The organism is Priestia sp. TRM10 (genome assembly GCF_057808375.1).
This window is the reverse complement of the sequence record NZ_JBJZOT010000003.1, coordinates 57,672-104,984: the sequence shown is the minus strand read 5'-3', so window position 1 is coordinate 104,984 and position 47,313 is coordinate 57,672. Positions and strand designations below refer to the sequence as shown.

The window sequence follows — 47,313 nt, the reverse complement described above, 5'->3', positions numbered from 1 at the left end:
CAAGAGCAATAATTAATGAGTAATGATAGTAAAAAGCACAAACTTGTTTAATATATTTTCTAATGTTATTTCACAATTTCTATAGTGAAAATAAGGTCTTCGGTAGGTAATTTTAGTTAACATAACACTTTTTATCGGTAGAAACAAAAAGGCCCCTAATCTTAGGGGTCTTTTTAATGAGTATTTAAAGGCTTATTCCTTACGATAACTAATATAGCTAAAAGCGAAGTAACAAGAACAGCAGCCGATAATATAATTTCGCTTACATATCCATTATGTAAAACACCACTCATGATTAGTTCTAAACCAATTATAAAGTAATACACCCTCGCGACTTTTGCTTGTTGAGCAAATCCAGGCAACAAAATAGGTTGATATTTACTGTTATTCGTTAAAAAAGAAAGAACAATAAGTACAATACCCCAAAATATCACTTTTTATCACCTCCTACTATAAAAATAATACAATAATAATTTTAACATAAAAATCCATTTTAGTTACCATAATGTAGTTTATGAGCAGAAATAAAAAAGAGAGAAATACTCCTTCTCTCTTCAAAGTCTCTTATATATTAAGATGTAAGTGTGGAAGTTAACTCTTCTACTACTGTCTGCTGTCCAAATGCGTCACCAAGAAGAAGTTCTAACAATTTTTCAGCCGTATCTTCAGACGTTTGCAATTGTCCATTTTCATATACTTCATGGAATAAATGAACAAGAGGAAAGTCTTCTTTATTTGCAGCACGAATCTCTTCTTGTAATTTTGTACTAATTACACCTGGATAGACAGATACGATACGAACAGGAAATTTCTTTTCCTTTTGTTCTAAAGCGATACTCTTTGTGAAGGAGTCAAGACCGGCTTTAGATGTACTGTAGGCACTTTGTGAAGGCAACAAATATTTAGCTGATCCAGAAGAGATATTTAGAATTCGTTTATCTATTTCCAGATGATTAGTATGCTTAATGAAATGTGAAGTTAGAATCATAGGTGAGATTAAATTAATCGTCATGTTATCTATAATTTCATGATCAGGATTCTTCTCAATGGTCCCAATAGGGCTTAATACTCCAGCGTTATTGATTAAATATATACCTTCATTATTATCATCCACATCGTTATTAAATATGGATTGAATAGTACCCTTAATTAACTCCGTTTCTCTTAGATCTAGTTTATAAAAACTAAAATTCTTATTGTGCGTTTTAGCCATCTCCCGAAGAGTCACGTTTTCTCTTCTTGCGATACTAATAATGTGGTTCTTTTCTTCCTTAGCCAAAAGTTCCTTTACTAGTGCTTCTCCGATTCCACTTGATGTTCCCGTAATAATATAGTACTTCATCTCATCTTCTCCTTTTTATCTATAGGAAGTTTGTTCACCCATTATATAAAACCATATTTATACATATATAACAACTAATTACTTATGAAAGAAGAATCAATGATGGATACTATATACAAAATTAGTTTACATAAGATGTCTTATTGGTAGAAAAAGTACTTGAATTAATTCAAGTACTTTACAAATAGAATCTTATCTTGATTAGCTTTATCCCCTTGTTCAATTTCAAAACCCATTTTAGTATGATAAGCAATTGAAGCTTTATTTACAGGAGAAGTTACACAACGAACAATACTGCGACCATTTTGTTTAATTACATCGAAAAATTGATTATATAATTGTTTCCCAATACCTTTTCCCCTGTGCCCTGGATGAATTCCAATAAAGTGAATATATGCTTCATTCGTATAAGATTGAGATAAGAATCCAATTAAAAAGCCTATAATTTCACCTTCTTCTTCAACAATAAAGCTAGTATTTTTAAAATGATCAAAAAAAAGCTTTGGCAACAAGTCAGACATTTGTCTTCCATTCCACCAAGCATTAATTAACGGAGATATTACATAATAATCTGATCCTTTTACTAAACGAACTGTCATTGTGATCTCTCCCCAATTTATTTATGAAATTACTTAAATTAATGCTATCACAGGAAGAAAATGTTATGTTGTTCATTCTTTTTCGTACCAATGAATGCTAATACGCAAAGTGAATAGAATATACAAAGTTAGTTCACATAATGTTGATTATAGGACTCGAATTTTGCATTTAGTGAAGTGTTGTTCACGCATCAAAAGATAAATGCAAAATTTGAGACCGTATTTGTTTATTTTCTTTGCAATAACTACTATATGCTTGTGGAAGTGTTCCCTACATCTTCCACAACTCCCCTTGTTTCTGATTTCCTTCTCTTTCGTCTAAAAAGAAAGCTCTATATTTTGTTTTCACACTTTCCTTTGTAATAGAAAATTATACCACACCTACCACAACCATCCTTGTCGTACATTTAATAAAGGACCAGACCAACTATATAACTATATATGTATATGAAGCTACAAAACTGTGCATAATGTTAATGTATTCCCCCATATGTAAAAACCCTTTGCTCACGCTGAGCAAAGGGTTTCTTTTTATCATAGGAAATTCAACATTAATTAATCACCATAATGAGTGTTATAGGAATTTATTCAAAAACATACACGTGACGTTATGGTATAATTTGGATATAAAATCTTTTTGAAAGAGGGATTATGATGATCAAAAAAGGACTCATTTCAGGAATACTCCTATTACTCATCGTATTTGTAGAAGCTTATTTTGTTGGAGATTGGAGCCACATTTATTATATATGTGGAACTTTGGGGTTAATTAGCATGGTGTTAGCTTTAACTTACTTCATTGATAGCTTAATTTTAGGTAATAAAGGAACTCTATCTTCTAAAAAAGAAAAGCGTAAAATTGGCCGTATAGAACAATCAAAAGGTTTTATAATAATGGCTATTCCAAATCTTGTAGCAGCACTGATCTACATCATGATTTAATGCATATGATATGCAGAACTAGTTTACATAAAACATGTTCTAGGTAGTAAAAAAGTACAAACCCGTTCAGTAACAACGAGTTTGTACTTTTTCGTTTTTTACTATCCTTAATTAGGAAGATGGGCTTCTTTGCTTTTTAAATATTTAATTACTTTATTTGTATTATTCGATGAACCCAATTGTAGATAATCAATAGCCCTTAACGCACCTTAGCATCGGCAATTTAATAATTACAAAACTTCTCCATTAGTGGTAATGACATTTTTGTACCAGTTAAAGCTTTTCTTTTTTATTCTCTTTAATGTTCCATTGCCTGCATTATCTTTATCTACATAGATATAACCGTAGCGTTTTTTCATTTCTCCAGTAGTATTACTGATAATATCGATTGGTCCCCAGCTTGTATATCCAAGAATTTCGACGCCATCTTGAATGGCTTCTCCCATTTCTGTAAGGTGTTTTCTTAGATAACCAATCCGGTAGTCGTCGTGGATTTTCTCTTCTGAAGTCACTACATCTATAGCACCAAGTCCATTTTCAACCACAAATAACGGCTTTTGATATCGATCATATAATTGGTTGCAGGTAATACGAAATCCCTTCGCATCGATAGGCCAACCCCATTCAGAGTTTTCTAGATACGGATTCTCCACAGAAGCAAATACATTACCACTTGTAATTTGTTTTAAAACTTCAGGGTCGTTACTGGCAGCACGACTACCATAGTAGCTGAAACCGATATAATCTACCGTATGACTTTTTAGTAGTTCCTCATCTCTTGCTTCCATTTCAATCGTTAGATTGTTTTCTTTTAAGAAACGCTTTACAAAGCCTGGGTATTCACCTCGTGACTGCACATCGATAAGGAAGAAGGACTCACGGTCCTTATCCATTGCCTTTTGGATATCGTCTGGGTGACATGTATAAGGATAAGTAGCTCCTCCAGCAAGCATACAACCAATTCTTGCGTCAGGGATGATTTCATGGCATGCTTTCACAGCTAATGCACTAGCAACAAGTTGGTGATGAGCTGCTTGATATTGAATTTGTACCTTGTTATCTCCTTCTTGAAAGACTAATCCAGCACCTACAAATGGCATATGCAAAAGCATATTGATTTCATTGAATGTCATCCAGTATTTCACTTTGTCTTTGTAACGATTAAAAAGAGTTATGGAGTATGTTTCAAATAAATTGATGAGCTTACGGTTTCTCCAACTACCATACTTTTCAACCAACTGTAGAGGTACATCAAAATGAGCCATCGTGACAACAGGTTGAATATCATATTTTAATAATTCATCAAATATATCGTCATAAAATTGCAATCCTGCTTCATTGGGTTGTTCATCATCTCCATTTGGGAAAATTCGCGCCCATGAAATCGAAAGACGAAGTGCTTTAAAGCCCATCTCAGCAAAAAGAGAAATATCTTCTTTATAACGATGGTAAAAGTCTATAGCTTCATGGGAAGGGTAGAATTCTTCTTCCTCAGGTTTAAAAGAATGGAGATTACCTAATAAAATGTTCCAACGCTTTGGTCCTATGGGCATGAGATCTACCGTTGTTAATCCTTTTCCGTTTTCTAAATATCCACCTTCTGATTGGTGTGCCGCAATTGCACCACCCCACAAAAAACCTTCAGGAAATCTATATTTTGTCATGATAAAACTCCTTTTTAGTATATTCATAAAAAGAGAAAGGATTTCCCTTCTTATCGCTATTTTCATTTTGCTAGTACTTGATTGATGAAATCCTTTAATGTATTGATCCCTTAGCTAAACATACTCAGGAATGTTGTGAAGGGGAATCTTGTTGTGTCTGGACAGAATCTACTTTAGCTTTTGCACGTATATTGCCGACGGCAATTCCACCTAATATGAGGACAACTCCCATCCATCGTACTATGCTTACATGTTCTTCTAACACTAACGCTGCCATTGAAACAGCTACTGGAAGTTCAGATGCTGTCAATATGGTACCAAGTCCTGGTCCAACATGTGGCATTCCAATGGTAAATAAAAGAGGTGGGAGGACGACTCCAAAAAAACCAAGAAGTAAACCATATGGGGCAACTCCCGTTAAAACATGTAAATCAAATAGATATATGGGTGGAAACAATAGAAATACAACGACTAAAGCACCAGTGGAAAGAAGAGCACTTTTTAGTAAAGGCGGAGTGTCTTTCCCAACTGAACCACTAAGAAAAATGAAGGTGGAAAATGTTAAGGCAGCGCATAGTCCCCAAATCATCCCTTGCCAAGACATATTCACTCCCTTATCTGAAATAATACCAGCTGCCAAGGTAGACCCCACTAACAGGACAGTTATCGAAATGACTTTCCCTTTTGTGGGCTTTTTCTTATAAAATATCCACTCAAACAATGTACCAATCCAAACAAATTGAAAAAGTAAAATGATGGCCAGTGATGCATGAAGTAACTGTAATGATTGATAATAAAAGCCGCCTGTTAAACCAAAAGGAATTCCAGATAGAAATAGCTTAATAGTTTGATTTCGTGTTACTTTTCGCTTTTTGGTAAACAAAACTAATATCCAGACCATCAGTGTGCCAAATAAGTACTGCCCACCTGTTACCTCTGTGACGGAATAACCAGCTGAATAAGCTAGTTTAACGAATGTAGATAATATCCCATAACAGCACCCACCTAAAAATACAATTAATGCATAATGCCAACTTTTCAAAAGTTCTCCCTCCTTTTTTTCATAAAAAAAAGCCACACTACTATCAACTGACAGTAGTGTGGCGAAAATAGAGTTTCCTCTAGAAAAATCCACGCTCTAAAATAGATTTTATTATTCAACTTTAGCAATATTATAAAATCGAAAAATATTAATTGTCAATAAAGTAATTGATTCCGTTTACAAATCTTATTTTTAAATTTTCTTTATAAAATTTCAATACCCTTTCTAGATAAAGTCAATTACTCATATATCTATACTTACTTTACATAATAGATTTTATCGGTACTAATAAAAAAAGCTCTTCTTAGGAGCTTTCTTTAGATGTAACATATATTTTTCTTTTACCATCCTTTTTGATTTCTTAATGTTGTAATATGGGCAATATGATGCTTTCCATGCCAAGCATAAGTAGCTATCAGCTGTTCAACAGTTATTTTACCGTTTTCAGGATGTTGAACAATTTTCTTTAAATCCTTTTCTTCAAGTGATTTTAACATTTTATGAAGACGCTCATGTAAAGCAGAAAGAAGATGGAGAGATACTTCAATAGGTAAATCATTATCAGGAAGCTTTGCCCAAGACACCTCATCATATGTATTAATAAAAGGATCTCGCTCTGTTAAACCTAATTTAAAACGAATATAACCATTTAAATGTGAGTCAGCTAAATGGTGTACAACTTGACTTAATTTCCAACCACCTTCACGGTAGGGAGTAGCTAGTTGCTCTTCTGTTAGCCCTTTTACGGCTTCTGATAATTGTTTTGGAGCATTTCCAATGTCACTAATCCAACCTTGGATATCTTCTTTTTGGATATTTTCTTTTACTGTAAACTTTCCAATAGGATATTGATTAAACATATTTCTTCGTCCCTTTCTATTTTTATCAATATCTATTATAACAACTATATCTACATGTAATTTGAAATATTTAGAATAGAATGGTCCAATAAATAACTTAAAATTATATATACTTCATACATCCTAGTTAACATAAAATATGTTCTCCGTATCACAAAAATCCTTAATATCTAAATATAAGGATTTTTGTTTATTCCTCAGCTTCTATACAGAAGAGTAAGTACTATAGTGAGTTTCATTCAACTAATTTATATTTATCCTTTAATCCAGTGGTAAATATCAACCCCATAGTATATCAACAATCCACTTCCTACTCCCCATAGTATTATGCTTATAATTTGCCATACTATAACTCGCTCCTTACTAGCCCCTGCAGCAACGGAAACAAAGGCACTTATATGATTAGCTCCAACAATTGGTCCCATAAGAGAAAGACCCGGAACTCCATATCTATTAAAATAAATTTGAGCCTTTTGAAGGCGACCCTTAAGAGTTGATTTATTATGGTTTTTAGTTAATTTAGTTTTTATAAGGGTTGTAAATAGGATGACTAACATTACAGAAATAATATTAGCCACAATCCCTAAAAGAGCAGTAGAAATTATGGGTAACTTTAATAACACCCCCACAGGTACAGCAACGTGTGCTTCAAGAAATGGGATGAATCCAATGATAAATATCATGACAAATTGGTATACAATATTAATTTCTTCAATCTTATGTACGATATCTTCGAGCAATATAATCCCTCCAATGTTCTATCCTTTTCTTTGTAGATAATATTGTTTAGCCTCTTCCAGAAAGATAATCTCCTTATTTGTAAAAGGATTATAAAAATTCCCTTCTGATAATGGAGTAATAATATTTTTATCTTGAGGAGAAACTGTTCTTTCCACATTTTCTAGAATGGATTCAATGAGGTTCTGTGCTTCATTTGAAGTTGGATTACTTTCTTGAGCCACTAGCTTCTTTAACTTGGTATATAATTCAAAGTATATTTTATCGAGTTCTAGGCGTTCGCTATCTGAGATATTATATAGAGTATCTTTAATATCACTATAGGTATCCAAGTTCGTTTCCTCCCAAATCATTGCATAAAGAACAAAGCAGAATAAACTTAAATCAACCTCCGTCTTATCGGTAATGATCCTTTTCATATGCTCAAGCTGATTAATTGTACGCTGAATTTCCTCCTTCTGAGCTACAAGTTCTCTTTTTTTAAAATTGATGGCTTCATCAAGGTTCTTCTGTTCTATATAGGACTCTACCAATAAATCCTCTATACTTTTTAGCGAAAATCCAAGGAACTTTAAAGACTGAATTTGTTGTAATCGTTTATAGTCTTCTAAACTATATAAACGATGTCCACCTTCTTTATAATCGGTAGGTTTCAGTAATCCTATGTTGTCATAGTAGCGCAGTGTTCGGACGGTTATATTAGCAAGCTTAGCTAACTCTCCGATTGTCAGATACTCTTTTTTCAATTCCCTTTTCCTCCTGTTTAGAAGTTCTTTGTCTTCTTTTATCTTGTTTCTATTTTCCCTCTAATATATGGGATAGCAATTGGGTAGGTATAGGGCTTATTTAAACCTATTCTAAACATGGCATTCAATATAAAAATAAGCTCAACAGCTAAGACTATATAAATGAAATTCCCATAATCCTGTGGTAAGAAATATCGTATTAGAAAAAACGGAAAGATAGTCAGGTGAAAATTAAGAGCTTTTCTGCTTGTTTCCCGATAAAAGATATTCATTTTTTTCTTATTTGTAATGACGTACATCAAAAGAGGAGAAATTACTCCAAGGACTAAGGAAAGCCCAAGCATTACTGTACGATAACCTTTTTTCTTATTGTGGGTTCATTCAAGTGCTTTACCTACCCTTCTATTTGCTTATTTCATGACCCTAAGTATAAAAGGTGACGTGAGGGTAGGTTCAAGAGGTTTTTTAACTTATACTTTTACGGACGATCAATTAGTAGTATGTATTTAAATTCTATGAGTTCTACAAAAAATACCTTCATCTGTTAATGAAGAGGAGATACCCCCATACCTGAATAAAAGTTGGTGTAAAGGGTAGTATACCTCTATAAACATTAATGGGGGGATGGAGATGTCTAACATGATGAAACAAGAAGAAATGGAAACATTGAGAGAGTTAATCAAAGACGTAGACACAGCCATGCTGACTACGGTAACTGAAGAAGGGCTTGTTTCTCGTCCTATGAAAACACAAGAAGTAGAGTTTGATGGGGACTTATGGTTTTTCACTAAGAAAGAAACTAATAAATATGAAGAAATTTTACACGACCAAGATGTTAATGTGACTTATGCAGGTAAATCCTATGTTTCCGTGCGTGGAAAAGCAGAAATTGTTAATGATTTAGACAAGAAAAAGGAATTGTGGAGCAAAGCATATGAGAAAATTATGCAAACTTCTTATGATGATCCTTATGTTGTCTTGATAAAGGTAAAAGCAGAAGCAGCCGAATATTGGGAAACGGGTAATTTCACGAAGAAAATTGCCTTTTTCTATAGACGCATGACCGGGCAAAGTTCTAAGTCGACAGATGTTAATGAAACAGTTGAATTGAATAAATAACAGCAAAAATGGATTGAGTAGTTATAGGAGAATTCATTTTGCTATGTTGAGTTATGTTAATCCATTTGTAGCTATAAGTTCAGAATTTAAATATAATCCTAGTTAACATAATAGATCTTATCAGAAGTAGAGAAAGCACAAATACGTCGTAACTGGACGTATTTGTGCTTTTTAAAGTTATTTACACTTTAAGAGATGTTTATATAAAGATGCCAACCTAAATATCTATTTTCCATGCTAAAAAACAACACCAATATTAATATTTATAAAATAAAACTAGAAAAATAGGTAAAAATATGAGATATTTTGTTAATTTCATAGTACTATTAAATTAATCTGCAAAGAAGGTAATATTATTGTGTCGAATAATATAAGTGAATGGTCTGGTAAAAATAAAGTGTATAACCCCATCAACCATTATAGATAGTGAAATTAAAAATGACAGCGCTTTTATTCTAATCTCGTAAACATTATTTTTCCGGAGCATAGCGTTATAAACAATTATGTATATTACTTTTATTTAAAGGAGAGAGACCTATTATGAAAATGAAGAAATTTGGTAAGGTCATGTTGGTAGCGACAATTACACTTGGAGGAGTTGGAACTACTACTCTTGCAACTCCTGTAGACAAGGCTGAAGCTGCTTCATATTCCGGAGTGAGTGTTAATACTACAAAAGCTAATTATTACAAACCTGAGGATGTTATTGTTAAGCTTAAAAATGATAATAATGTTCCTATGACAGTGATTCTCCAATTAGAAAAGAAAGACAGTAAGGGAGTTTATAACTTTGTTGAATATGCTGAGATTGTTAAGCTTCAACCAAGACAGGCGGCTTCTCGTTCATATGAAACAAGGTATCCAGATTACTGGGAAATGTGGAAAAAGGGATCAACTGACCAGTTCCGTTATAGAATTATCACATATAAAGGCACTCAAAGCGATTGGCATACAGACAAGATTCAATACGTTGGTGATTTCTTTACAAGCTCATTCTATGTCCACATGTAGATAGAACTAAGTATTCGGATATATTTATTGTGCCATTAGAGAGGTACCTAACAGTTCAAAAAAGAATGTTGGTTAACATAAAATATGTTCAAGGAAGTAAAAAAGAGCAAACCCGTTCAATAACAACGGGTTTGCTCTTTTTACTTTCGTTTATATATACTTTTACGGACTACCCTAACCGATTTAAAATATCTTAATATAAAAAGGGGAATTTTTCTTATTAAATTGAATTACCACACACTAATCCAAAGAAAGGAAGTCTTTTTATATCCCACCCTGTTCGGAATCTAATTGTTTTTCACCCTAATAGGTATTCTTCCGTTCTTCAATAAAGTAACAAACTGTTCTATAAGATTCTTAAAGATCTAGTTCTCCTAACGCTTTTTTCTTCCATCTCAACTTAAAAGGATTCTCACCAGATGTAATACAGAAGAGGTGTTTTTTTGACATTTAATTATATTCAGTAACCATACAACTCAAAATTTCAACATTTTAATTATCGTGTTATAACCTTCTCTTGTTGAATAGTTTTTCTCGTTTTTAAGAGTACATTTATTTGCGTTAATAATACTACTTCATCGTGTTGGTTAGTCACAGTGAATTTTAAAGTGATTTCTCCACGTCCCGATTTAGATGATAGTTTCTTCCCCCCAATTTCTACTTCGGTAGTCAGGATATCATTCATTCTAACCGGTGCTGTAAATTTTACATAATCAAAGTTTTTCCCTACGATAAACTCATTTCCAAATTTACCTAATCTAATCCATTGCCCCCACATTGCACTTAGAGTAAGAAATCCTGAGCTGATGATTCCGTGAAACATAGAATTGTTTTCAGCAAACTCCTGATCAATGTGAATGGGATGAGGATCATATTTCATTGCAAAAGTATGGATCTCCTCTTCTATAACTAGAAACGATTCACATTGAAATCGTTGTCCAATTTTAAATTCTTCAAAATACATATTGTTAACCTCCGTGATGTTTAATGAGTGAATCTTATATTAACAATAAAAATAAGTATTTGTTTAAATATGGCTATATATCCAAAACACCTAATAAAGAGTATAACATAGCTATCTTTTTTAAGAATTCTATATTCCTTAATGTTAAAATCCTATTGTAAATATAGGAGTCGAAATCTATATGTTTAGGAATGAGTATAGTCTTATTCATAATTATTATAGTTATGTCAATTTTTAATCTAATGATAAAAATTTTGAATTTAATACCCTATTCTGATGTTTTTTGTATTTTATTAGGCTAATAATTGCAATCTAAATGAAGGACTAAATTTAGTTGTGAAGTCAGATAAAAATAAGATTTAAGATAAATATAGAAAGATTATGAAGGAAAACGAGGAAAATCAAAAACCTTATCAAATAACCACAATATTGGTTATATAAATACTTGTTATTTTTATAATGGTAGAAGCTATACATTAAGAAATAAAGTGCATATCCTGTAAAATTCTAGTTACCATAATGTTGATTACAGGAAGTAATAAAAGCTCAGACTCATTGAATTACAAAGAGTTTGAGCTTTTTCTTGCCCTTTAAGTATAATATTTCTTCCTCCCTAATAGTATCTCTCGTATAACACTGTATCGAAGGATAAAGGAAGAGAACTAAGGAGAATAAATAACAAGTAAGGCAATTCTATGTACTTTACTTAAGAGGATTTGCTTTCAAGTTCAAAAAGTCCTTTTTATTCTCTTATACTTGTTATTTAAAACTGTTCTTACCTTTCTAACAAAATCATTTCTGACAATGTACACAAGTAAAGATTGATAAACGGCTCATTTGAATTTTTGAAACTGCTTTGCATATTTGCCAGGTGAAATTCCTACGGCATTACTAAATGTACGGATAAAATGAGCATAATCGTTGAAACCACTTTCGTAACATACCTGAGTTGTTGATATGTCACCTTGCATTAACAGTTCTTGAGCTTTAATAATTCGGGTGTTAACCAAATATTTGTGAAATGAGATACCTGTAATTTCTTTGAAAATTCTATTAAGACTATGCCTATTTAGATCAAATAATTCAGCAACCTGTTGGGCATTCAAATCTTTGTCATAATTAACTCCAATGTATTCCATAATATGTATCAATGACTGGTGTGCGGTAGAGGTTATTTTTTCTGATTTTCTTTTTCGCATGCCTTCAATATAAATTTCATTAATAATTATAAGAATTTCTGAAAGAAGTATTTTTTGCTTGATTTCCCATGCATAAGAGTCATTGTCGTCTTTTATATCTGAGAGGCGGGAATACAAGGATATCAATTTTTGGGTTTCCTCTGTAGATAATTTAAGGCAGTGCGTACGTTTTGAATCATTTATACCGAAACATTCCAGCAAGGTGGTATTATACGTATTAAAAGTCTGGATATATAATGGATTAAAATACAAAATATACCTTTCAAAGGCTTTTCTATCATTCACAATGACACGGTGCTGATCACTTGAGCTTAAAAGCAATAAATCATTTGGAGAAATAATATATCGCTCGTTTCCAATCCACATTTCAGCCCCTTCAGTAATCGCAAGATAAATCTCATAGACATTGTGAAAATGATAATAATTCATCACTTCCTTGTCTGTGCCTATACTATGATCCAACTGAAAATCTATATTATAAGGCTCCCTAACCTTTTTTAAACTATCCATTAATCCCCTTATCCTCCTTTCGATTATGTATATCCCGATTTTAAATGCGCATGAACAAAAATGCAATAAATTTATACAATATTGCAATATGTGTATTTTGGGTTTAGCTATAATGAAAACATGGGGAATATATTTTAATGAAAAAGAGAGGGTAATCAATGAAAAAAAATGATTTGCTAAATTTATTTGAAAGCGTCAACAATAGAATGAAAAACCTGGATAACGAAACTGGTGTAAATGAGATATGCCCTATTAGCATAATAGATATGAGCACCTGGGAGTGGGCTCAAGGAGTTGGTTTGTATGGTATGCAAAAATACTATGCAGAAACCGGAAAGCAAGAAGTGCTGGATTTTCTTGTCGATTGGTTTGATAACAATATCCGTAAGGGTTTACCAGCTAAGAACGTAAACACCATGTGCCCTCTATTGACACTTACCTATGTCTATGAATACACAAAAAAGGACATTTATTTGGATATATGCAAGGAATGGGCCGAATGGGTTATAAAGGAAATGCCACGAACTGAAGAAATGGGGCTACAGCACATAGTTTCGGAAAAAGAAAATCATGGGCAAGTTTGGATAGATACACTGTTTATGACAGTACTGTTTATGGCAAGAATGGGCAAGTTGCTCGATCGGGAGGATTATAAAGCTGAATCAGTAAGACAGTATTTACTCCATATTAAATACCTGACAAATAAAAAGAATGGACTATTCGATCACGGATTTGATTTTAATGGACGTCATGCATTCGGTGAAATTCAATGGGGAAGGGGAAATAGTTGGTATACCTCAAGTGTGGTTGATTACTTAGACATCCTTGGAGAATTAGATATGGGAGTGAAATGGTTTCTTCTGGATACGCTTCACGCACAGATACAAGCATTAGAACAGTACCAGAACGAAAACGGTATGTGGCATACCTTGATTACAGATAAAGAATCTTATGTGGAATCATCTGCTACAGCTGGTTTCGCCTACGGGATATTAAAAGCAGTAAGGTTGGGCTATATTCCTGAAAAGTACAGGGAATGTGGAATTAAAGCGTTAGAGGCTATTATTAAGAGAATCTCCCAAGATGGAACAGTCACTGAGGTATCTTATGGCACGGCCATTTGTGACGATGCTCAGAAGTACAAAGAAGTTCCAATTTGCCCGATGACCTATGGACAGGCGCTGACACTAATGCTTTTGACAGAAGCCCTGAAACTTGAGGTGGTGCCTACTGCATGAAAAGAATGAACAGAAGAGCGTTTCTCGATAAGGACCACAAATTTACAATAAAAGAGGATAATATACCTTCACCTCAAGACGATGAAGTACTGATTGAAATAAAAGCTAACGGTATTTGTGGATCAGATATACATTTTTATCGAGAAGGTAGGTTGGGTAATTTTGTTGTAGATCGCCCATATGTACCTGGTCACGAATCCAGTGGAATCATTGTAGAAGTGGGAAGTAGTGTAAACGGGTTTTCAAAAGGTGACCACGTTGTTATTGAGCCAGGTATACCCTGTGGGATGTGCAACTATTGTAAGTCGGGTAGATACAATTTATGTCCTGATGTGGTATTTCTTTCTGCCCCTCCAATCAATGGAACCTTCTGTGATTATATAACAATAAGACATGACATGGTATTTCATATCCCTAAAACCTTATCATTTGAAGAAGCTGCAATGGCAGAACCTGTGGCAGTAGGGGTTCACGCTGTAAACCGTGCAAGATTCAAAAACGGTGATACTGCTATAATCTTAGGTGCCGGTCCAATTGGACTTCTAACTGCTCAAGCCTTTAAAACTGCTGGTGGAGGTGAAGCCATCTGTGTTGATTTTAATGAATCAAGACTTAGATTTGCGAAAAAAATAGGAATTGACAAGGTTGCTATTCCATCAGATTCCAGTTTAGAAGGGGTGGCGGATGTTGTTTTTGAAACAGCCGGTGCAAGTAAAGCTACTGCCTCGACGTTCAATTATTGCCGTCCTGGTGGATGTGTTGTTCAGGTAGGTTGGCCAGGTGGAAATATTGTTGAAATGAATATAGCAACGTTTTTGGATAAGGAATTAGATTATGTTGCGGTCAATAGGTATGCAAATGCCTTTCCTATTTCGATTAGGTGGATATCTGAAGGAAAGATAAACGTAAAAGATTTGATTACAGGCAGATTCTCACTAGATGAAGTTTCGGAAGCTTTTGAATACTCAAGTAAAAACCCAGATAAAGTTGTAAAAACTATTGTCCTTAATGATTAACACAACAAATTATTACCCATTCGAAATAATAGGAAAATCCTCTTCCAATATGCTTGGTTCGAGGGCTTTTATTTTGCTTTATCACACATGTTTTTTTAATTAAGTCGGGTAAGCGAGGGGCATTGCTGCCCCTAACTCCCCTAAGAACCGTACGCGAGCCTTTCAACTCATACGGCTCAAGCCTCCCATTGCAGGTCCATTTGCTGTCGTATCTTCGTCACACACCATAATGGTAAGTAAAACGTACGCCGACGCTCCAAATGGAGGTATACATAACAGTACGTTTCTTTTGTCAAAAGATAGCCACAACCTTATGTACCTACGAGAGACCAACGAGAAGTCAGCTCCCTTTCGGGCCTATCATAAGTTTGTCCGTAAGGACGATAGTATCCATCCAGTTATACAGTTTCCTGCTTTCCTGTTCTCTTTCGAGATAATGGCATTTGCTTTCTCTCGTATCCTTTACCCTCTGTCACATCGTTTGATCTTACGATCTCCCTACTGTTTATACAGATGACAAAGGGCTTACCAAGTTTCGCATCTTATAGATACGACGAGGTTAAGTGGGTTCTTTACTCCGGGCAAGATGCGGGACGCGTCACAGTAGCATTATGAATCTACTTTTCCTCTTACCAATACCCAGGCAAATCTATGCACTATCCTGAGCTAATCATTACGAAGCTTACAAACCTTCACTTTCGTTCACCATACTCATCTTCCCCTAGCAGTGTTCCAATCCGTGCACTGACTCTCTGTTTCCGTATTTCCGCATGCAACCCACGAGCCCGTTACCAGGCCCGCAGTTTTGGACAGAGATAATTTTTGCGTCTAAACTAGTGGCGTGATCCACACTATATAAAAGCGACTTCTTGTCGCACCATAATGTTGATTACAGGAAGTAATAAAAGCGCAAATTTGTTTAGTAACAACAAATTTGCGCCTTTTATTTACCTCATGTACAAAAGTCTTATAAAAAACATAAAATTTAATATAAATTCCTCTGTTATGAGTTACCTCTATTAACTTGAAAATTTTTGTGGACATGTATTTTCTATTTGAGATTTCCTATCGTCAACTTTCATAAATAGAACCATTAGAAAAGATATCAATAATAATGAACTTAAAAATAGTAACCCTACTTTTATATCATGTGTTGCTCCGTTTATAATTCCAATTGTGTATGGGCCTACGAAACCACCCAAATTCCCTACTGAATTAATGGATGCTATAGCTATCGATGCCGTTGACTGAGTTAGAAACAGGGAAGGTAAAGCCCAGAATGGTGCTTTAAAACTGTACATCCCGGTTAGTGAAAGTGTTATTAACAAGATAGCCAAATAGGGATTACCCGTTAAACCAGCACCAACCAAACCGATAGATGCTAAGAGAAGGGGTATTGCCGAATGAAGACGTCTCTCACCTTTACTGTCGGAGTGACGTGACCAAAATATCATTCCAATTGTAGCACCAATATAAGGAATAGTAGCAATTAAACCAATCTGTATATTCGTTAATGTATCTGAAAAACCTTTAATAATCTGTGGCATCCAATATCCTACACCCAGGCTCCCTGTTTGATAAACAAAGTAAATAAAGGATAAAAACAATACTTTAGGATTAATCATAGCTTTCATAATGCCCAAGTGTTTTACATCTTTTCTTGATTCTGTATCCTTTTTCAACTCTTGTATTAACCATTCTTTTTCCTCAGTTTTTAACCACTTTGCATTCTTTGGGGAATCTGTTAAATAGAAGTAAGTTACCACCCCAAGTATTACAGCTGGCAATCCCTCTAATATGAACATCCAGCGCCATCCAGATATATTCATCCAGTTAATAGAATCCATAATCCAGGTAGAAAGTGGGGCTCCAATAATATACGAAACTGGTATAGCTGCAGTAAATAGAGCAATTGTTGTAGCCCTTTCCTTTGATCTAAACCAAAAAGTAAGATACATGATAATCCCTGGAAAGAATCCAGCTTCTGCTACACCAAGTAGAAATCTTAAAATGTACAGATGCATTGCGCTCTGAATGAATCCTGTTATAACTGCTAGTATCCCCCACGTAACTAGAATTCTAGCAATCCAGACACGGGCTCCAAAACGTTGCATCATTACATTGCTAGGTACCTCAAATAAAAAGTATCCAATGAAGAAAATCCCAGAAGCAAATCCAAATACTTCACTACTAAGCGCTAAATCTTTATTCATTTCTAAGGCAGCGTACCCCAAGTTTGCTCTATCGATATAAGAAATAATATAACAAATGAAAACAAACGGAATAATTCGCCAAGTAACCTTACGAATAGTTCTCTTTTCTAAAGATGGTTCTAAGTGGCTCATTTACATCCCTCCAAAGGAAAGCGTTTTCAAAAATACTGAATAGGTATAGAAATGCCCTAATCAAGAATATTTTTATAAAATTAAATGTTTATTTGCATAATATTAAACTAAATATAATAAATAATAGTAATTTTTATAGCCAGTAATACTACCAGTCACATTCTAGAAGTTTAAATAAATTACAAGGTAAGAGAAATAAACTCAATTTCAAGATAAGCAGTCCAAAAAACTTGTAACGACTTTAGACTGCTTAAGTTATCTTGGTTCACCATAATGTAGGATTAATTTAAACTACCTTTAACAGAAAAATAGTATGGTTAGTACAATTCCCAGATTGAAATTTCACTATTAAGATTTAGGGTGTTTTTCAACTGTTAAGAATCTACAAGAGAGGGGAGAATACAGACAGGACTTCCTGTTTGTACAACTTGACCTGTGAACATTAGCTTTCCATCTTCGTCATTTAATTTAAAAGATACTATTGTATCACTGTCTTCATTAGCAACAAATAGAAATTGACCAGATGAATCAAATGTAAAAAATCGCGGAGTTTCCCCCAAAGTTGGTTCCCAACCAACGGGCGAAAGTAACCCATTACTCTGATCAACTTTAAAAATAGCTATACTATTATGCCCACGATTTGATACATAAACAAATTTTCCTGATGGAGATGTGAAAACTTCTGCGCATGTATTATTAATAACACGTCCAGGTAAGGTTGAGAGTGTCTGCAAATGTACCAAACTTCCTTCTTGAACGTTAAAATAATATGTCGCTACGGTAGAGTCTAATTCATTAGCCAAATATAAGTACGGCAGAGAAGGATGAAAATCAACATGCCTAGGACCAGAACCTTTTCCAGTATCTACATATGGTGGATTGTTTACTACGAGTTTTCCCTGTTCACTATCAAGGGTATAAATGTACAATCTATTTAACCCGAGATCCGGTACTATAAAGAAACGCCCTGTTGGGTCTAAGGGGTTATGATGTGGGTGAGGTATACCTTGTTTAGCATATAAATTAACATTAGGGTCTTCTGTTCTCTCAGGAAGCTCCGTAAGATTACAGAGTTCTTTTAGGGACCCATCAACATTGATTGGGAGTACTGACAAAGTACCTGATATATAGTTGGAAACAACAATATATTGATTAGTAGCATCTACAACCAAGTGAACTGGATTTCTTCCTCCTGTAGATTGCTTATTAATAAAGGTTAATTTACCAGTTCTTTTGTCAATTTTAAACGCACTAACTTCGCTACAATCTCCATGAACCGTATATAAGAAATTTTTATTACGATCAAAGGTTAGAAAGGAAGGGTTAATAATATCTTTCACAAGCTGAATCTGCTCCCAATTTCCAGACTTATGGTTTACCTGAAATACATTAATCCCTTCTCCCCGTGCATTACGTTCCTTGGTCGTTCGGCATCCAACGTAGACAACACTTAATAAACTCGAAGGGTCTTTGATTATTCCCTCCTTTTTTCCTGAGGCCTTCATTCTTTCGCTTAATTCTGTTGATGAATATAATGTAGTAGAATCGCCATTAGAACTTATTAAAGACATATAATCACTCCAAATTAAACATTTTTTATTCTATGCAATCGTTAGTAATACAATTTACCTCCCCTTTGCTCTGAATTCTCATTTTCTACTCTAATCGATACACATAAGAAGTTTATTCCTCAACCCTTTGCAACAGTATGTAATATATTTTATCTAATATTAGAATGTTTGAAAAAATCGAAACAATTCATATTTGGATATGAATTTTAGGAATATCTATGTATTATTACTTTTAGATTTTTTTATTGATAGCCTAATTCTAGGTAATAAAGGTACTCTATATTTAGAGAAGAAAAAGCGTAAAATTGTCCGTATAGAACAACCAAAAGGTTTTATAATAAAGGCTATTCCAAACCTTATAGCAGCACTAATTTATATCGTTAATTAATATGTATATGATATATAAACCAAGTGAACATAAATATGTTACCACTAGTAAAGATGTATCAAAATGTCTTTTTTCACTTCTCTTTTTAGAAAAAGGAAGGGTATCAAATTATAGATAAAATAATTTGATACCCTTCCTTTTTCGTTTATTCAAACTCTTCTATAGCAAAATTTTCTACTTACTTTCAACTTCTCTTGTATTGTCCCCTTCACCGTAAACTTTTAACTTCGCTGTTAAAATCGTACACAACATAATTAAAACTGCAGATAGTCCGTAAACTCCAAACAGTGTAATAGAATTAACTATAAAACCAGAGACAAGTGTCCCGACTAATATGCCTCCCATTAACAAAGGAGTAATAACTCCATTTGTTCTCCCAATGTATTCTACCTGTACTTCTTTAATCATAAGGGTACTAAAGACAACCTGAAAGAAGGCTGTCGTAACCCCAGAAATAATGCGCACCCCAGCTGTTAAAAGAGGAAATATGGATAATACCTCGATAATGGTTATAATTGACCATAGAATTAACGTGCTTGTTATGACATTATTACGATGTTGCTCTACCCATTTTGTAATGGTAGCTGCTAAAATGCCACCAACAAGCATGCCTACTCCTTCGCAAGCTGCAAACCATTGTACGGCTTCTTTAGGTAATCCCAAACGCTCCATTGTGACAAATACATCTAACGGTTGGGTTAATCCTATTGCCACTCCTGTAAGAAGAAACATCCCAGCAATAAGACGCAAGTTTGAATGTTTAATTACATACTGGATGCCGCCTTTAAGATCCTCCATAGCTGATCTTTTTTCAACTGTTTTCTCTCTTGATGAAGGAGGTAAAAATAACTGAATAAAAGCTGCCAGAAGAAAAATTACAAACAATATAATGAGAGAGAACTGAAGCCCTAACTGGGTATATATAAATGTGCCAGCAATTGGGCCAAATATCGTAAATACAGACATAAGGCTTTGGGTAATCCCAATAGCTGCCCCAACTTGTTCGGCTGGTACATGTTTCCTAAATAATACAGAGGAAGAAGGCTGAGAAAATTGGCTAACAATTGCTGATACTACGGTAGCGGCGAATACAGCCTGCCATAAACCTAATGATACGAGAGCTAATATTACCACCATCGATATTGCACTCAATGTATCCCCTAATATTACAGTTTTTTTCGGATTCCAACGGTCAGCAAATGTTCCACCTATTAAGGAAAATACAAAAATCGGAAGATATTCAAGTGCCGTAAGTAATGAAACAGCTGTGGGATCATTATTGGTTTGGTTCATAATATAAAACAGCAAGGCCATATTCCTAATCCATATGCCGACTTGCTGTAATAAATCGGCTGTTGCAACAATTACAAAAACCCTATTTCTTAAAAGTTGATTCAATAGATAGACCTCCTTACGTTTCATTTCTATTCCACTGGTTATATCGATTAGCTAGCATGACCTCTATTATTATCATAATCATCCTTCGAATAGAGGTGGCTACCATAATCAAACCAAAGTATTGTGATTATCAACTACATACCAGGAAAGTGTAATCCACAAACTAGAAAGTCTTACACTAAAAGTTAATTTTGTTGCCATGAGAAATGAATATTCTCCATTCTAAAACAAAATTTTCATGAATAATACCTCTTGACTCTAAGTTCAGTTAACTAAACTAAATCAATTGACATATGATAAATACTATAAAACTTATCTGTTAGTTAAACTTTTCTCAGATACAATCAGTATCATAAAGTATACAGTTACCGTATAGTCAAGGAGGTATTCATGATTGAAGATAAAAAGATATTTTATACTTTTTCTAAAGATTATCCTCTTACCTCACATAAGGTGCATTATCAGAAATAAGAGAAGCACAAATCCTTTAATTGACAACGGACGTGTACTCTTTCTTTAATAAAGAATTCCTATCATCCTTCCAAACGTAATAAAAATAAAGCACCATAGAAAGGCACCAATTGCAGCGAATAGGGTATATGTCTTCAATTCCATCTTGCCAATACCTGAGAGGTAACACGTTACATGTCTGATTCCTGGAATGAAGTATCCAAATATCAGAGAATACGGTCCATACTTTTTTAGCCAATTTTCTACTTTCAGCATTCTCTTTTCTTTCAGACCAACCCATTTCCCGAATTTATCAATAAAAGGACGTCCTGCTTTTCTACCGATGAGATAACTAATCATCATACCTAACAACGCCCCAAAAAAGCTTACTATAATAGCAAGGGGGTAGTTCAATATGTCAGTATGAGTAAAGAAACCAACGATTGTCATCATCACTTCATCTGGTATAGGTAATCCTACAATTCCAAGAACTAGCATTAAAAAAATAGCGATGTATCCATAACCTGTAATAATTTCTTCAATTTGCTCCATTTTTAGACTCCAAACTTTCCATTGTATTTTTTTTGAAATGTGGGAATTTGATGTTGCTTACCATTAGATAAGAAAGAATACTTATCCCTACTACCACAAGTATTTGATTATGCATAGCACTCAATGTGACAAGACAAATTCCTGCAAGGGGAGTAGGCATTCCAATAAATGTAGAGATCGTACTTTGTTTAACATTAAATTTAGCGAGACGAAGTATACTACAAATACTATAAATTAACATGCATAAAACTCCGATGATGGGTAATTCATAAAGACATATATAATAGGCAAATATGGATGGAGCTACGCCAAAGGTAACCAAATCAGCCATCGAATCCAATTCTCTACCTATATCCGAAACAGTATTAAGCTTCCGGGCAATCATACCATCAAAGAAATCAAAAAACAGACCTATAAAAATAAGAGTTGCTGCAGTATAAATATCCTGAACTAATAATGAGTAAATGGCCAGGAGCCCACACAATAAATTACCAATTGTAATCATATTAGGTATATAAATCAAATATATTTAACCTCCTTTCTAATTAAATAATTAATATTTTAAAAAGAAATTATAAAAATCCTTAAAAAATAAACAGACCGTACGGTTTATGATAAACTAAATAACAAAGTTTTCAAACTATAAAGTTCTATAACTAGTTCCTCACATTCTTGAAATAAGGAATAAACAAAAGATTATTTCAAATAAGAGGGTGATGTTGATAAAAGAAGGAGGGTTCACTTTTAGTAAAGATAAGAGGATTACCTAATTTAAAGGTCATTTTTGACTCCCATTACTTATATTTAATCTTTCACACTGTCCCGTGTATCTTGTTAGGAGGAAATATTTTGTTTAAATCAAAATTGCTATTTTGGACGCTTGAATTCTTATTGATCGGTATCCTTATTTATGTTAGTACAAAGATTGCATTTTTATTTAATCCTATTGTAACTTTTGTATCTACATTGTTTTTTCCAATCGTTATTTCAGGCTTCCTTTTCTATTTATTAAAACCTATTGTTACATTTTTAATCAAAAGAAAAGTACCAAAGGTTATGGCCATTCTCATTATTTATCTTGTTTTTATTGGATTGGTTGGTCTTCTAATTGGAACAGGAGTACCATCGTTATTCAAACAGATTAACCATTTTGCAGAAGAACTCCCTGTTTATTTAAAACAAATGGATGAATTCATCAACAATCTAGTGAAATCAAGATGGTTTAAGTGGACAATGGAACAGGATTATATAAATGTAAAAAATATAGTAAATACAGTACAGAATTATGTTATGGAGATACCAACTGCTTTAACACATGGATTGGCTTCCATTCTAGGAATGGTTAAAAATATTACGGTAGTAATTGTGTTAGTTCCATTTATACTGTTTTTTATGTTGAAGGATGGAGATAAACTTCCAGGAGCTATTCTACGTTTTGTACCACGCTCATATCATGCTCCCGGTCTGAAAGTACTAAAAGAAACAAGCACAACGTTAGCTACTTATATACAGGGACAATTACTTGTCTGCATGTTTGTGGGTGTTACAAGCTTTATTGGCTATTTACTTATTGGTCTTCCTTATGCCTTTTTGTTTGCTTTAATTAGTGCTGTGACAAATATCATTCCATATGCAGGGCCCTTTATTGGTTTAGCTCCGGCTTTTTTCTTTGCATTAATTTATTCTCCACTTCAAGCCATTCTTGTTATAATTATCGTAATTATTGTCCAGCAATTAGAGAGTACTATACTTTCTCCTCTAGTAATTGGCAAGAAGCTAAATACACATCCGGTAACAATTATTACCCTTTTACTTGTTTCCGGTAATATTGCGGGTATCGTTGGAATGATATTGGCAATACCTACTTATTCAGTTGTAAAGACGATTATCTTGAATATTACTGCATTTATTAAATTGCAGAAAGTAAAGGTAAATAATTGATAAGGATTTGTTTTAATACAAGAAAAACAAAACTTAATTAGCTCCATCATATACAAGACATATATTCTTTAAAAAGATATTTTAAGAATTTTAGAGATACCAAACCCCTTTATACTTAAGGGGTTTATATATCTCAAGTTATCACTCCGCGATCAAGTTAACAGAAGTAAATACCCTTAAAATACAAATGTATGTTCTTTTTATCAATAGTTATTTTATATAATTTAATCCTTCTTCCAGTTTTTCCTCGGATATAGATCTAGAAGTCTGAATTTTTTCTATGTACTTAGAATAAATAAGATTTCTGAGGTTACTGTAATAAATGACATCAAAGTAAAGATTATTTTAAGCCCTCAATAAGTATTCTTGCAGACTCTTGATAGAGTTTTTTCTTGTCTTCATCTAAACTACCTTGAGCTGTAATCTCCAACCCATAGAATAGTGAACTCACTATCTGAGTAGTTAAATCTAAATTAGAAATTGACCAACTACCATCATGGTTTCCTTCTTCTAAAATGTTTCTTATCATCTTAGAATACTGGGTATCAATTTCAAGGATTCTTTCAATCACTTCTTTCGATTTAAAAGCACTGGCAAAAAATTCTTCAGCCACATGAATAAGGGGAGAGTTAAAATCCATTTGAAGTGAGAAATTAGTGAGATCATAAAGCTTTTCAATAGCATTCCTACAATGACTCTCTCTTTCTTTCCATTGATGTTCCCATTGAAGATAATCTTGTTCAATAATATATAAATAAAGAAATTCTTTTCCTTTAAAATGGTGGTAAAGGTTTCCCTTACTGATGTTTCCAGCTGTTAGAATCTCTTGTAGAGAGGTCTCCGAGTATCCTTTTTTAATAAATAATTCTCGTGCTACCTTTACTATCTTATCTTTTGTTTTTTTACTCGCCTCTGCCTGACGTGTCATGGTTGCTCTTCACTTCCTATCTAATTGTAGAATGTTATTCGTAGTAAATGCTTTCTATTTATTATATCGTGATATTCAGCAACGTGTATCTTCATAAAATTCTAAAGGTTTTTATATGTAAGTGTTACAATAAAAACCAATACTTACAATTAGTTCAAAATAAATAGTTCGTTTCAATTCATCTATACCCCTGTAGTTATTAATCTCACTCGATTTGAACCTGAAGGTGAATTTTTGTGATTTGATTGTCGAAGCCATCTACCATCATTTCATTAATCATATAGTCCTCATATGCATATTCGCCCACCTTTAGTCCCTTATTCTTAATAAATTCAATTATTCTACTATAAGCTACTTCAGCTTCCTCACCTTTTTGATATCCGACAACATACAGCCCTTTGGGTCTTATATGGGAGTCCATATCTTCTCTTCCATCTTTTATTTTGAGATAAAAATGTCTGTAATTATAGAAGTCCTTTTTTAATATTTGTTCACGTGCAAAAATGGCCCCAACTGAATATCCCATATCAACTTTATGTGATTGAGCATAATGAATAAGATCTGAAATAGCTGTAATATATTTTCGTTCAGGTAAATTTAATACCTTTTCTCCTATCATGAATTCCTCCTCCTCTAAATACTGAAGAGAAATTGAAGAAAAGTCAGTTTGCATAGCTTGCTCTACTAGTCCTACTTTCGTTTGTATAATCGTTTGAAGTTGTTGAAGTCCCTTGATTTTATTTTCAATTTCAATGGATTTTTCTTTAAGAAGATTAATCATAGTTCCTGGTGTTTTTCCCTTTAAAAGTAACTTTATTTCCTTTAATGGAATACCAACTTCTTTGAAGGAGCTAATAATTTGAAAGAGCTCAAATTGATTATAAGAATAATACCTATATCCGTTTTCTTTTTTAATTTCGGGGGATAAAAGGCCAATCTCGTCATAATGAAAGAGGGTTTGTTTCTTGACACGACAGAGGTGTGCAAATTCCCCTGTTGTAAAATATCTTTTTTTGTCTTCGATCATGAATATCTCCTTTACTATATGGTAACCATATACTTTATGCTGTTCATTGTAACGAAAAAAGGTTTAGTACACAATGAAAGTGAAGATAAAAATGATTTTACTATTAGACAAAGTGAGCAAGCCCAAGCCATCCCCACTATTTTTATCTTATTTAATTCCCTCTGCTATAGGAGTGTTTTATAAGCATTGATACTTTAGTAGATAGTTTATTTATCAGCCATGTGTTAGGGGCAAAAGCGCTAGCTGCTGTCAACATGATCATCCCCATTTACTATGTGTTTTATTCCCTCACACTCGAGATTGGAATTGATGAGGGAGCACTTTATTCTATTGGCCTAAGAGAAGGGAAAATAAAAAAGCTCGGAACGTTTCTGTTCATCCCCTGGTGATTATCATCATATTAGTAACGCTTACTTATCCTTACGCTTAGTCAATTGACCTAGCACTTGGGTCAACAGGCAAAATCCATCCTCTTGCATCCAGTTATTTCAAGATTATATCGCTATTAGTCCCTTTTTACATTGTAAAAAATATATTAAGTATTTTTATTCGTAATGATGAAAATCAAGGAAGCAACATATGCTACCGGGATTGCCACAATTCTAGAGTGATTTGTTCTACTGACTCATTTTTTAACTGGGGATATATTGGATAGGGAAACATATACTCAACTTAAAGGGTGGAGGGTTGAAATTATTCAGAATTAACTATATAATAAACCGCATGGTCGGTATTTTTTAACAAAGGGGGGTGATAAAAGAGAATCAAGTTGTAATTATAGGCGTAGACATTGCAAGTATCAATTGGCCATTTTCTTAAAACAAAAGGAATTAAATCCTCTGTTTAGGAGAGCTATCCGGATGGGAAAAATGCAGGAGCAACCTTTCTAGTTAATGCTAGTGCAACCAGAGTGTTAGAACAATTAGGGATAAGAGATAGGGTTTTACAAAATAGTTGGGAAACAAAGACTATTGGGAGAAGAAATATGAAGGGTTCCCTCATGCCTTTAAGTTATTTTATTGATGAGGAAGATAACAAACATTCTATTTTTTACGTAGCTAGCTCTTATTTAATAAACGCTCAGTCTATAAGGGGGACATTGAGGTGCATTATGGAAAAAGGTAAGAGAGATACATCAACGTGAAGATCTGTTATGACTATTTTTAATTTTGTATCCCTTATAAAAGGGTAACGACTGTTGGATATTAAAGAAATGCCCATTCTAAGCTTCCGTACAATAAATTGACTTGAAGTCTCCATATACTCAGCTTAGTTGAATAAATAGACTTTATGATTAATCATACGCGAAGGTGAACGAAAGACGTGTGATAAGAGTAATATAGATAAATTTTGAATTTTCTATTCTAGATATACGAGGTGTATTAACATGGAATATAAATTGTCAGAAGATTTTTTTCAAGATCCGTACCCCTACTTAACAAAAAAGAGAGAACACTCCCCTATACACATGTTAGAAGAACATGAGGGACAGAAAACTTGGCTTTTAACTAAATATGAAGATATTGACTATATTCTTACTGATCCTAAAAAGTACTCAAGTGACTCAAGAAAATTCATGTCTCCAGAAGAAAAAGCATCATTTTTTATTAGTAAAGAAATAGATTCACTATATGGAAATAATATGTTAGAAGTCGACCCCCCTGATCACGGTAGACTCAGAAAGTTAGTTCATAAAGCCTTTACTCCTAAAATAATTAAACAAATGGATTCTAGAATAAAGGAAGTTTCCCTTAAGTTAATAGGAGAAATTAAAAATAAAAAGGAATTTGATTTAATTAACGACTATGCTTTCCCTCTCCCAATTATAGTAATAAGTGAAATTTTAGGAATACCATATGAGGACCATCAAAAATTCCGAGTTTGGTCAAATACATTAATTAAATTTGATAGTATACTTCACTACCAAGATACTCCTCTTCTCCAAGAAATCCAGATTACAGCAAAAGAATTCACTGATTATTTATCAGAACTATTTGATAAGAGGCGTTCTAACCCACAAGAAGATTTAATTAGCAAACTTGTAAAAGTAGAGGAGGAAGGAGATTCTCTTTCTGAAAGTGAACTCTTTTCAATGGTTGTTCTTTTAATAGTTGCTGGACATGAGACAACAGTTAATCTAATAGGTAATGGGTTACTTACATTATTAAAAAATCCCGAAAAGATAGAAGAACTAAGACATAACCCTGACTTATTTGATGCGGCTGTGGAAGAATTACTAAGGTATGAAAGCCCAGTTTCAATGGATTCTCGTTTTGTAGCAGAAAATCATATTTACAAAGGGGTTCATTTTGAAAAAGGTGATCTACTGTTACTTTCTCTCGGATCAGCAAATCGCGATCCCGATGTCTTTAAAAATCCAGATCAAGTGAATTTTCATAGGGAATCAAACAAACATCTTGCTTTTGGAAAGGGGATTCATTATTGTTTAGGGGCTCCCCTAGCTCGGATGGAAGGTAAAACGGCATTAGAGCATTTCATTGAAGAACTTCCAGCAATAAGCTTTAAAGAACCTCAGCAAGAAGTAGATTGGAGAGAGACTTTATTGTTTAGAGGGATGAAGTCTTTATCCTTAGTATGTACAAATCCTTAAAAACCCTGAAGATAGATATTCCAAAATAGAATATTACAAGGTTACATTTCCTAAGAATTCAAAATGAAGATGGAAAAATTAAATAGGCTATGTTGATGTGCAATGGAAAACACTACTGACTCCAGACGGTAGTGTTTTCTGTTTTACGCTATATAAGATATTTATCTTTAGTTCACATAATAGCTTTTCTAGGCCGTAACATATAAAAGAGACCATTTGCATGAACTTTTTTACAAAAATAGCACCCAATTAATTGGGCGCTATTCCTATGTAAAAAGTATAGAGATTTCGATATTAATAGTAAGTAGTCTGTATTTAAATAATGAGATAAAGCAACTTTATTCAAATAAAAAAGGATATTTCTGATATGCCCTGCTTCCCTGTATTAGCCCCACCTACGCTAAATACTGTGACAGCCACGCATGCTATCCCACCTATCCTCAGTATAAATGAAAGCGATTACAAAGTAAAGAGAATCTTTAACTCTATGTTTTTAGATGTATATCCTATTCATTTCTAATTAACCTAATTTTTGTTATCGGTAGAAAGAATACGCTTGACTCTGGAATCAAGCGTATTTAATAGAGATGCTTAATATATAAACGTCTTAGATAAATATATAGAGCAAGGGCAATGAAAATTATAAATAAAAGATAATATAAGGAAAAGAAATTAACGGGGTCTTTTTGAATAATACTTATAGAAAAAAACGAAAAAGGAACCGATAAATAAGCCATCACAATTCTGGACACCCATTTTACATTCTTCAGCTTGATTTCATCCCATCGAATGGCCTTTGACTTTAATAACAAGAATCCAGCTATAAGAGCAATCACAAAAGGAAAGATAATACTTAAATTGACTTCCCCTTTTAAAATAGGAATAGATAAACCACCTAAGGATCCTACAGAACACATGAGTCCATATCTAAAAAAAGAATTTCCATCACCCTCAAGATTAAACTCACTAATGTCCTTTTTTATTAAAGAATCTTTATTATCAACTTTGGGTTGAAGTGTTGATGAACTTTTAATCAATTCATCTAGTGTTACCTTATATAATTCACTTAATCTAATTAGGTTATCCATATCAGGATAGCCCTTATTTGTTTCCCATTTATAGACGGCTTGTCTTGATACATTCATTTGTTGGGCCAGTTCTTCACGACTCATATTGTGCTGCTCTCTTAAATTTTTTAACTGTTCACCTACATTCATCTTCTCACCCCTTACTTCCACCTTATAACAACAAGAGGAAGATGACTATAAACCATTGGTAAAAATACGTAAACGATTGGTTTACAAGGTTTTAAAGCTTTACATAATGTTGATTAGAGGAAGTAAAAAGAACCGTTCATTATAATGAACGGTTCTTTCTTATAGTGAAATATAGTACTCAATCATTGAATGCAACTTCAATTCTCTTTGTGTTTTTACCTTTATTCTTAATTTTAATGAACGAAAACAATCCAATCTCACTTGTTGACTTTACATGGGTTCCACCACAGGCTTGTTCATCTAATTCACTAATGGCTACTAATCGAATTGTCTGAATAGACTTTGGAAGAAGATTAATCACCGTCTTAATGGAACCCGGGATGTTTTCAACCTCTTCACGCGGAAGACTACGAGTAGAAACCCTATGATTTTCTTCTATAATCTTGTGAGTTTCTTGTTCCATGGAAGAAAAATAGTCTTCTGATACCTCTTTTTCAAATCTAATATCAATTCTTGCTCGATTATCTTCATAAATCTCATTACTTGTCGCTAGCGCACCAAATTTATTGTAGAGGTGACCTGCAATTACATGTAAAAGAGTATGATACTTCATAAATCTGTAACGTCAGTCCCAATTGATTTGAGCCGTTACCTCTCCCACAGATAAGTTTGTAGCATCTTCTAGGTAATGAACAATTTTCCCTTGCTCTCTTTTTACCTTTATAACTTTGAATTCGGCTTTTCCTTGCTTTAAAATCCCTGTATCAAAGGGTTGTCCTCCACCCGTTGGGTAAAAAACAGTTTGCTTTAAAATCACTTTATTCTCGTTAATCTCTTCAATAAAGGTTTCACAACTCGTCTGATAACTGTTTTCTAGAAATAATTCTTGTTCCATGTATGGTTCCTCCTTATGAGTGAATCGTTGAATACACGATAAAAATAGCAAAATAAATTAAGATAGCACCTAAACAGCGATCAAACCAATGATTATATCTCTCATAAAAGCTTCTAAATTTTTTATAAGAAATAACGCTTGAAACAAAGGTAAACCATAGGGCAACAGCTAAGATAATTTCTGTTCCATAAATCCAACGTATCCAGCTGGCTGTATCTGATGAAATAAACTGAGAAAAAATACTTAAGAAAAAGAGTGCAGCCTTCGGGTTTAATACATTACAAATGAAGCCTTCACGGAAACCTTGTTTCACACTTTTATCCGTGTTCACTTTTAATCCCATTTCATTTTCTTCTTTATTTTGTTTAACAGAACGAATCGCATGAAATCCTAACCATAGTAGGTAAAGAGAACCAGCTAATTTAATAACGATAAATATGCTTGGGAATTTTTCAATAATATAAGTAAAACCTAAAATCGTATACGTTACATGAACAAACAGAGCCGAAGCAATGCCTAAGGCTGTTGCAATCCCTATACGTCGCCCAAAGCCTAAACTATTTTTCATCACAAGAAAAAAGTCTGGTCCAGGAGAGAGACCAGATAGAATGCCGATTAAAAATATTTCAAAAAACATATTAGCTCTCTCCTTCGTTGTCCTTTTTATTTAAAAGTTCATTTGTCACGATATAGAAAAGATCTGAATCATTTCTCCAAATTTGATTTCTTTTTTCCTCTGAAGTGTGTTTGCTCATGACTTTCATCATAATATCGTGGCGAATATATTCTTTAGCTAATAACACTAGCATCGGGTCTTGTGTATGCACGGCTGATGGAACAGTGTCTTTCGAAAAACCTGCAATCATCACTTCCTTATTGTCACAAATCACAATGGTTAAACGTTGATTCATACGCTGCTCTTCAATGTTGGCAGTAGAAGGATGGTGATAAAAAGCTCGTCCAAAATGATGGGTAGGCTGACAGTTAAATAAAAGTGAGTACAATTCGACATCGGATTCTGTCGCTTTTTTGGCATATGGCTCTATTTCATGTAACTCCGAATCCCATATGGATAACCATACTTCATGTTTAGCCTTTGAAATAAGGTCATTCATTCGCTCAATCACAGCTGATCTTTCCTGAATATGACGAATCACATGAACTTCCGGTGGATGTTGAATTTGTTCAAGATTGTCTTGTAAATAATCAAACGTTTCCTCTTTCTGTTGTCGCAAACGTCCAATAAATTCTTTTGGTGGTACTGGTGTATAGGTCAATGGATCAGAACGGACTTCGTTTATAGCACCGTGCGCAACCAACTTATTAATGGCTTGATAAATCATAGAGCGTGGAACCCCACTCTGCTTGCTGATCTCATAACCAGTGAGAGGTGATTGTTTCAATAGTGATAAATAAGCTTTACTCTCATTTTTTGAAAAACCAATTTCCATTAGATAATCAATTAACTTTTCCATAGCAGGCCTCCTAGTTGTAAGTACCCTTACAACTATAGTATAAAGTAAAAAAAATAGCAAATTCTTTAAAAGTAGATGCTTTTTTCTATGCTATCCACTCTTGATTTTTAGTTAACATAACACTATTTATAGGTAGTAAAAAGGCACAATTTCGTTAATTCCCAACGAAATTGTGCTTTTTCTTTTTATAATAGTTATTTATCTAATAATCATTACAGGACAATGTACTATTTTCGTTACTTTATGACTGACAAACTGTCCTTCCTATATATAATAAAGTATTTGAGACATCCTTACTCCTTATGGTAGCAAGGCAAAGTCTCATATAATATTTGCCTCAATTCTTGGTCTAAATAATCAAATGTGTTTTGAAGAAGAGTCTCCTGAACTGACATTGATAGTTCGCTTTATGGTTATCATTTTCAACCCAATAAGTAATTTTAAAATACCATCTACCAATGCGAAGAAGATAAAAGGAACACTTATGAGTAATATTCCAATCACACCATTAATTATGGTTAGCGTTCCTAAAAGAATCATCATTTTTCCTTGAGAAAAATAAAAGCCAAAGAAATGAATACCAACTGCGATAAATATACTTAACCAAAATAGTCTTAAATCATCAAAACCTATGATTATCCCACAAGCTGTACATAAAAGTACATTTAATACTGTAGATAAGTTATCCATTCTATCCTGAAACTTTGTGTTTTTCCCAAATGCCAATTTTTGATTAACAAAAGGCAATATGAATATACTAAGAAAACCTATAAAATAACCTATCCCTAAAATGAAAGGTTGTAATAATAAATGATCTCCTACAAGAGCTGAAAAAATAATGATAAAACCTATGTAAATTAACCATACTCCACATGGTCTTTGAGTATTAAACTTGCTTTTTTTATCATTAAAATTTGGCAAAAGCGCCGCCACCTCCATTATTTAGAGAAGAAGATATAAATAATTTTAGCATATTTTTCCTAAAACAACATTGAAAAGTAATGTGATTCTCCTTGTAAGATCCACTGTTTTTATACTTGTAAATATCTCAAAAAAGAACGGTTTAACAATACATAGCTCTCTTCTCACTATTTTGGATTAACTTAAAAAAACACCAACTAATGAGGTACGATGACCAATTAATTTATAAAAATCCAGGTACTTCTCCACTAATAATTTACCGCAATATAGGTTTGTGAAGTATTTTGGATTAAACTTTAAAGCTATGGCTCCACTAACTGATTTAAGATAAGAGTCTTCAGTAGATGTGTTCTGTCTTATAGCTAGAAAAGATATAAATAAGAATAATAATTATTTGAATTTTTTAAATTTTAAATTTATAATCCATTAGGAAACCAATTATATTGTTAGAGTCCAGTCATTATTAGAATTGTAATGGAGGTATTATATTATGAGTCACTCTCGGGCAACAACTTCTCCTATTAATCAAGTGTTTTTAGACAGATGGTCTCCCCGTTCCTTTTTGGAAAAGGAAATTTCTGATGAAGTTTTATTTAGTCTCTTTGAAACATCTCGTCAGACCCCATCTACTTTTAATCCCCAACCTTGGGAATTTATTTTAGCCCGAACTCAAGAGGATCGTGAAAAATTCTATTCTTTCATTGTTGAGGGAAATCTTGCTTGGTGTCAGAAGGCTCCTGTTCTTGCCTTAATTATCTCAGAGATGAATAATGAAAAAGATTTTAATAAATCTCACTCCTCTGATACTGGGGAAGCATGGGTTTATCTTTTACTTGAAGCCACGAAGAAAGGACTTATAACTTACCCAATGACAGGATTTAACTTTGAATCTGCCCGCAGGATTCTCAATATCCCGGAGAAATATGCAATACATGCATTAGTAGCAATAGGATACCAAAATAAAAAAGAGTAATTTCCAGAAATAAACCAACAAAGGGAAAAGCCAAATCTAAGGAATGAAATAAAGAAATCTCTTTTTGAAGGAAGTTTTGGCCAACACATTAAATAGTTTATTCGTTTTATAGAAAATTCAATAATGATTAGTTACCATAATATAAGTTATCAGAATTTATCACTAAAACAGAGAAAGCATTTGATTTTTCAAAAGATCACATGCTTTCTCTGTTTTATCTCTTATAAATATCGTTAGAAGATAACCAATCTATGAATTGTTGATAAGGATAATATGTAGTCCCTTTAAGCTCTATTCGAGGAGCACCATTATATTTGTTTAACAAATCTTCGACTTCGCCCTTACTTAGATTAAAATAAAGATGTAAATCTCTTTCTTTAATTAAATGAGGGTAACTAGATTTTTTTGGCGGTTTACTAAAATTCTTTAAACCATCTCCTATAAAATATCCAAAGGCAGCTAAACCCACTGCAATCCAAAAGAAACTTATATCCACGACACATACCTCCAAAAATTACCATAATAACATTCTATCAGAAATTAAATTATAAAGCACCATTTATATCCAGGTTATTTCTAATTAACATAAAACGAGCTCCAGGTAAAAAAAACTCAAACCTTTTTAACAAAAAACAATTCGGTTAATTTTCACATTCAAAAACACATAACGAGCACATCCATTAATTACCTTTCCACTCTACAAAAAGTAAATAGGACCATACAGTTCGCAAAGCGCACGTTCGTAAAAGTTTACTTTTACGGCCATTTATTTTTGATTAGAAATCTAGCCTTTTTAATGTTCGTTTAAGTTTAAAATTAAATTACGGACGTCCTCTGAAATACATATACTTTAACGAACGTATTTGATAGAATAATAGGGAGAGAAACACAAAAGGAGTATAAAAATGGAAAATAGAAAATTTGGATACATACGCGTAAGTAGTCGAGATCAAAATGAGGGTCGTCAACTCCAATCCATGGAGGAAGCTGGAATTTCTCCTCGTGATATTTTTCTTGATAAACAAAGTGGAAAAAACTTTAACCGGGAACAATACCAATTAATGAAACGAATGATGCGTAAAGGAGATATTCTTTATATTCATTCTCTAGATCGCTTCGGCCGTAATAAGGAAGAAATTTTACAAGAATGGAATGCCATTACAAAAGAGATTGAGGCAGACATTGTGGTCTTAGATATGCCCTTGTTGGATACCACTCAATATAAGGATAGTTTGGGAACCTTTATTGCAGACTTAGTTCTCCAGATTCTTTCTTGGATGGCCCAAGAGGAACGGGATCGTATCCGGAAACGTCAGCGAGAGGGCATTGATGCTGCACTAAAAGGTGGTATATCCTTTGGACGTCCTAAAGCTCAGGTTAACCCAGAATTTATTGAAGCTTATAACCGATGGAGAAATAAGGAGATTACAGCTGTACAAGCCATGAAAGAGGCTAATGTTAAAAAGACAACCTTTTATAAATTGGTGAAGCAACATGAAAGTACTTTTAACAAGGAACATATATAATAGAAGAAACTCGTCAAAAAAGCCTTTGCTTTTGTTAGAATAGAATTACGTTTTTTAGGAATTCAATAGTAAAAAGGCATTGTTGAATCAGAAAAAATCAAAATTTCAGAGAATCTGATTGAAATTTTATAGAGAGGACTTAAAAAATGGATCTGAGACAAATACGTTATTTTATCATGGTTGCTGAAGAACTAAGTTTTAGTCGGGCAGCTGAACGTCTTAACATGGCACAGCCTCCATTAAGTCAAGAAATTCGTAAATTAGAAGAAGATTTAGATGTTACGCTTTTTCATAGAACCAAAAGACAGGTAAAACTTTCAGATTCGGGGAGAGTATTTTTAGAAGAAGCCCGCCGTACGCTTTTTCAAGTAGAAAGAACGATTAAAGCAACACAACTTGCAGATGACGGAAGAATAGGTCATTTAACGATCGGTTTCGTTGATTCTACTGATAGTGTTATTGATATCATTAAAAAGTTTCGAGAAGGTTTCCCTAAAATTCATCTTGACCTGCGTGAAATGACAACAGAACAGCAGTTAAAAGCACTATATAAAAAAGAAATTCACGTAGGGTTTATCCGTTCCAAACAACATAATGAGATACTGACCTCAGAAATTTGTTGTGATGAGTCATTAAGCTTGGTTTTGCCTGAAAATCATCATTTAGCCTCGCTTCCCAAAGTTCCCATTCATTTATTAGCCAATGAACCATTTATTATGTTCCCACGTCATCTAGGTGCAAAATTTTATGATTTAATTACCAGCTACTTTTGGGGTCATAATATAAGTTTAAACGTGTTTCAGGAAGCTATTCAAATGCATACAATTGTTAATTTAGTCGCAACAGGAATGGGAATCTCGGTGGTTCCATCCTCAGTAGAAAGCATAAAACGATCAGGAATTGTTTATAAAAAAATCCAAGAAACTACACCAAAAGTAAATTTATATATTTCATGGAGACAAGATGAAAAGTCAACTGTCGTTAATCACTTTTTAACGGTTGCAAGAGAAGCATATTTAAGTTCTCAGTCTAAATCATGAAAATCCAGCCAGGTTCGGCTGGATTAAAAAACTAAAAGACAGACTTAAAAACTTTAACCTGTTTTACTCTGATCGTACTCAACCAGATCACCTAAAATTTCATCAATCTGATTCATAATCTCAGTTTCAAGTTTCACCTCAGATGCTAAAGCATTCTCCCTCACCTGTTCAGGATTAGAAGCACCAATAATTGCTGCAGAAACGTTCTGATTTTGCAGTACCCACGCTATTGCAAGCTGAGCAAGAGTAAGATCAGCCTCTTGTGCCACGGGTTTAAGCTTTTGGATTGCCTCTAAAATATTATTACTCATCCATCTTTGCACAAGGTTTCTAAAAAAAGGCTTTCCAGCAGCTGAGTTAGCCCGCGAATCCATCGGAGGTGATTCACCTGGAAGATACTTTCCAGTAAGGATTCCCTGAGCCAAAGGCGACCATACTACCTGTCCAAGTCCTTCACGCTGGCAGGTTGGTATTACATCACTTTCAATTATTCTCCATAACATAGAGTATTGAGGTTGGCTGGCGATGAGAGGGACATTTAACTCTCGCGCAAGCGCTGCCCCTCGAGTGATTTGTTCTGCTGTCCACTCACTTACACCAATATAGTGCGCCTTACCCTGTCTTACTAAATCTGCGAAAGCTAACATCGTTTCTTCCAGAGGTGTAGTGGAATCAAACCTGTGTGCATAGTAAATATCAATGTAATCCGTTTGTAAACGTCGTAAAGAGGCGTTGCAGTTTTCTAAAATATGTTTACGTGATAATCCTCTATCGTTTTGTCCAGTACCAGTCGGGTGACATACTTTCGTACATAGTTCAATGCTCTCCCGCCGAATCCCTTTTAAAGATCTGCCCAGTATTTCTTCAGCTTTAGTGTCTGAATAAACATCAGCAGTATCAAACGTCGTAATCCCAACATCAAGAGCAGCTTTCACGCAATCATGGGCAGTTTCTTCATTTATCTTACCACCATGATTAATCCAGTTTCCGTATGCAAGTTTACTAATTGTTAATCCACTATGACCAAGTTTACTAAATTCCATAACAATATCCTCCTTTTAAAAATGATACCTTCATTATAAAAAGAGGTCATTGATATGTATAATATATATTTTTAGATAAATATATATGTATTTTATATAACTAAGTTTTTTAAAATTAATAAGTTCTGATTCTAGTGTAAAAACCTCAAAACAATTGTACCTCTAAAGCTTAGTCATACTTGTAATATTTATTCACTTCGTGCTATTATATTTCTTCTGCAAAAATAGTTGCGATAAATAACTTTTCATCTCTAGTTACCTTGCATCCAAGTTTTTTTTCAATTGTTTGTAACGTTTTTCTCGTTTTTTCATAAATTTTTTCTAGATTATCATTGATTTCTTCATCCTCTGGAAAAGCAATTGGTTCATCTTTAATCATTCTTTCAAAAGCAAAAGCTGTATGCATAATGATTCTAATAATGGCTGTATTACTTAATATAATACCTAGTTCATCTTGCATATTTTTTACCCACTCTAGTAATACTGTGGTTATATGATAAGGATTTAAAAAAACAAGATGCTGTCTTAAGTTCTCCTCACAAAGTTCACTTACCACAATATTGGATTTAATTGATCGATTGTTACTGTGTATTTTTCCCCTTGTAATTGCCTGTTGAATGATTCGTTCTCCATCCCCTTCAATAAGAACTTCTAAGGAAATATGAGGAGCATTAATTTTAGGATCTTTAGTTCCTGCCGTTGCTATAACCTCATACTTTTTTTGGATTTCTTTAATATTACTTGCTAACTTAATAGAAGAAACAGTCAGTACTCTAATAGGCTCAGAAGAAACTTTATTTATGATTGCCGTTAGGATTTTCTCCAACTTTTTGGCAGTTCCAGCTCCTGTGGTACAAATAGAAACTAATACTTTCTTTTTTTCGGAGATATCTGCTTGGTTGTCTAAAAACTCCATAAAGTCCTTCTGTACTGAATCATAAATGGCATATAAATTTAAATCTAAATAATTTACCTTTCTAACAGTATCCAGCACCATAGAAGTAGTGACATTACTCATAGTTTTTATTTTAATACCTGTTTTTTCTTCTAACTGATTTTCTAGCATAGCAAGTGAACCCATGTCTACAAGCATTAATACACCTTCGCCTTCATCAACTTTTTTAATTCCCTCAGTTAAGTTAGCGAGAATTTCTGATGGGGATAGATTCAACGGCACATCGATGGCTACGATAGGAGTTCCCCCCAAGAGTTCAGTTGCTACTTCAACCATGGAACTTGCAGTACTGTTCCCATGTGCAGCCACCACAATCCCCACTCTTTTATTCTCTTCTAATGACTTGATAGATTGCATAACCATTGTTAAATATATAACTTCTATTTCTGGAACGACTACGTTAAAAAACTCCTGAATCTTATTTTTGAAGATCAATGCAACCTGATATTCTTTCAAATATGTGTTGCGGATTTCATCTGTTTCCTGTGCACTTAATACATCAATCTGTTTTCCCCGTTTCAAAAATGCATCAATATGCATACTTAAAAAATGAATGAATTTACGATCAAACTTGCAGTTTAATTCTTTTTCAGCCACCTGTTTTAAATCCCTCGTAATTTGAATAACGTCATCTTCAACGAATTTCAATAAATTGGAGTTTTGAAAAGTCTTTTGATTAAAAAAACTTTTAATGTTCAGTTGAATATCTGTTAAAATATACTGATTTATCTCTGTTTCAGATAAACCCTCATTTTTTAAAATTTTTACTTTTTCTTCTATTAAATGATATAAATTAAAAGAAAGCTCATCATCTATTTTTGTCATTTCGTCTTCTACAACAGGAGAAATTATGGTTTTAATATTTACATATTCAGATATCATTTTACTTCTTTCAATATTGTTACTGCTTGAGATCCAATCCTGTTTTATTTCATCTGGTAAATCCCTAACACTTAGTTCCACTACATTTTTATTGTTTAAATTGTTTAAGAATCCATGAGCACAGGCTAACTGAACATTGGACTTCAATTGGCCTACATTTCCGAATTTTTCTGTATGTATAAGGGCATTTAATACATCAATGTGCACACTTAGATTTTTATTAATCCGTTCTGCCTCTTTTCCTAATAAAAAAGTAGTTAATCGTATCTTTTCCTTAAGAGATCGTTCTTCTAGTGAAGGAATATGAATAGTCATCGGAATTCTTCTTAAAAAAGTTTTTAGTAAGGATGACCCGGGATTTTCAGTTGTGGCACAAATAATTAATACCTTAGATGTTCGTCTATGATCAGTCTCTCCTAAACGATTATAAGTACCCTGATCAATAAGATAGAAAAGCATTTCTTGGCCTTCAGGAGGGAGCCGATGTATTTCATCCATAAACAGAACGCCCCCGTTAGCTTGCTCTACTAAACCAACCTTATCTCCGTTTGCCCCAGTAAAACTCCCTTGTTTATGACCAAATAATTGAGAAAGAAGTAATTGAGGGTTGTTATAGTAATCAGCACAGTTAAATGTAATAAAAGGGGCGCCTGGTTTTAACCTTTCTGAATATAAAGCGAACTGGTATATCCGATTTGCAAAAAGGGATTTACCTGAACCCGTTGGCCCCAACAATAGCATATGTAAACCATTTGGTGGATATAAGACAGCTGCTTTTGCTTGGGAGATCGATTTCTTTAAGCTACCTTTTGCACCAATCATTAGTTCAAAAGGGTTGATTGAAATAGTTTGTTTTTTTTGATGATCAACTGACTGTTCAAGCAGTTCCACTTCCATATCCTCCAGATTCCATTTTTTACGAAAGATATCCTCCACAACCTCTACTGGCACATAACGTACAGGGAATGTCTTAATTTTAATTACCTTTTGAGCTCGTACGAGATTGTTCAATTCAAAGCTTATATTGGATCTCTCCATTTCCAATTGTTCGGCAATTTCCTGTGCTGATGATCCTTGTTTACTCAATAATTCATCTAACGTAAATTCATGAAAATTATTTAGTAACTGGTGGTATACTTTATCAATTCTTCTCATACATATCATCCTTTTTCTTTCTGATTAGAAGCCCATATATTTTCACACTAGAAAAAGTCAATCCATATAGGACAAGGTTTTCAATGCCAATTTCATTCCTTCTTGATTATTAATTGCTACAGAAAAATCCGAATATTCCTTCAATTATTGGGATGGATTTTCCCTTGCTATCCCTGGTCCAACATATTCTATCCTGTCTATGTCACTAAAATTATAATCAATTACCAACACTTCTTTAGATCTTATTGCAAAATAAGTCTCGAGCACTTTTATACCTAACACTTTTGATGTCTTATTAGAGGTAATTCCAAGTACGTATCTTTCGAACCTTAACAATAGATATAAAAAAAGAACTATTTAATTTATATTCTAGTTCAGAAATAAGACTAGGGTTCCCTATATATAAAACTTTACGGAAGCAGTGAGTGGGCCACTTGCATTAGAAAACGCCAATAATCATTGATGGCTTGGACTCACTTTTTGATGTAGATTGTTAATCAATATATTCTATGAAATTAATGCTGATAAAAAGTCGCCAATGAAGATGGTACCTGCCCCTCTTGTATTTTGAACAACTACCTTATTCTTCAAATAAATAATGGCACCACCGTTGCCATTATTTATTTTTAAAATTAAAAGCAATTTCAACATCATTTTATGTCAACCGTTTCCATATGTCAATATTCCCATGTCAACCGGTTGACATTCAATCTAAAACTTTCATAATCCACTTCTTGGTTATCTATATTTCTCAAATTTTAATTATAACTCCTGCTGTAAATAGTAAATGATTGAATTATCCCTTTACTCTCTTTTTATAAATGATTGTTTGCTAATAAACATTCTTTGTCATTTTAGTATCAATACGTTTCATTTAAATAAATGGTCAATGGACGATATAAAAAAGGAATAAGTAAGTACATCTTCCTCTATCCACAGCTATTCGTTTTGAAAAACGATCTGTTTTTTCCCTTATTCAATGCCTGCTTCTGAGACACAATATAGAGATAAGAATTAATGGGATAATAGATATTGCTTATACAGCCATGACTTGACTCTTGTAAACTGGCTCCATACTATTAATATCCAAAGTAGCAATATAGAAGAAGATAATTATAGTAACACTAATTTGTTAATTTACATCAATTACTTTATTTCAAGTCGAATCCTATAGAAAATATACATCTCGATAAGGTCTAATTATATAGAAATTAATTATATATATTTTAAAATTGTTTTTGTGGTGAAAAAGCTGATTATTTCCTATCTAGGAAAGTAATCAGCTTTAGTGTTCTTAGTTTGGATATTCTGGGGCAAATTCACATTTAACTATTTATTCATAAAATGTAATTATAAGCTCCAGCTTTTTATGGGTATGCTATAGTACTATTTCCTAGATTTGAATTTTATTTTATTAAATACACTTGTAGAGTTCCAGACATTTAACCCAGCAAATCCCTCTGTAAATGAGTTATCTGTTTCATCAATGATAAGCTTGTCATCCAGGTAAACTTTAATATTTTTACCCTTTGTAATGACCCTTAAATTGTAATCTGTATTTCCCTTTAATTTTAGTTTTCCATTGTCATTGTAAACAGCAAGATCCTTGCCTACCCCCTCAGTGAATTTAATCAGTTTTACCTTGTTGTTCAAAACATCCACATTTGCAGCATAGGCATTTTTCGCATTAACATCAGAACGGAATACTAAAGCCCCTGCACCGGTTGGATTTGAAACTGTATTATTAAGTACTTTTATATTCGCTTCATACGTAAAGTCTCTACCTTTTTCATTTGAAAGAGTAAACGCATTTTCCTGACTTTGGCCTTGCTTTCCATCAATAGTATCGGCCCAGAGTCCACTAATAGTTTTCCATCCAGACATCTTTGTATGAACAGGGCTTTTTCCCCAAGTTGACTTTAACGGGTAAACATCAAGCGATTTTAATTTAACGGCCCCACCCTTACTATAAATCTGCAAACCATTGCTTGATGAATTCGGAAACAATTGATCAGTAATGACACTAGTACCATCATTTCCAAATACTTCAGCAGAGGATCGATCTATGAAAATATGCATTTTTATGGTTCCATCTTTTGAACTTAGTGGAGCAGAATGCTTGCCTTTAACATTTTGACCAAAATTAAAGCTTCCAGAATTCGTTCGGTCAACAAATAGCTTTTGATTATTTACATCATAACCAATTGTTGTATGCTCATTCTTTCCTTTCCGAACCTGAAATCCAAACTCTGTTGCTTTTGTATTTGAAACATCAAATTCTGCAAGCATTTCATAAGTGTCTCCCTTTATTCCCGAGAGAAGGTTACTGTTATCAGATATAACTCTATTCTTAAAGTTTGTTTTTTCTTGTTGTTTACGAATTGATTTTAAGGAAACAGGCGTTTGTTTTAAACGTACCCCCTCAGTTGTTTTCGTTAACTCTAATTCCCTAGGCAGCGATGTAGAACTTCTCCATGTAGTAGTTGGTGTGTTATTCGCATACTGCCAATTACTCATCCAGCCAAGCCAGTATTTCTCTCCATTTTCCCCCTCAATATTGCTCCAATCTACCGCAGCATAAAAGTCTGCACCATAGTCAGACCATAAGACCTGATCAGGTCGATTTTCACTTTTAAATGTTTTTCCATCGAAATCACCAACAAAATATTGCATGCCCGAACCGCCAACTGCAGCCCCATCATTTATACTTACTTGTAAAACCCACTTTTTATTTTTAGGATTTCCGTCAACTGGAAGTTGAATTAATGTAGGGCATTCCCATATGCCATCATTACTCCCATAAGTGGACTCTACCCAATCACCTGTTACTGTATTCCAGTCTGAGAGTATTCCGCTTTCCCTCTGTTTCACTACCTGAGGTTCTTTTGCTACATTGTCAACTTGTGTAGGCATTTTACCTGTATTAGATACGTTAATATCATCAAGATTAATATGGCCCCAGCCACCCGTAGCATTATCGACTGCTTTGATATATAATACTTCTCCTAAATACTTTGACGCGTCCCATACATAACGTTGATATTTCTCATCAGCAAACTTCGTATTCGCCTGGCGAAGTAATTCTTTGTCATCAGAAGCTCTTACTAAGGAGACATAACGGTTTTTTATATCATTTCCTCCACCCATTAATAAATTTATTTCACCAGATCCACTTAACTTAAAGTATGAAGAATGTAATTCTCCTGTCGCATCGTCTCCATTATGCTTATCCGAGAATCCCCATAGATGATATTTTCCATTTTGATCGAAGGGTCCACTCCAATTTGTTGTTGCGTTAGTCACATGATCATTTGTAAATGCATCGTCACCTACCGTTTTCCATCCGCTTAAATCCCCTGTTTCAAAATCAGGGTTTTCAATTTCCTTGACATCTGTCACAATAAAATTTCCCTTAGTAACATTCTGGAACTTCACAGAGGAGTTCCCAACATACAACCCAAACAACCCTTTTGAAAAAGTTGAATCATTTTCAGTAAGAATGAGATTGTTATTTAAATATACGCCAATCTGATTTCCTGCTGCAGTTACTTTGAGTTTATACGCTTTATCTGTGTCAATCTTTGTATTTTTTTCAGCAATCACAGTGGAAACCCCATTTTTGAGCTTCGACAGTTTGATTTTATCTGTTGAGGCATCAATGCTAGCAACATATCCATTTTTCGCATTTGCATCAGCACGGAATACAAGAGCACCTGAACCACCCTTGTCACCTGAAACGGTCATATCTGATTCATAACTAAATTGCTGTCCCTGTTCCTCACTCATAATAAATCCATCATCTTCTGATTTACCGGATTTACCATCATTTGTATCGTTCCATGTCCCACTAACTGTTTTCCATCCAGACAAGTTTGTCATAAAATTTGTTTTGTTCACGAATTTCACATTGCAAAACACAGATGTGGAATTCCATGCAGTCAATCCAAAATGTCCACTTTCAAAAGATGAGTCTGTTCCTTCAACAGCCTGTTTACCATTTAGAGAGACCTTAAAATGATTTGTATTCGCTTTCACCGTTACATGATAAGTCTGTGAAGTATCAAGCTTTATTGACTTTGAAGCAATATCGGTCACTTTCCCTTGGTAAATCTTACTTAATGTTAAACGATCTTTTTGGGCATCTAGGTTTACCGTATATGCATTTGTGGCATCTTTATTTGAACGAAAAACAAGTCCTCCTGAACCTTCTCGTCCATTCTTTTCAATAAGAGTGATATCCCCGTCCATTGTAAAAGATTGGCCTCTTTGAGGAGACAAGGTATACGAGTATGCACCCGATTGTCCGTTTGCTTGAATGCCTCCGTCCGGACCAAATTCACTTGCATATTTCCATTTTTTTAAATCACGTGAAGTATAGAACATTATTTTGTTTTTAGCAGCTAAAGACATCACCCATTGATGTGTTTCATCATGCCAAAACACTTTTGGATCACGCCAATCAGGAATCGGGGGGTTGGGCATCACAGGATTCCCCTTATATTTTTCCCACGTTCTTCCCTTATCGTTACTGTATGCAATACTTTGAACTTGTCCCTTACTTCCGGAGTGAGTAAAAACTGCAATCATTGCTTCTTTACCAAATCCCGCGGTATTATTCCAATCAATGACTGCACTTCCTGAAAAAATCTCTCCATTTTCATCAGGAGATAAGGCTATTGGGAGTTGCTTCCAATGAACTAAGTCTTTGCTGACAGCATGCCCCCAATGCATGGGTCCCCATGTTGTTCCGTAAGGATGATACTGATAAAAAAGATGATACTCTCCTTTATAATAAACCATTCCATTTGGGTCGTTCATCCAATTGGCTTCTGGAGAAAAATGAAACTGGTTGCGATACTCTTCTTGATAATATCCAGAATCCTGAGCTAACACTGGAACAGCTGATAATAAGGTTAAAGAACACGCCATTCCTACTGTCAATAGCTTCTTTACTGCTCTCTTCAAATTGCCTTCCCCCTTTCAAACTAACCCGGTATGTATGCCAGATTGGTTTTATACTCTCTACCATATGGCTACTTACAGCGAGTATTTGTTTCTATAATAGATTAATAATTTATTATCCTAAGAACCCAACCCAATAACCTAAAATTCCTATTGCAAATATTCCCATAATGATAAAAAGAGGATTTGTACCCTTACGAAGCATCCACGCGACTAATAATGTCAAACCTAAAGGGAGTAACCCCGGTAAAATACTATCTAACACATCTTGTACGGTTTTAACTACGACTTTTCCAGAATCATCCTTAATCCTTGAAACAACAACTGGAATGTTTATGGTAGTCCACTTGGAGACGAGCGCTCCCATAACAAACAACCCTAGAATAGAAGCACCTTCTGTGAGCTTTTGAATTCTATTGCCAACTAAATCTTTTAAAAATTCTGTCCCTTTGATGTATCCATATTTTAATCCATAATATTTTAAGCTTAATCTTATGACATTAATTAATACAAAGAATAATAGTGGGCCCGCAATATTTCCACCTAATGCAAGTGATGCTCCTAAAGCTGCTAACACTGGACGTAATGTTCCCCAGAAAATAGGATCTCCTACACCAGCAAGCGGTCCCATCAATCCAATCTTCATTCCGTTGATCGCTTTTTCGTCAAAGTCTTTTTTATTTGCCATTTCTTCTTCCATGGCTGCAGTTACGCCAAAAATAGGTGCCGAAATCCAAGGATGTGTATTGAACCATTCCAAATGCCGTTTCAATGCTTGATTTCTTTGCATTCCCGGACCATATAATCGTTTAATAGCTGGAATCATCACGTAACAATAGCCCATTGCTTGTACACGTTCAAAGTTAAAAGAGCCAAGTAGAAAGTTTGAGCGTATGAACATACTAAAAATATCTTTTTTCGTTAATCTTTTTTCATTTTCCATGTCTATTCTCCCCTTACGTTCACCGTTTAGGCATCTAAATCATCGTCGTCATCGTATACCCTTTCGCTACTCGTAGCTGCTGGAACACCTGCCGGTTGCATTTGATTTCGCTGCATCACTTGCTGATACAGAAGTGCTAAACAAAGGCCTAACGCCCCAAATCCTACTAAGTTAAATCCCGTAAATGCTGCCAATAAGAAACCAATGTAGAAAAACGGCTTCAAATGAGGAATATTCATCATATTGATAACCATGGCATATCCTACAACCACGATAATGCCTCCACCGATTTGTAGCCCTTTTGTGATAACTTCTGGAATATTCCCCAAAAAAGTTTGCACAGCACTGACGCTGATTAATGTAACGATTAAAGTTGGAATCATCACGCGAAGAGCCTGGAAACCCATTGCTGTAATATGCATAATTTCAATTCCTTTAAAGTTTCCTTCTTCCGCATACTTATCTGCTCGGTGAATTAAAAATACTGTGATTGTGCGTACAAAAATGGTGAGCACTTGCCCAGCAGCTGCTAAAGCTATAGCCACCGCAATACCTTCACCGATACCTTGCCCAGCTGTGATGACTAAAATTGTTGAAATAACAGAAGCAATAGCCGTATCAGGTGCCATCGCTAATCCAACATTCATCCACCCAAGAGCCATTAATTCTAATGTTCCTCCTAAAATAATGCCCGTTTTTAAATCTCCAAGTACTAAACCTACTAACGTACAGGCAATGAGAGGACGATGGGATTGCCCTTCGTCCAATACACTTGCGATACCTGTCACAGCTGCAATCACTAACAGTAAAATAATTTGTATTGAAGACATGACTTCATCTCCCTATTTGATTTTTGTTTCATTTCTGAGTACTTGAATAAAATTCTCACTAGAATCTGATGGCAATTGGCGTAACTCAAGCTTTACACCTAATTCATGTAACTTTTCAAAAGCATGGATATCTTTCTTGGTAACGCTTACAGATTTTGTGATTTGTTTTCTTTCATTAGCAAAACGCATGCCCCCTACGTTTACTGTTTCGATAGGTACCCCAGCTTCAATAAGAGCCACAATATCGGATGGACTTTCAAACAAAAGCATGGCTGTTGTATTCTGATAACGTGGA

The 47,313-nt window shown here is 34.0% G+C and carries 40 protein-coding genes and 1 pseudogene (1 of these 41 cut by a window edge); 10 read left to right on the top strand and 31 right to left on the bottom strand.

Annotated features, from left to right (window positions below; all coding sequences use genetic code 11):
• Positions 1–173: 173 nt before the first annotated feature.
• The 3 genes from ACK3CR_RS04110 to ACK3CR_RS04100 form a co-directional block, all read right to left on the bottom strand.
• The gene (locus ACK3CR_RS04110) at positions 174–434 is read right to left on the bottom strand and encodes a hypothetical protein (RefSeq protein WP_488974849.1); all 261 of its coding nucleotides are present in this window, start codon (positions 432–434) and stop codon (positions 174–176) included.
• Positions 435–571: 137 nt separating this feature from the next.
• Positions 572–1,342: a (S)-benzoin forming benzil reductase gene (locus ACK3CR_RS04105; RefSeq protein WP_488974848.1), complete on the bottom strand. Its 771-nt coding sequence runs from the start codon at positions 1,340–1,342 to the stop codon at positions 572–574.
• A gap of 164 nt (positions 1,343–1,506) precedes the next feature.
• Complete coding sequence (locus tag ACK3CR_RS04100; protein WP_488974847.1) at positions 1,507–1,941, bottom strand: GNAT family N-acetyltransferase; 435 nt, start codon at positions 1,939–1,941, stop codon at positions 1,507–1,509.
• Positions 1,942–2,592: 651 nt separating this feature from the next.
• Here ACK3CR_RS04100 and ACK3CR_RS04095 point away from each other — a divergent pair.
• On the top strand, positions 2,593–2,883 hold the full coding sequence (locus tag ACK3CR_RS04095) for a hypothetical protein (RefSeq protein WP_488974846.1): 291 nt from the start codon (positions 2,593–2,595) through the stop codon (positions 2,881–2,883).
• A gap of 230 nt (positions 2,884–3,113) precedes the next feature.
• Here the strand turns inward: ACK3CR_RS04095 and ACK3CR_RS04090 are convergent, their stop codons facing one another.
• The 6 genes from ACK3CR_RS04090 to ACK3CR_RS04065 all read right to left on the bottom strand — a co-directional run bounded on the left by ACK3CR_RS04090 (position 3,114) and on the right by ACK3CR_RS04065 (position 8,277).
• On the bottom strand, positions 3,114–4,547 hold the full coding sequence (locus tag ACK3CR_RS04090; protein WP_488974845.1) for a 6-phospho-beta-glucosidase: 1,434 nt from the start codon (positions 4,545–4,547) through the stop codon (positions 3,114–3,116).
• Positions 4,548–4,671: 124 nt separating this feature from the next.
• On the bottom strand, positions 4,672–5,589 hold the full coding sequence (locus ACK3CR_RS04085) for an EamA family transporter (RefSeq protein ID WP_488974843.1): 918 nt from the start codon (positions 5,587–5,589) through the stop codon (positions 4,672–4,674).
• Positions 5,590–5,930: 341 nt separating this feature from the next.
• Positions 5,931–6,449 (bottom strand): YfiT family bacillithiol transferase, encoded by a 519-nt coding sequence (locus ACK3CR_RS04080; RefSeq protein WP_430240575.1) that lies wholly within the window; start codon positions 6,447–6,449, stop codon positions 5,931–5,933.
• A gap of 254 nt (positions 6,450–6,703) precedes the next feature.
• The gene (locus ACK3CR_RS04075) at positions 6,704–7,189 is read right to left on the bottom strand and encodes a small multi-drug export protein (RefSeq protein ID WP_488974842.1); all 486 of its coding nucleotides are present in this window, start codon (positions 7,187–7,189) and stop codon (positions 6,704–6,706) included.
• A gap of 18 nt (positions 7,190–7,207) precedes the next feature.
• Complete coding sequence (locus ACK3CR_RS04070) at positions 7,208–7,933, bottom strand: MerR family transcriptional regulator (RefSeq protein WP_488974840.1); 726 nt, start codon at positions 7,931–7,933, stop codon at positions 7,208–7,210.
• 38 nt (positions 7,934–7,971) lie between these two features.
• Complete coding sequence (locus tag ACK3CR_RS04065) at positions 7,972–8,277, bottom strand: magnetosome magnetite crystal formation protein family (protein ID WP_488974839.1); 306 nt, start codon at positions 8,275–8,277, stop codon at positions 7,972–7,974.
• A gap of 286 nt (positions 8,278–8,563) precedes the next feature.
• Between ACK3CR_RS04065 and ACK3CR_RS04060 the strand changes: the two genes are divergently transcribed.
• Together ACK3CR_RS04060 and ACK3CR_RS04055 are read left to right on the top strand one after the other, a co-directional pair.
• Positions 8,564–9,052, top strand: coding sequence for a pyridoxamine 5'-phosphate oxidase family protein (locus ACK3CR_RS04060; protein WP_488974838.1), 489 nt, complete (start codon positions 8,564–8,566; stop codon positions 9,050–9,052).
• 540 nt (positions 9,053–9,592) lie between these two features.
• A complete protein-coding gene (locus ACK3CR_RS04055; RefSeq protein ID WP_488974837.1) occupies positions 9,593–10,063 on the top strand; it encodes a hypothetical protein in 471 nt (156 codons plus the stop codon).
• 496 nt (positions 10,064–10,559) lie between these two features.
• Here the strand turns inward: ACK3CR_RS04055 and ACK3CR_RS04050 are convergent, their stop codons facing one another.
• Positions 10,560–11,027 carry a MaoC/PaaZ C-terminal domain-containing protein gene (locus tag ACK3CR_RS04050; RefSeq protein ID WP_488974836.1) on the bottom strand — a complete coding sequence of 156 codons (468 nt, stop codon included), beginning with the start codon at positions 11,025–11,027 and terminating at the stop codon, positions 10,560–10,562.
• Positions 11,028–11,860: 833 nt separating this feature from the next.
• Positions 11,861–12,736, bottom strand: coding sequence for an AraC family transcriptional regulator (locus tag ACK3CR_RS04045; RefSeq protein ID WP_488974835.1), 876 nt, complete (start codon positions 12,734–12,736; stop codon positions 11,861–11,863).
• 158 nt (positions 12,737–12,894) lie between these two features.
• On the opposite strand from ACK3CR_RS04045, the gene bglB reads away from it, so the two are divergent.
• Positions 12,895–13,974, top strand: a complete 1,080-nt coding sequence (bglB, locus tag ACK3CR_RS04040) for a beta-galactosidase BglB (protein ID WP_488974834.1) — start codon at positions 12,895–12,897, stop codon at positions 13,972–13,974.
• Positions 13,971–14,990 carry an NAD(P)-dependent alcohol dehydrogenase gene (locus tag ACK3CR_RS04035; protein WP_488974833.1) on the top strand — a complete coding sequence of 340 codons (1,020 nt, stop codon included), beginning with the start codon at positions 13,971–13,973 and terminating at the stop codon, positions 14,988–14,990. The genes bglB and ACK3CR_RS04035 overlap by 4 nt, the downstream gene beginning before the upstream one ends.
• A gap of 1,019 nt (positions 14,991–16,009) precedes the next feature.
• On the opposite strand, the gene ACK3CR_RS04030 is transcribed toward ACK3CR_RS04035, so the two are convergent.
• From ACK3CR_RS04030 to pssA, 5 genes are all read right to left on the bottom strand, one after another.
• A complete protein-coding gene (locus ACK3CR_RS04030) occupies positions 16,010–17,335 on the bottom strand; it encodes an MFS transporter (RefSeq protein ID WP_488974832.1) in 1,326 nt (441 codons plus the stop codon).
• 374 nt (positions 17,336–17,709) lie between these two features.
• A complete protein-coding gene (locus ACK3CR_RS04025) occupies positions 17,710–18,906 on the bottom strand; it encodes a lactonase family protein (protein WP_488974831.1) in 1,197 nt (398 codons plus the stop codon).
• A gap of 562 nt (positions 18,907–19,468) precedes the next feature.
• Positions 19,469–20,692: an MFS transporter gene (locus ACK3CR_RS04020; protein ID WP_488974830.1), complete on the bottom strand. Its 1,224-nt coding sequence runs from the start codon at positions 20,690–20,692 to the stop codon at positions 19,469–19,471.
• A 516-nt stretch (positions 20,693–21,208) separates the two neighbouring features.
• Positions 21,209–21,694: a DedA family protein gene (locus tag ACK3CR_RS04015; RefSeq protein ID WP_019390504.1), complete on the bottom strand. Its 486-nt coding sequence runs from the start codon at positions 21,692–21,694 to the stop codon at positions 21,209–21,211.
• Positions 21,681–22,217: a CDP-diacylglycerol--serine O-phosphatidyltransferase gene (gene pssA / locus ACK3CR_RS04010; RefSeq protein WP_488974829.1), complete on the bottom strand. Its 537-nt coding sequence runs from the start codon at positions 22,215–22,217 to the stop codon at positions 21,681–21,683. The genes ACK3CR_RS04015 and pssA overlap by 14 nt, the downstream gene beginning before the upstream one ends.
• Before the next feature lie 326 nt (positions 22,218–22,543).
• On the opposite strand from pssA, the gene ACK3CR_RS04005 reads away from it, so the two are divergent.
• Positions 22,544–23,635 carry an AI-2E family transporter gene (locus ACK3CR_RS04005; protein WP_488974828.1) on the top strand — a complete coding sequence of 364 codons (1,092 nt, stop codon included), beginning with the start codon at positions 22,544–22,546 and terminating at the stop codon, positions 23,633–23,635.
• 340 nt (positions 23,636–23,975) lie between these two features.
• Here ACK3CR_RS04005 and ACK3CR_RS04000 read toward each other — a convergent pair whose 3' ends face one another.
• On the bottom strand, positions 23,976–24,563 hold the full coding sequence (locus tag ACK3CR_RS04000) for a TetR/AcrR family transcriptional regulator (RefSeq protein WP_488974827.1): 588 nt from the start codon (positions 24,561–24,563) through the stop codon (positions 23,976–23,978).
• A 205-nt stretch (positions 24,564–24,768) separates the two neighbouring features.
• Entirely contained in the window at positions 24,769–25,590 is an 822-nt protein-coding gene (locus ACK3CR_RS03995) for a MerR family transcriptional regulator (protein ID WP_488974826.1), read from the bottom strand.
• 1,387 nt (positions 25,591–26,977) lie between these two features.
• Here ACK3CR_RS03995 and ACK3CR_RS03990 point away from each other — a divergent pair.
• Positions 26,978–28,201 carry a cytochrome P450 family protein gene (locus ACK3CR_RS03990; RefSeq protein WP_328123951.1) on the top strand — a complete coding sequence of 408 codons (1,224 nt, stop codon included), beginning with the start codon at positions 26,978–26,980 and terminating at the stop codon, positions 28,199–28,201.
• Between the two features lie 578 nt (positions 28,202–28,779).
• On the opposite strand, the gene ACK3CR_RS03985 is transcribed toward ACK3CR_RS03990, so the two are convergent.
• The 5 genes and pseudogenes from ACK3CR_RS03985 to ACK3CR_RS03965 all read right to left on the bottom strand — a co-directional run bounded on the left by ACK3CR_RS03985 (position 28,780) and on the right by ACK3CR_RS03965 (position 32,709).
• Positions 28,780–29,418, bottom strand: coding sequence for a helix-turn-helix domain-containing protein (locus tag ACK3CR_RS03985; RefSeq protein WP_488974825.1), 639 nt, complete (start codon positions 29,416–29,418; stop codon positions 28,780–28,782).
• Positions 29,419–29,596: 178 nt separating this feature from the next.
• A pseudogene (locus ACK3CR_RS03980) lies at positions 29,597–30,313 on the bottom strand (alanyl-tRNA editing protein).
• Between the two features lie 13 nt (positions 30,314–30,326).
• Positions 30,327–30,950: a LysE family translocator gene (locus ACK3CR_RS03975; protein ID WP_488974824.1), complete on the bottom strand. Its 624-nt coding sequence runs from the start codon at positions 30,948–30,950 to the stop codon at positions 30,327–30,329.
• A gap of 1 nt (position 30,951) precedes the next feature.
• Positions 30,952–31,788, bottom strand: coding sequence for a TrmB family transcriptional regulator (locus tag ACK3CR_RS03970; protein WP_488974823.1), 837 nt, complete (start codon positions 31,786–31,788; stop codon positions 30,952–30,954).
• A gap of 357 nt (positions 31,789–32,145) precedes the next feature.
• A complete protein-coding gene (locus ACK3CR_RS03965) occupies positions 32,146–32,709 on the bottom strand; it encodes a DUF6609 family protein (protein ID WP_488974822.1) in 564 nt (187 codons plus the stop codon).
• 490 nt (positions 32,710–33,199) lie between these two features.
• Between ACK3CR_RS03965 and ACK3CR_RS03960 the strand changes: the two genes are divergently transcribed.
• Entirely contained in the window at positions 33,200–33,682 is a 483-nt protein-coding gene (locus ACK3CR_RS03960; protein WP_488974821.1) for a nitroreductase family protein, read from the top strand.
• 214 nt (positions 33,683–33,896) lie between these two features.
• Here ACK3CR_RS03960 and ACK3CR_RS03955 read toward each other — a convergent pair whose 3' ends face one another.
• Entirely contained in the window at positions 33,897–34,178 is a 282-nt protein-coding gene (locus tag ACK3CR_RS03955; protein ID WP_488974820.1) for a DNA-binding protein, read from the bottom strand.
• Positions 34,179–34,587: 409 nt separating this feature from the next.
• On the opposite strand from ACK3CR_RS03955, the gene ACK3CR_RS03950 reads away from it, so the two are divergent.
• Both ACK3CR_RS03950 and ACK3CR_RS03945 read left to right on the top strand, forming a co-directional pair.
• Entirely contained in the window at positions 34,588–35,208 is a 621-nt protein-coding gene (locus ACK3CR_RS03950; RefSeq protein ID WP_488974819.1) for a recombinase family protein, read from the top strand.
• Positions 35,209–35,354: 146 nt separating this feature from the next.
• On the top strand, positions 35,355–36,248 hold the full coding sequence (locus ACK3CR_RS03945) for a LysR substrate-binding domain-containing protein (protein WP_488974818.1): 894 nt from the start codon (positions 35,355–35,357) through the stop codon (positions 36,246–36,248).
• A gap of 53 nt (positions 36,249–36,301) precedes the next feature.
• Here ACK3CR_RS03945 and ACK3CR_RS03940 read toward each other — a convergent pair whose 3' ends face one another.
• The 7 genes from ACK3CR_RS03940 to ACK3CR_RS03910 all read right to left on the bottom strand — a co-directional run.
• Positions 36,302–37,291, bottom strand: a complete 990-nt coding sequence (locus ACK3CR_RS03940) for an aldo/keto reductase family protein (protein ID WP_488974817.1) — start codon at positions 37,289–37,291, stop codon at positions 36,302–36,304.
• Between the two features lie 205 nt (positions 37,292–37,496).
• Entirely contained in the window at positions 37,497–40,283 is a 2,787-nt protein-coding gene (locus ACK3CR_RS03935; protein ID WP_328125066.1) for a sigma-54-dependent transcriptional regulator, read from the bottom strand.
• A gap of 507 nt (positions 40,284–40,790) precedes the next feature.
• Entirely contained in the window at positions 40,791–40,937 is a 147-nt protein-coding gene (locus tag ACK3CR_RS03930; protein ID WP_430238068.1) for a hypothetical protein, read from the bottom strand.
• A gap of 732 nt (positions 40,938–41,669) precedes the next feature.
• Positions 41,670–45,212 carry a GH32 C-terminal domain-containing protein gene (locus ACK3CR_RS03925; protein WP_488974850.1) on the bottom strand — a complete coding sequence of 1,181 codons (3,543 nt, stop codon included), beginning with the start codon at positions 45,210–45,212 and terminating at the stop codon, positions 41,670–41,672.
• Between the two features lie 148 nt (positions 45,213–45,360).
• A complete protein-coding gene (locus ACK3CR_RS03920; protein WP_243520502.1) occupies positions 45,361–46,188 on the bottom strand; it encodes a mannose/fructose/sorbose PTS transporter subunit IID in 828 nt (275 codons plus the stop codon).
• Positions 46,189–46,214: 26 nt separating this feature from the next.
• Positions 46,215–47,018 carry a PTS mannose/fructose/sorbose transporter subunit IIC gene (locus ACK3CR_RS03915; RefSeq protein ID WP_328125065.1) on the bottom strand — a complete coding sequence of 268 codons (804 nt, stop codon included), beginning with the start codon at positions 47,016–47,018 and terminating at the stop codon, positions 46,215–46,217.
• A 12-nt stretch (positions 47,019–47,030) separates the two neighbouring features.
• A protein-coding gene (locus tag ACK3CR_RS03910) for a PTS sugar transporter subunit IIB (protein WP_328125064.1) crosses the window boundary here: on the bottom strand, positions 47,031–47,313 show its 3' portion. 212 nt of this gene lie beyond the right edge of the window; only the last 283 of its 495 coding nucleotides appear in the window; the start codon falls outside the window, past its right edge; it ends in the stop codon at positions 47,031–47,033.

Bases quoted from the DNA above. Each gene is read 5' to 3' on its own strand.
- ACK3CR_RS04105 (WP_488974848.1), bottom strand. From the start codon at position 1,342: ATGAAGTACTATATTATTACGGGAACATCAAGTGGAATCGGAGAAGCA.
- ACK3CR_RS04100 (WP_488974847.1), bottom strand. From the start codon at position 1,941: ATGACAGTTCGTTTAGTAAAAGGATCAGATTATTATGTAATATCTCCG.
- ACK3CR_RS04095 (WP_488974846.1), top strand. From the start codon at position 2,593: ATGATGATCAAAAAAGGACTCATTTCAGGAATACTCCTATTACTCATC.
- ACK3CR_RS04090 (WP_488974845.1), bottom strand. From the start codon at position 4,547: ATGACAAAATATAGATTTCCTGAAGGTTTTTTGTGGGGTGGTGCAATT.
- ACK3CR_RS04080 (WP_430240575.1), bottom strand. From the start codon at position 6,449: ATGTTTAATCAATATCCTATTGGAAAGTTTACAGTAAAAGAAAATATC.
- ACK3CR_RS04065 (WP_488974839.1), bottom strand. From the start codon at position 8,277: ATGCTTGGGCTTTCCTTAGTCCTTGGAGTAATTTCTCCTCTTTTGATG.
- ACK3CR_RS04060 (WP_488974838.1), top strand. From the start codon at position 8,564: ATGTCTAACATGATGAAACAAGAAGAAATGGAAACATTGAGAGAGTTA.
- ACK3CR_RS04055 (WP_488974837.1), top strand. From the start codon at position 9,593: ATGAAAATGAAGAAATTTGGTAAGGTCATGTTGGTAGCGACAATTACA.
- ACK3CR_RS04050 (WP_488974836.1), bottom strand. From the start codon at position 11,027: ATGTATTTTGAAGAATTTAAAATTGGACAACGATTTCAATGTGAATCG.
- ACK3CR_RS04045 (WP_488974835.1), bottom strand. From the start codon at position 12,736: ATGGATAGTTTAAAAAAGGTTAGGGAGCCTTATAATATAGATTTTCAG.
- bglB (WP_488974834.1), top strand. From the start codon at position 12,895: ATGAAAAAAAATGATTTGCTAAATTTATTTGAAAGCGTCAACAATAGA.
- ACK3CR_RS04035 (WP_488974833.1), top strand. From the start codon at position 13,971: ATGAAAAGAATGAACAGAAGAGCGTTTCTCGATAAGGACCACAAATTT.
- ACK3CR_RS04030 (WP_488974832.1), bottom strand. From the start codon at position 17,335: ATGAGCCACTTAGAACCATCTTTAGAAAAGAGAACTATTCGTAAGGTT.
- ACK3CR_RS04025 (WP_488974831.1), bottom strand. From the start codon at position 18,906: ATGTCTTTAATAAGTTCTAATGGCGATTCTACTACATTATATTCATCA.
- ACK3CR_RS04015 (WP_019390504.1), bottom strand. From the start codon at position 21,694: ATGGAGCAAATTGAAGAAATTATTACAGGTTATGGATACATCGCTATT.
- ACK3CR_RS04000 (WP_488974827.1), bottom strand. From the start codon at position 24,563: ATGACACGTCAGGCAGAGGCGAGTAAAAAAACAAAAGATAAGATAGTA.
- ACK3CR_RS03995 (WP_488974826.1), bottom strand. From the start codon at position 25,590: ATGATCGAAGACAAAAAAAGATATTTTACAACAGGGGAATTTGCACAC.
- ACK3CR_RS03990 (WP_328123951.1), top strand. From the start codon at position 26,978: ATGGAATATAAATTGTCAGAAGATTTTTTTCAAGATCCGTACCCCTAC.
- ACK3CR_RS03985 (WP_488974825.1), bottom strand. From the start codon at position 29,418: ATGAATGTAGGTGAACAGTTAAAAAATTTAAGAGAGCAGCACAATATG.
- ACK3CR_RS03975 (WP_488974824.1), bottom strand. From the start codon at position 30,950: ATGTTTTTTGAAATATTTTTAATCGGCATTCTATCTGGTCTCTCTCCT.
- ACK3CR_RS03970 (WP_488974823.1), bottom strand. From the start codon at position 31,788: ATGGAAAAGTTAATTGATTATCTAATGGAAATTGGTTTTTCAAAAAAT.
- ACK3CR_RS03960 (WP_488974821.1), top strand. From the start codon at position 33,200: ATGAGTCACTCTCGGGCAACAACTTCTCCTATTAATCAAGTGTTTTTA.
- ACK3CR_RS03950 (WP_488974819.1), top strand. From the start codon at position 34,588: ATGGAAAATAGAAAATTTGGATACATACGCGTAAGTAGTCGAGATCAA.
- ACK3CR_RS03945 (WP_488974818.1), top strand. From the start codon at position 35,355: ATGGATCTGAGACAAATACGTTATTTTATCATGGTTGCTGAAGAACTA.
- ACK3CR_RS03940 (WP_488974817.1), bottom strand. From the start codon at position 37,291: ATGGAATTTAGTAAACTTGGTCATAGTGGATTAACAATTAGTAAACTT.
- ACK3CR_RS03935 (WP_328125066.1), bottom strand. From the start codon at position 40,283: ATGAGAAGAATTGATAAAGTATACCACCAGTTACTAAATAATTTTCAT.
- ACK3CR_RS03930 (WP_430238068.1), bottom strand. From the start codon at position 40,937: ATGATGTTGAAATTGCTTTTAATTTTAAAAATAAATAATGGCAACGGT.
- ACK3CR_RS03925 (WP_488974850.1), bottom strand. From the start codon at position 45,212: ATGGCGTGTTCTTTAACCTTATTATCAGCTGTTCCAGTGTTAGCTCAG.
- ACK3CR_RS03920 (WP_243520502.1), bottom strand. From the start codon at position 46,188: ATGGAAAATGAAAAAAGATTAACGAAAAAAGATATTTTTAGTATGTTC.
- ACK3CR_RS03915 (WP_328125065.1), bottom strand. From the start codon at position 47,018: ATGTCTTCAATACAAATTATTTTACTGTTAGTGATTGCAGCTGTGACA.